Source organism: Rhizobium sp. 05L419, from assembly GCF_056397845.1.
Window position 1 is genome coordinate 1 of the sequence record NZ_JBFTOF010000037.1, and the last position, 40,424, is coordinate 40,424.

Sequence of the window (40,424 nt, forward strand, 5' to 3'; positions counted from 1 at the left end):
AAATGTTTCAGAAATACAACCGTCTCGGTCTCGGCCAAAGCGCCGGCAGCGCACGCTAAATCGTTCATCCAGATCGCCCTTTAAAGAATCAGACGATCTCGACAGATTCAGCTCGCAAGCCAATTGTCACCCGTTAACTCACCCGATTGCCCTGGCCTGTATAGGAAGCCCTGTAGACTGGCGAACCGACAACGAGTACATCCGCCGCTTCAACAACATCGATGATTGCCCGTCCTTCGGCATCAAGCTGGTCAGCTCGCAACGCCTTGAACACAACGGGGGCGGCATCGACCAGTTCTATGGTTCGACCTTCCGCGCCAAGCCGTGATGCGACAGCTGACACAATCGCCTCCACTAGAGAAGCTGTCCGCGATGGTCGTTTCACGTTCCCCGATAAGCCCAGAATAATCATTTCGGCAACACCCTCATTGTCACTATAGTCTATGGACTTTATGTATTAATCCCAATGATGAATTGCTAATGTTGATCTCAGTTTCGAAATTCTGATCCGGGCTGGGGGGGGGGATCGCGTTAGAATATTAATCTGATCAAGATGCCTTGCGGAAGGATTGAGCCGTTCGAAGCAGCGTCGTGACGAGTCGAGGCCGTGCGAGGAATCCATAGACCGATGACGGCATCACCCCGCCGCATTCATTGTGCCGCCTAGTCTCGAAGGATGTCAGGCCGAAGGCCAGATCGTTCATCGAATCCATTTAAATTTGTACGGCGGCAATCAGTTCAACCCGGGAATGGGAAATGCCCGCTTCAGCCCTGTTGTGGATACCAGGAACACAGCCGTGCCAGCGTTATTACGGCGGCACGACATTTGACTGCGCGGCAATGGAAACAATCTTCCACGACCCTTCCTTTGCTGCCGGCCTGGAAACCCACGATAAACGCAAGCTCGCCGGGCAGGCTTATTCGCAGGTCACTTCACGACGTGATCTCTCGTTTGTGAACCTTAGCGCGACAGCATTGCTTGGCATTCAGCGCAATCAACTCATCGATACCGAGAAGGACCAGCATACAGGGACACGAGCATGGGCGGCGGCGATCAACGCTCAGTGCCCTAGCGCCCAGGGCGGAGTTGTCACGTTATCGACCGTTGAGCGGTCTTTGGTCGCAGGCAGTCTGCCTCGCGAGTCCCGCCCCTATGGGTCGAGGCAACCACTCCTGAACCACTATATTACCGGTTTGGTCAAGCTGCGTACAGATGAAATGGGACAGCTTGTCTAGTCGGATCACGGCGGCGCTCAGGCGACCGGTTCGATACGCCGCGGTATCGACGGCGATCCGGTTGTCATAGACTTCGGGAAGCAACGAATTTGTGATGGTGTGGCCGTGCACGACAATATGATCGAAAGCGTCGACGTGATCGAGAAAGCCCGCCCGGATCCACCGTAAGTCGTATTCAGTCTGCGCGGTGAGCGGAACTCCGGGACGGATGCCAGCGTGAACAAAACAGAAGCGACCGATCTCTTTATACGTCAGCGCGTTTTCCAACAGGTCGGTATGATGCGGAAAGGCGTCACGTATGTCTGCGGCAATACCCTTGAAATCAGGCACGGGGCGATCGGAGTAGGCGCTTACGGTTGCCACGCCGCCCCAATCCATCCAGTTGACCGCGTCTTCATGTGAGAGTTCCCCGCGAAGCAAAGCGCGCAGGTAAAAATCGTGGTTGCCTAGGACCAATTGCGAACCAGGATAAAGTTCAAGCGTCGAGGCCACGAGATCAAGCACCCGCGGGCTGCGGGGGCCCCTGTCGATCATATCGCCCAGAAATATCACGATCGGCTTTGATCGGCGTTGCCCTGAGGCGACAGCAATATGACTCAGCAAGACCTCAAGGAGGTCTGCGCGTCCATGGATGTCGGCAATCGCATAAATCTCTAAGGCCACACCCTCAGTCATAATTTCTCTCTCAAGCAGACATTAGGTCCGACGCCACGCTTTGACCCATTCAGCCTCTACGCTACCTTCTGGCAAATCCGCAAGATGTCGTCGAGATCTCACGCAAAAAGCTATGTAGCAGCTTGATCCACCGCGGTAGCGCCCAAGTCGCTTAGAAACCGGAAACGACATCTTCGCTTCAAGAATAGCTCGGCGCACGAACCCAACACCGCGAAGTAGAAGGAGAAAGCAGGAACTTGACCACGACTACCGACCCGAAACCTACCTAATAGGCGGGTCAAATCTCGGTGGAAAACGCCGGGTCAGCACTGGCGGAAATCAACACTGCAATTGCCACGCTGCTTGCGACCAAGCCTCGCTGAAGTCGACAAGCGATCGCGTGCCCGCTCCGGTGCTATGATGCGGTGTTGGAATTCCAACGAAACTCAACGGGCCTCATAGGAAATCCCGTGCGATTGTCTGATCCCAATGGCGGGTCGCAATAGAAATGCCATTCTCCTTCGTCTCTAGAACGCCAGAAATGTAAAAATTGACAGAATCACATTTCATCATCGTTCGCGTAGCAATGTCGATCATCCAGCCCTCGCGTCCCATCGCGTAGGTCTGAGTAAGCACATAGCGGGCCGACAGCGGGTCGTCGTCAAGGATCGTCAACTCGCGCTTCAGGCTGTGGCTGAGCTGGGTGCCAATGTCGTCGAAACGTAGGACGCCCTCTCCGAAGAGGCCGCCGATGCCTTCGGTGACATAGGTGGTTTCGCCAGTCACGTGATCCTGCATCGTCCAGCGTCGAACGCTGCCTGGATCGAGCTGGGTGATCGGGGTCAACGGTCCGTGGGCAGGAGTCTCGAACGTGATGGTTTTTTCCGCTTGGTCGAGAGGCCGGACGGGAAGTTCCAGCGCACTGTCTCCCGCCACAACGGACAGCGTGACGGCCGCCGGCGATGGCCAGACCATCGGCCAGTATCCCGTCGCGATCGACAGGCGGATACGGTGGCCTTTCTTGAAACGATAGCCGCAGTCGTTGAGCTTGATTGCGATCTCGTAGACCTGACCGGGAACAAGCACAGCCGGCACATCGTGGCCATTGCGATGGTTCAGATTGAATACCTGATAGCTGACGCGGGTCACGCGACCATCCGGCAGCACGTCCGAAAGGCGCAAATTGACCTGAGCTACCGGTTGATCGACTGAAAACTTCAGCCGGGCGACGGGTGCGCCGAGAATGTCGATTGCGAGGTCCAGTGGAACTGTGTCGAAGACGAGGGCGCCGCCGTCATCCAGACGCTGGTCAGTCGGATGTTCGCCCGGGCAGCCCGTGGCCATCCACTCGCCGCCCGCCTTGCCGTGGCTCTGCGGGGAGGAGATGGTGAGCGTGGAAGGCGATTTCGCCTGCACGCCGAGCGTATGGTCGGCGCCAAGCGTGAATGAACGGCTTTCGATCGTCTGCGAAGGCCAGCTCTCCTCGCCGACCCAGCGTCCGGCCGTGGTGTCGCGCGAGCCGGTCGGCTCGACCGTATCGTTGATATAGGCACGCAGCATCGGCTCGTTCATGACGCCGCTGTCCTTGCCCTTCAGCCAGTGATCCCACCAGCGTACCGCTTCCTGCAGGAAGCCGATGGCAGGGCCAGGTGCGCCGTCTTGCGGATAAACGTGGCCCCACGGGCCGATGATGCCGCGTCGTGGCACCTGGAGTTTCTCAAGCAGCCGCGGCACGGCGTTTGTATAGCTGTCCGCCCAGGCGCCGACCGCCAGCACGGGGCATTCGATTGCCGACCAGTCCTCGCAGACCGAGCCGTGCTTCCAGTAGTCGTCGTAGCGCTGGTGCTCGAGCCAAAGCGCGGGGAAGAAAGGCAGCTTTTCGAGACGTTCAATCCAGCGCGCGCGCCATTCCTCGCCGACGATCTCGGGGTCGAGCGGACGGCTCTGGTAGGCGAGCATGATGGTGCCCCACCAGAGATTGTCGTTGAGCAGCAGACCGCCCATGTAGTGAATGTCGTCGGTAAAGCGATTGTCCGTCGAGTAGGCGGTGATGATCGCCTTCAAGGCGGGCGGACGGAGAGCCGCGACCTGCAGGCCATTGAACCCGCCCCAGCTCTTGCCCATCATGCCGACGTTGCCATCGCACCATGGCTGTGCGGCGATCCATGCGATCACCTCCAGTGCGTCATCCTGCTCCTGCTTGAGATACTCGTCGGCCATGTGCCCGTCGGATTCGCCCGTGCCCCGCATGTCGACGCGGATTGCGGCATAGCCATTTTGGGCGAAATAGCCGTGCATTGGCTCATCGCGGCCGCGCGTGCCGTCGCGCTTGCGGTATGGGATGTATTCCAGAACGGCGGGCACTGGCGCGCTTTCGATGCCGTCCGGCAGCCAGAGGCGCGCGCCAAGGCGTGCGCCATCGCTCATCGTGATCCAGATGTGTTCTTGAATCGTTACAGTCATCGTTCTTTTCCCGGCTGAATGTGGCAGCGTGGTCAGGCGGCCGTCTGGCCGCGTGACTTCAGTACGTCATCGAGCCAATCGCGCCGCAACTCCGGAACGGAGCTGATCAACTGCTCGGTGTAAGGTGCGTAGGGCGGCTTGAAGATGTCGGAGGTCGTGCCTTCTTCGACGACTTTGCCGTGCTGCATCACCATGGTCCGGTCCGCAAGGCGCTTTACGACACCGAGATCGTGGGTGATGAACAGATAGGAGACCTTGAGTTCGTCCTGCAGCTTGCGCAGCAGCTTCAGGATTTCCTCGGCCACCAGCGGATCGAGCGCCGACGTCACTTCGTCGCAGATGATGAGGTCCGGCTTTGCAGCAAGCGCGCGCGCTATGCAGACGCGCTGCTTCTGGCCGCCCGAAAGCGCGCCCGGCAATCGCTGACCAAAATCGCCCGGCAAGCCGATAAGATCGAGCAGCCGCGCTACCTCGGTCGTGCGCTGCTCTTCGGTCATGCCGAAGTAGAAGGTCATCGGACGCCCGATGATCTCGGCAACGGTTTGCCTCGGATTGAGCGCGACATCCGGCAGCTGGTAGACGAGTTGGATCCGGCGAAGCTCTTCGCGCGAACGGCTGCGATAGCTCGCAGCAAGCCGATGACCGTCGAGACTGATCATTCCCGAAGAGTGAGGTGGGAGCCCGGCTATGACGCGGCCAAGCGTTGATTTTCCGGATCCGGATTCGCCGACCACCGCCAATGTCTCGCCTCGACGGATTTGGCAGGACACGTCAGCCAGCACCTGCTTCTTGCCGTAATAGGCAACGGCGTTCTTCACTTCGAGAAGGACGGAGCCGGCTTCGTGCGCCGACCGGTCTCCAACAATGCTTGCCTTGCGCTCTGCTACCAGCTTGCGGGTATAGTCTTCCTTCGGCGCTTCCAAGACCTCTTCGGCAGTACTCAGCTCGACCTTCTTGCCGTGACGCAGCACCATGATGCGATCGGCGATCTGCGCGACCACGGCCAGATCGTGCGTGATGTAGAGCGCGGCCGTGTTGTATCGCTGGATGAGATCGCGAAGGAGCGCAAGGACCTCAATCTGCGTCGTCACATCGAGTGCTGTCGTCGGCTCGTCCAGCACCAGAATGTCGGGGCGGCAGGACATTGCCATGGCAACCATGGCACGCTGGAGCTGACCACCTGAGACTTGATGCGGATAGCGGTTCGCGAAGGTTTCCGGTTCCGGCAGCTGCAGCGCGGTGAGGAGTTCCAGCATCCAGGCTAGCGCCTGGCCGCGATTCATCAGGCCGTGGTAGAGCGGCCCTTCCATGATCTGCTGGCCGATGCGCTTTGCCGGATTGAAGGAGGCGGCCGCGCTTTGCGCGACATAGGCGATACGAGCGCCGCGCGCGGCTTCCCGCGTTGCACGCGTGCCGTCCATCATCGACACCTCGCCGATGACGATACGCCCGTCTGCGATACGGCAACCACCGCGGCCATAACCCATCGCCGCAAGGCCGATCGTCGACTTGCCGGCGCCCGATTCACCGATCAACCCAAGGACCTCGCCGCAGGCAAGATCGAGGTCGATCCCGTCGACCAGCGTAGCACCGTTCGGCGCCTTGACGACCAGACCGCGAATGGAAAGGATCGTGTCATCGCTCATCTGTCGGCTCCCTGCATAGCGGTGCGGCTGGCCAGAAGCCAATCCACGACGAGGTTGACGCCTACGGTCAGGATCGCGATCGCGCCTGCCGGAAAGAGTGGTGCGTAGAGGCCGTACAAGATGGCCTGCTGGTTGTCCTTCACCATGCCGCCCCAGTCCGCAAATGGCGGCTGGATACCGAGGCCGAGGAACGACAGGCCCGCCACGAAGAGGAAGGTGAAGCAGAAGCGCAGTCCGAACTCGGCAATCAGCGGCGGCAGGGTGTTTGGCAGGATCTCCTTGCGGATGAGCCAGCCCAGCCCTTCGCCGCGCAAGCGGGCGGTTTCGGCATATTCGAGCACGTTGACGCCCTGCGCGACGATACGTGCCAAGCGGAACACGCGCGTGGAATCAAGCAACGCGATGGTGACGATCAATACGGGCAGCGACGAACCGAGCGCCTGCAGGACGACKAGCGCCGAGATCAGCACCGGGATGCACATCACCGTATCGACGATACGCGACACAACCGTATCGATCCAGCCGCCGAAGATTGCCGCAAGAAAGCCGAGCGGCACGCCGATTGCAAAGGAGAGCAGCGAGGCTGATAGCGAAACGCCAATCGACATCTGCGCTCCAAACAGCAGTCGAGACACCATGTCGCGGCCGTTCTGGTCGAGGCCAAACCAGAAATCGGCAGACGGCGGGTCAAACGGCGCGCCAACGATCTGCTCTTGGCCGTAGGGCGCAATCATGGGACCGAAGGCAAAGAAGATCAGGTTCGCGACGACGATCGCAAGGCCGATCCAGGCCGTTGCGGGAATGGACTTGCGGGTATTGCTCATCGGGGATGCCTCAGGCGCGGATTGAGCGCGATGGCAGCGACATCGGCGATGATGTTGAGAACCACATAGGCCGCGCCGAACACCATGGCGGCAGCCTGCACCAGCGGCAGGTCGCGCTTGGAGACAGCGTCGACCATGAAGCGACCCAATCCGTTGTAGTTAAAGACCGCTTCGACCAGCACGACGCCGGTGATGAGGTAGGCGATGTTGAAGGCGACCACGTTGACGATCGGGGCGGCGGCGTTCGGCAACGCGTGGCGCGTGATCACGCGTTTGGTGCGCAGACCCTTGAGATAGGCGGTCTCGATATAGGCCTGATCCATGACCGAGAGAACCGCTGTGCGGGTCATCCGCATCATCTGTGCGACGGTAACGAGCACCAGCGTGCAGGCGGGCAGAGCTGTTGCCTGGATCCACTCGAGGAAGCTCATGCCATCATACGTGTCGGCAAGACTTGGCAGGAGGTTGAAACGGATCGACAGGAACAGGATCAGCAGCAGACCAAGGAAGTATTCCGGCAGCGATACAAAGGCCAATGCCAGGATGTTGACGACGCGATCGAAGAGGCTGCCGCGCTTAACGGCACTGACCAGGCCAAGGATGATCGCGACCGGGACGCTGATCACTGCCGCGAAGGCGGCAAGCGCCATCGTATTATAGAAGCGTGGCCAGAGAAGATCGGCAACCGGCTGCTGATTGGCGAGCGAATTGCCGAGATCGCCGGTCACGAAACCCGTTAGCCAGGTGGCATAGCGTTGCAGGATCGGCTGATCGAGCCCGAGCTGTTCGCGCAGGACCGCAAGCGACTCCGGCGTCGCGTTCTGACCAAGGATCGCGGAGGCGATGTCACCGGGCAGCAACTGGGTACCGGCAAAAATCAATGCCGATACCAGAAGAAGGGTCAGGATCCCGAGGGCGATCCGCCTGAGGATAAGAGCAGCCATCAAGATTCCAGCCAAACCTTTTCTGCAAGACGTGCGCCCATGAAATTGAACATGGGGTGCGTCGTGACGCCCTTCAGTTTTTTCGACGTCGCATCGAGATAGTCGCCGAACATCGGGATCATCGCTCCGCCTTCATTGGAAATCAGCGCCTGCAGTTCGGCGTAGATTTCCTTGCGCTTGGCCTTGTCGAGCAGTGCGCGCGCTTCGAGCAGCTTGGCATCGAAGGCTTGGTTCTTCCAATGCGTATCGTTCTGGGCCGAGGTGGAGGAATATGCGATCGTCAGCATTTGGTCGGCCGTCGGGCGTCCGCCCCAGTAGGACATGCAAAACGGTGCCTTCATCCAGACGTTGTCCCAATAGCCATCAGCCGGTTCGCGCTTGATCGATACGTCGACGCCACTTGCGGCCGCGCTGGTGCGGAAGATCGCTGCCGCGTCGACCGCGCCGGAGAAGGCGGCATCCGAGGCCGAGAGAGAAAGCTTCAAATTATCGAGGCCGGCCTGCTTCAGATAATACTTCGCCTTTTCAGGATCGTACGGACGCTGTGGCAGATCGGCAGCGTAGAAGGGATCCGTGCTCGGGATCGGATGGTCGTTGCCAATGCGGCCATAGCCGCGCAGTGCCGTCTTCAACAGTTGTTCGCGATCGATCGCATGCTTGATGGCGAGGCGGATGTTGTTGTCGGTGAAGGGAGCCTGCGTGCAATCCATCAGGAAGGTGAAGTGCTGGCCACCTGCCGATTGCACGATGTTGAGATTCGGATTGCGCTTCAGGAGATCGACGGTCTTAAAGTCGAGCTGGTTGATGGCGTGAACCTGGCCAGACATCATCGCGTTGGTACGCGCAGAGATGTCGTTGATGACGATGACTTCGACCGCATCGACCCAAGCCGCGTTCGGCTTCCAGTAGCTCTCATTGCGCTTGAAGCGCGCGCGAACACCTGGCTGATAGCTGTCGTAGACAAACGGACCGGTGCCGACGGGCTTGTTGAAATCGGTCCAGCCGTCCGGCACGACCAAGAAGTGATAGTCGGAGAGAATATAAGGCAGGTCGGCATTGCCGCTCGCAAGGACGATTTTCACTTCGCTGTCCGACACCTTGACGACGTCCGCCAACTGGGCGGCAGCCGAACGTGCTGCCGACGTCGTTTCTCCGCGATGCAGGTTGAGGGAGTAGACGATGTCATCTGCAGTCAGCGTCTTGCCATTGTGGAACGTTACGCCTTGGCGAACCTTGAAAGTCCACTCCGTTGCGCCGGGCTTGGTTTCCCAGCTCTCGAAAAGTTCTGGAACGGCGCTGTTGTTGGCGTCGATTTCGACGAGGCCGTTCATGATCATATAGGCCTGGTTGACCGGAACCCAATCCTTGAGAATGCGGGGGTCGAAATTGTCCGTCGTACTGCCCCCGCCGATGCCGAGCTTGAGAACACCGCCCTTTTTCGGCTTGTCTTCGGCAGCGGCAAAAGCCGGCATGCCGAGCAGCCCACCGGCTGTCGCCATGCTGAGCCCTGCAGTCCCCGCCATGAAGCTGCGGCGCGTCAATTCAAAGGTGGTCTTGTTGTCGGACATTTCGTCGTTCCCTTCATTCACGGCATTTCCGCCGTCGAAATTTATGCGATTGGCCTAGCGCACATCATCGGGCATGACCAGACTGGCGAAACGCCTCTCCGGTATGACTTTTAGTCATGGGGGTATGCCATTTGCGAGCATTGGCTTTTCTTTCGGCCGGGATAAAGGAGCACTGGTCGAGCGGTCGAAAGATGATCCTTCCGTTCGTATAAGATCGTTCGTTTTGTGCATCATACCGATCCTGGAGGATCAAATGAGTCTGCCGGATATCGTCGGCCTTATCGGCGCTGTCTTCTATCTTACAGCCTATGCGCTGCTGCAACTTCGCATTCTGTCTGTCGAAGACAGCAGAACAACGCTGCTGAACGTTCTTGGCGGCATCTGCCTTATCTATTCACTATCCTGCAACTTCAACCTTGGATCACTGGTGACGCAAGTCGCCTGGCTGATCTTCACCATCATCGGATATGTGCGCTTCCGCGTCGGACGCGCAGGCCAGTAGGCTCTCTGGCAGCGGATGCTTATGATTCCAAGTCATCGTAGCTGCCGCCATTGCTTGCCACCAGCCACTCTGAGACTTCACGCACGATCTTGCGCTGGTGGCGATCAGCGGGACGCATCAGGTAGAAATAGGCGTCGGAACGCATCAGGTGGCTGTGAACCGGCACAAGCGTTCCGTTTTCAAGCTGCTCGCGGATCAGCCATGTCCAGCCGAGGGTGATGCCGAGGCCCTGTGCGGCTGCCGCCGCACACAGGCCATAGTCACCAAGACGCCACTCCAGTGCATTTGCAGGCGGCTTCAATTGAGCATCCTGCCACCAGTCGGACCAACCCTGCCATTCGCGCATCGAATCCTCGATGGAGATCAGCAGTGGCGCTTCAATATCCATGATGTTGGGCGTACCGACAGCCGATACAGGAACGATTTCTTCTCGCGCGAGCACCGTCAGATTGACGCCGATCGGCCGCTCTTTCCGATAAAAGAGCGCGAGATCAAACTCATCGAGGCGCAAATGAGCGACGTCGTCGGTGACCCGCAATCGTACTTCGATGCCAGGAATGTCGTCCTTCAATTGCGCCAGCCGCCAGAGAAACCATTGGTCCGCAATACCACGCGAACAGGCGATCGTGATCTGGCGCTGCCCGGACCAGGCTCGAAGCCCGTCAGTCACAGAGCTCAGTTCGCCAAGGAGGCGGCTCACATCTGCCGCATAACTTTCGCCGATCGCCGTAAGCTGCACGCCGGATGGCAGGCGGGCAAATAACTTGGAGCCGATAAAAGCCTCGAGCTTGCCGATCTGTCTGCTGACGGCACTCTGCGTCAGGCCCATCTCCTGGCCGGCGCGCGAGAAGCTCCCGAGACGAGCCGCACGATCGAAGACGACAAGTGCGTTCAATGGCGGCATTGAAGTCCGGCCGGCGACAGCCATGGTTGCCCTCTGCTATGATTGGTGGCAGCTAGCATGCAACTGCGGGCAAAGCAATCTGTCGATTGGCACATTCCGGCACCTCGAGAAAATGTGCGAAAATTGGTCTTCAACCGCAGTCCTGGCAACTTAGCCCGCCTTGAGTCACCTGCGCAGTATGAGCGTAGCCACCTGCAAACTTAAAGGATTTCAATTACTTAATTTCGGGTTGACTGGGTGCCGATCGATCAGGCCCTTTGTGTGATTTCCTGCTCTGCGAAGGGCGAGCCTGCCAGTTCGTATTCCTCACATGGCATGATTGCGAGTTGGTGACCTCACTTCCGACAGGTCGTGCTTATCGGCGGTGATAAGATCCACCGAAGTTCGCTTGCGATCTATCCTACCTGAAACCACTCTTCCTGAAGGCGCGCCATGGGCACCACCGTCATGGTTTCTGAAGCCAAAAGGCTCATCTGTCTGAACTGCTCGTCCGGGTCGAAGCCGGCGAAGATGTGATCATCTTGCGTGGCAACGATCCGACGCCAGGCTCTCGAGAGTCCGCAAGGAAACCGACCTGCTCCTGGTCAACGAGGTGCGGGCCGCCCATGGGAGGGCACAACCTTCCTCCGATGAGGAGAACCTCGTCCCGCCAGGAGAGACGAGGGGCGCCGGTAACGTCCTTTGTCATTGATGCCTCGCTGGCTGCGGCTTGGCTGTTGCCCGAGGAATACAGTGATGCGGCAGAGGCCGTCATCGCCTCTACTCGGCCTTCCTCCGTTGAACAGCGATTTCATGCATATCGCGTGGAAGGACTGTAGACGGTTTGCGAATATGGAGCCTATCGCTCTTGTGAACGAGGAATGGAGAGCCGCGCGACGACACCTCCGCCGCTGCTCTGGGCGATGGACGCCTGCCCGCCATGAGCCTCGGCAATTGCTTTCACAACTGACAAACCGAGACCCGAGCCTCCTCTTGCCCTCGTGCGGGCGTCGTCGGCGCGCCAGTCTACGGCGCCCACCCGCAAGCACTGTTTCATTCGCAAATTGCAGGCTCGGTGGCGTGGCTCTGGGCAGTGATGCACTTTCGCGTCTCCACTCAACCCTGAATGTGTCGCTCAGGCGGCTGGCAAATGCGCGCTCTTGACGAGTTCCGCCTTGAGCCGGGCCGTTTCCAAGCCGAGCTCGATGAACTGACGCGCGTGTTTTGCAAGCGCGACGTTGTCATCCCAGAGGTTTCTCCAGATCGCGGTTTTCAACGAAAGGTCCTTGTCGACGATCGTCGTGGAGAAAGATTCGAACGTCACGTAGTCGTTCCATCTGATCGCGACGAGAGCGTCGAAGATTGTCGCGAAATCGATATTGCCTGTCCCGAGATATCCACGATGGCTTTCACCAATGTGAACGTACCCGATCTTGTCTGCGGCATTTCGGATTGCCAAGCCGACGTCAGCCTCCTCAACATTCATGTGGAAGGTGTCGAGGTGAAGGAACACGTTGGACGCACCAGTGTCGGCGATATAGGCCATACCTTGGGCGGCAGTATTTAGCATGTTGCTTTCGAACCGGTTGACGATCTCGAGGTTCAAAGAGACTCCAGCGGCTTTGGCACGCTCGGCAACCTTTGAAAGCGTTCCGACACTCGTGTCCCATGCTCTCCTGGTGAGCGCCTGCTCCTGTTTGCCGTGGGCAGAACTCAGAATTCCAGCGAGCTTCGAGCCTCCAAGGTCTCTGACGAGCGCCACAGCACGGTCAAGGATCGCTTCGCCGTTGACGTTGATGGACTTGTCGTCGCTGGTGATATCGCCTTCGGGGGGCAAACCCATGCTAACGGCGACTTCAAGACCGAGCCCGCTTAGGCGCGAAGAAAGCCAATTGACGTCGACCTGTTGCGGATCCAGATACGAGAATTCCACTAGGTTGAAGCCAAGTTCACGTGAACGGACGAGGGTCCGTTCGAGCTCGTCCTTGGAAGAGCCAGCACTCCAGACAAACGAGTGAACGCCGATTTTAGACATGGCAGCAGATTCCTGATTGGGCATTGAAGAAGTGATCCGCCGAGCACGAGAGCATCGGCGGATCCTCCGGGAGGAGACCTTTAGCGAGCTGCAGTCCAGCCCTTGTAGTCCTTGATGTTGTCAGCGGTGATCAGCTGTGGATCGAGGAGTACGGTGTCCTGAGAGGGCTTCTTTCCATTCAGGACATCGACAGCCATCTTGAGCGAGTCGCCAGCCATCGTGTACGGATCCTGCGATGCGGACGCCTTGATCATCGATTTGCCGCTGGACAGCGACTTCTCGATATCCGGGGCGCCATCCACTGCCGTGAAGAAGAAATCGTTGCGGTTCAGCTGCTTGGCAGCCAGCTCTGCGCCAATAGCGGTCGGATCGTTGATCGCAAACACCGCGTCGATCTTGTCGAAGCGTGTCAGCAGGCCTTGCATAACGGCGAGGCCACCGTCACGGGAACCCTGGGCGTTCTGATCGTCGGACAGAATGTTGATGTCCGGGCTCTTGCTCAGGACGTTTTTGCAACCCTGAACGCGGTCAATGATCGAAGACGACGCAGGTCCGTTGATGATGACAACATCGCCTTTGCCCTTGAGCTGATCAACGATGTACTGGCAGGCTTCTTCCCCAGCCTTGATATTGTTCGTCATGACGGTGACGTCGGCCCCCGGTGCGGAAACGTCGAACGCGGCGACGATGACGCCAGCTGCCTGCGCCTTCTTGACGGCGGGCGCAATCGCCTTTGCGTCGACGGCGTTGAGCATGATGATGTCGACGCCAGCGGCGACAAAGCTGTCCATTTGCGAGACCTGCTTGTTGAGGTCGTAGTCGGCGGAGACCGACGTGACCTGAACGTTCGGATTGATTTCCTTTGCACGGTCCTCGATGCCCTTGATCGTCGCCACAAAGAACGGGTTTCCAAGCAGGCCAACGGAGATGCCGATCTTCTGCAGATCCTTAGCGGCCGCTGGCATAGCAAGGGTTGCCGCCATGGCGGTACCTACGAGAAGTTTCGATACGATGTTCATGCTTTTCCTCCGTTTTAGGACGCTCCCAGCGCCTTGTTTTCCGGCTATACCGGGGTTTCCAAAGCCGCGTTTTAGGTGCGGCTAAGTCCTTTAAGCCGATAGCGGTCTAGACCGACGGCAATGATGATGACGAGACCTTTGATGATGTACTGCCAGATGTCTGAGACACCGACGAGGATGAGGCCGTTGGACAGGACCGCGATGATCAGCGCGCCAATTAGCGTTCCCCAGATCGAGCCCACGCCTCCGACAAAGCTCGTGCCGCCAAGGATGACAGCGGCGATGGCATCGAGTTCGTATGCCTGGCCAAGCTGAAGACCATTTGCCGCGTACAGCCGAGCCGCGGACATAACGCCGCCGACGCCAGAAAGCAGACCGGACATCGAATAGACGAACAGCAGAACCAACGGCACTTTGATCCCGGTGAGGCGAGCGGCCTCTACGTTGCCGCCGACGGCATAGATCCATGTGCCCAGCACCGTTCGCTTGAGGATGAACCAAGAGATGACGATCGTTGCAAGAGCAATAATCGCAAGCCAGGGAATACCAAGGATCGAACCGTTCCCAATGAAGTCGAATGGAAGATCGGCGTTGAAGACCGTGGTGTCGTTGCCGAGGAGACGGGCGATCCCGCGCATCGCCGTGAGCGAGCCGAGGGTCACGATGAACGGCGGCAGCTTGAGAAAGGAAATGATGACGCCATTGACGACGCCGCAGGCAAGGCCGACGCCAATGGCAGCAGGGATACCGAGCATGCCAATATCCGGCCACAGCGAAACAATCACCCCAACCATTGCGGAGGCCGCCAGGATCGAACCGACGGAAAGGTCTATGCCGCCCGTGAGGATGACGAACGTCATGCCTGCGGCGAGCACCGTGTTGATCGAGGCCTGTTGCGTCACGATCGACAGGTTGTTGACGCTGAGAAAACGCCCACTCAGCAGATGGAACCCGATCGCCAGAATGACGAGCACAGGCAACATACCCAAGGCCGTAAGTGTGGAGCGGAATCTCGCCTTGCTGGCATTCGGCTGATCGGTCGATGTCGCGGCCATGATTTGTATCCCGTCTTTCTTGTGTCGTTCGCCGTCAGGCATGCTGTTCGGATGACCCCGTCGATAGTGCCATGATGGCTTCCTGCCCAATCGGACGATCCGGCGATCCTGTTATTTCTCCCGCGATCCTGCCTTCCCGCATCACCAAAACGCGGTCGGCGATGCCGATGATCTCCGGCAGGTCACTGGATATGACGACAATAGCGATACCCGTCTGGGCAAGCGCATCAATGATCCGGTAGATCTCGGACTTTGCCCCGACATCCACACCGCGCGTTGGCTCGTCGAATATGATTGCGCGCGGCTTGGTCTCCAGGAGGCGCGCGATGAGAGCCTTCTGCTGATTGCCGCCCGACAGCGCTCCAACGTTGATCGATGCACTCTGAGTGCGGATCGAAAGCGCCGAAATCGCTTTCGCCGCCCGCGTTTTCGCGGCAGCAAAATTGAGGATACCGCCACCGGCAGCGTCCTTTCCGATAACACCAATGTTGATGTTTTCGCCAATCGTCATATCGAGGAACAATCCAAGGCCTTTGCGGTCTTCCGTCAGGTATGCGATTCCGGCATCGAGAGCGTCACGGGGGCCGGAGAGGGAAAGTTCGCTTCCGTCGAGCAAGACGGAACCCGATGTCTTGCTGTCCGCGCCAAAGACAAGTCGCGCCAACTCCGTGCGGCCGGAGCCGACCAGCCCCGCGATGCCAAGGACTTCCCCGGCATGAGCCTCGAACGAGCAATCATGGACACGTCGCCCGTCGCCGAGGTTGCGGACGCAGAGAACCGTTTTCGTGGCTCCCTCGGAGGAACGATGTTCTTTCTTGTAGAAGGAGGAAAGATCACGGCCGACCATCATGGACACCAGCTTCGCGGCTGACAGTTCGGAACGCTCCAAGGTGCCGACATAGGCGCTGTCCCTGAGCACGCTGACACGATCGGCAAGTTGGTAGATCTCTTCCATGCGGTGGCTGATGTAGATGATCGCAATATCCTGCGCCTTGAGGCCCGCAATCACCTCGAATAGACGATCKGTTTCCCTCGAGGTCAAAGAGGTCGTCGGCTCGTCCATGACGATGATGCGTGCGTTGGTGGTAAGCGCCCGGGCGATCTCGACCATCTGGCGTTCGCCAAGCGATAGCGAGGCCACGAGCTGCGACGGGCCGAATTCTATTCCGAGCCGCTTGAGTATCGGCTCCGCTCGTTCGCGGGTCGTTGCCTTGTCCAGAACGCCGTATCGGGATGGCTCCGCGCCAAGGAACATGTTCTGTGCGACCGTCAGGTTCGGCGCGAGCGATAGCTCTTGGTAGATGACCGAGATGCCGTTCGCCTTTGCTTTTGTCGGGTCGCCAGTAACAATCTGGTGGCCATCGATAAGGATCGATCCGCCCGCGTCGGCGGTATAAGCCCCGGACAGTACCTTCATGAGCGTCGATTTACCGGCGCCGTTTTCGCCCATCAGTGCGTGGACTTCGCCTGGATGGACTGTCAGTGAAACGTTCGACAGGGCTTTGGTGCTTCTGAAAGTCTTGCTGATGTTGCGCATCTCAAGCACGGGCGTTCTCGCGCTGGAAACCATTGCCGCGTTGCTCATGCCAGTAGCTCCTTCCGGCCGTCACCGTCTTCATCATGACGATCGATTTCGACCATGCCACGCCATGCATCCCGGTACGCTTCCAGGCCAAACACACCTAGTGCCGCCGCCCGGACGGTTTCGTCCACAAACGGATTGGAGCCCAGTTGATCAAAGACCAACGCAGCTGCCCCGAATGCGCTTCCCTCGGCGTTGGCACTCGTAAATACGGATTGTCCCGACCGCAGTTGCGCAAGGAGGGCGGCGAAGAGCCCCGTTTTCACGAGGCCTCCGTCTATCACGATCGGATTGGTCGAGCGGATGAGATCGAGCGAAATGTCTGTCATCAAAGCGACGTAGAGGAGCGCCGCTGCAGCGCGCTCCTCGCCTTCAACGGAAGGGCCGACAAATCGCCCTTCACTGCCTTGCATCGGCCCACCGGCGGCGAACGCGGGCAGAGCGAAGACGCCCTTGACGATGACCGATACGATGGCCTGGCGGCTGACTGGCTTCTCCCACCCGCCACTCACGACGTCATATTCGCGGCCACCCATAAAGCGGATCGTGGCCACTGGCTGATGATCGACGGTCACGTTTGCCAGCATATCCCGCTTCTCGTCCAGCGCATCCAAGGGGCATGACGTATTGAAAATGATGACCCAGGTTCCCGTCGACACAAGCGTGAAGTCGGTGAAACCGATCGACCGATAGAAGTAGAGAGCCGAATTACTATCATGCACCCCGTTGTGKACGATGACATCGGCATCGTTGCCGTTGGACAGCGCCACTTTAAATGAACCGAGTTCTTCGCCCGCCCGAACAAGCCGAGGCATCTTCGACCGCCAGGACTGTCCATCAACCAGACTGCTGAAGTCGTTCTCCAATGGAGCCCAAAGGTGAGAATGGCATCCGAGATAGGAAACCTCTGACACCTTCAGGCCGGAAAATTTCCACGACCAGAACTGTGGGTAGGCCAGAATGGCATCAGACTTGGCGACAATGTCGGGGTCACGATTCGCGAGCCAGAGAATATGCCGCCCGTAGTTGAAGCCGAGCGGCAACTGCGGGGAAAACGTTTCTCGAAAATCAGGAACCAGGACATCGATGCGGTCGGCAACGGCACGCGGAGGTTCCTGCTCGTAGTCCAGGATAGGATGAACGAGCTCGTCAGCGCCGACGAGCGCGAACGTACATCCGTGACCCGAGAACACCACCCGCCCAACACCGTGATCCTCGACCGCCTGCGCCAAGGAGAGTTCCATCCATTCAAAAAGCGCTCCGTCATCCAGGACCCGGACATCGGCGGCATCGACCCACTCGGGTTTTGTGCGTCCCTCCCCGATGACGGTTCCGTCGGAAGACATCACGAAAAGCTTCGAATTCGTCTTGCCCAGATCAAAGACGGCGATTGCGGATCGGTCGGTCATTCCTGCCCCCCCGCAACGGCGATCAGAATGGTCACCCCCGCGTCCTCGAGCATCTTTGCGCCCGCGTCGGACAACCCGTCATCGATTACGATCGTCCCGATGCGCGACAGGGGAAGGACGACATTGCGTGGCCGGATCGAGAGCTTGCGACTATCCGCGAGGAGGACGATCTCGTMGGCGCAACTGCTGAGTTCACCGATCGCCTTGGTCAACAGGGGATGGCTTTCGAGAAGGCCGTCGTTGCTGATGCCCTGCGTTCCGACAAAGAAGCGCGAAGCAAAGAAATCCGGAGGACCCGCCGAAGGGTCGTGGACAATACCTGGCTCGCGATAGAGCTCGCCTCCCGCCAGCGTGAGATGGCACGTGCCGTGCTCACCAAGGTATGCGGCGAGCGGCATGGAGTTGGTGTAAAGACGCACATTGCGTCGGGCAAGCTGCATACCAAGCTGATAGCAGGTCGACCCGGCGTGGACGATGATGGAGTCGCCGTCGTGCACCAGAGAAGCGGCCATTTCCGCAATCGCACGCTTGGCTTCGACGGCGATATCGCGATTTTCGTTGTACGGCCTTGCGGACAAACGCGCGGAGGTGGCGGCGTCTGTCGCCGAGATACCGCCATACACCTTTCGGGCTTTGCCCACCTCGTGCAGCTTGTCGATGTCGCGCCGTATCGTCGCTGGAGACACGCCGAGGCGTTCCTGCAGGTCGCGGACAGACGCAAACGGCGTTTCGCGCAGCAGGTCGGTGATCATCCGATGGCGATCAGAGTCGTTCAAACGAGGCCTCCACTGGCGCTTCTCCCTAGCGCAATTGGTGAACTATAGTCACAGGACGTTTTATCTCGCAACATTAAAGATGCGAAATCTTCATCATTGACGATCTTTAATCACATTAATAGGATTGCGCGTGAAGTCGCTCAACAGAAGCTGGGCGGTACTGGAGGAGAATGATATGGCACCGCCGGACCTGCGCAAGACAGAGGCGTTCGAAGACTTTTTGAGGCTTTCGGCCCAGATCGGAAACGATATCCTTAAAACGCAAGGGGCTGGCGGAAACACGTCGATTAAGAGCGACGGCGTGATGTGGGTCAAAGCGTCGGGAACGTGGTTGGCCAACGCGGGCACACAGGACATCATGGTTCCGGTATTCGTCGAGCCGCTTGTCAAAGCGCTGCGGGAGGGCGACGAAAGGGCCGAAAAGTCGACGGATTTTGTCGTCCAGGAGCTCAACACGAGTGGTCTGCGCCCATCGATCGAGGCCAGCTTCCACGCGGCCCTGCAAAGTCCGGTGGTCGCCCACTACCACTGCGTCAATACGATCTCACTGGCTGTTATCGAAAAGCGCGAAGACGTTTTAGCTGATCGGATGGCCGGGGTGCCCGATCTGAAATGGGTTTCGATTCCGTACCGCCGTCCGGGGACGCCACTTGCACGGGAGATCGAAAAAGCGGCCGATGGCAAACCTGACGTTCTAATCCTTCACAACCACGGCATCATCGTGTGCGGTAACACCGTCGAAGAAGTTGCCGAGCGGATCGGTCGGGTAACCGAGGCGCTCTCCGTGACGCCACGCGCGACCGGCGAGCAAGACATCGCAGCGCTATCTGTGGCGTCCTTGGGGTCTGGTTATCACCCCGCCGAGGACCCTGGCAGCCATGCTCCAGCACTTCTGACCGTGAACCAGGATTTCGCGTTGGGCGGCTCCATGTATCCAGATCATGTTATCTTTCTCGGCACGGAGATCGGCACGCTGGAGGACGGGCAGACTGCAGCCGACCTGGAAGCACTCCGCAGAAAAGAGGGACGCGAGGCATCCAAGATGTTGATAGTGCGCGGCAAAGGCGTTCTCCTGCACAACTCCCTGACGGCAGGCGGGGAGGTCATGGCGCGCTGCCTGGCTGAGGTCGTCGGGCGTATTGCTTGCGCAGAGAGAGTTGCCTACCTCACACCGGAGGACGAATATGAACTGACGCATTGGGAGGCCGAGATATATCGCCAGGCCCTCGATCGTAAGACCGCCGGACAGCCGGCGTGATCGCCGCAAGGGAACCCGCAGCAACGTTGGGGATCGATATCGGTACTTCGGGAGCCCGGGCAGCCGCCATTGATCGTTCAGGCAACCCAGTCGGGTTCGCCGCCGCTCCCTTCGTTTCCCTGGACGAACTTCGTCAGCCGATGGCATGGTGGGCGCGCGTGCGCGAAGCTGTTGAGCGCCTCAAAGATCAGGTGGATCTGGCAAGCGTACGAGGGGTTGCGGTCGATGGAACCTCGGGCACAGTTCTCGCCATCGATAGGAACCAGGCACCGACGGGCGGCGTTCTGATGTACAACGACCCCTGCCCCGACGCCGAAATTGTCAAACAGATTTCGAAGCATGCTCCACCGGGCAGCACTGCAGTCGGACCAAATTCCGGCCTTGCCCGGGCGATCTTTCTCGCGAGACAGAATGGCGTCGATGCCGTTCTTCATCAGGCCGACTGGATCTTGATGATGCTCGGATGTCCGGGACGCGTGAGCGATGAGAACAATACCCTCAAATCCGGCTATGATGTACTCGCGCAAGAATGGCCTGACTGGATCGAAGCCGCGGGGATGGATCGTGCCAAGCTTCCAGAGGTCTTCAGTGCGGGAAAGCCGCTCGCCAAAATGGCCGGATATCTTAAGGATACCGGAGTTCACGAATCTTCTTTTTTCCACGCTGGCACGACGGATGGCTGTGCGTCCTTTCTGGCGACCGGAGCATCTGAAATCGGTGACGCGGTGACCGCGCTTGGGTCAACAATTGTGCTGAAGCTGGCTTCCAGCGAACCGATCAGCGCCCCAGAATTCGGCGTGTATTCGCATCGCGTGGGTAAATTCTGGCTGGCTGGAGGAGCGTCCAACAGTGGAGGCAATGTCCTCAAGGCCTTAGTTGGCGATGACAGGCTGGAGGAACTGACGGCAAGGGTGGATCCAGGGCGCCCCCTGGGATTGGATTTTTATCCGCTCTTGAAGCCAGGCGAACGCTTTCCCCTCAGCGATCCGAACTATCAACCGCGCTTTGCCCCCGCGCCCGCGGATGATGGTCAGTTCTTCCAGGCGATCCTCGAGGGAATGACTGAAATCGAGCGGCTAGGCTATCAGCGCCTCCGGGAACTAGGCGGCCCTGCGATCAAAAGTCTTAGAACCGTTGGCGGAGGCGCCCGGAACTCAGCTTGGTCTGCGATGAGGGAGAAGGCAATGGGAATAAAGACGCTGCCAGCAAGGTCGGTGGAGGCAGCCGTAGGAACCGCCTCCCTGGCGCTCGACAACCTGGACAATCAAGATGCATAGACCCCGTCACGCAACCCTCAGTGAACTGATCAACGGATACGACGTCTTCTTCGTAGACCAGTTTGGCGTCCTCAGAGACGACAGCGGTCCCTACGAGGGCGCAATCGAAGCCATTTCACATCTCAAGGCAGCAGGCAAACTCGTTGTCATCCTGTCCAACTCCGGCCGCAGCGGCGACTTTAACGCCGACAGACTCGTCAAGATCGGGTTTGCGCAGAACAGCTTCGATCATTTTGTCACCTCGGGAGACGTTGCCTTCGACATACTGTCACGCCCCGGGGCAGCGCTGCCCGCGAATTCCAAATGTCTCACCGTTTCGAGCGGCGGCGACAGCAATCTTGCCGACAGATTGCGGCTCACGGCCACCGTTTCGGCCCGCGACGCCGACGTCGTCATCATCTCTGGCAGCGAGGCCGAACATGTTCCGATGGACGACTATCGTGAAATGTTACGCCCGGCTGCGGAGCGAGGACTGCCTTGCTACTGCACAAACCCCGACATCCACAAACTTCACAAGGGATCGATAGCGCCCGGCGCTGGGAGCATTGCCAGACTATACGAGGAAATCGGCGGAACCGTCGTCTGGCTAGGCAAGCCCTATCCGGAAATCTACGAACATGCCCGCCGCCTCGTTGGCGATCCCAACCTCCAACGTGTCGTTTGTGTCGGTGACAGCATCGAGCACGACATACTCGGAGCAAAGACGGCTGGACTGGACTCGGTGCTTGTTCGTACGGGAATACTCGCAAAAAACGACCGCGCGGAACTCGATGAACTGATGTCGAAAGCCGGTGCTTTTCCTACCTTTATCATGAGCGCGTTGCGCATCTAGCGCCGTTCGATCCAACCGTCGATCTGCCGTAAACAAGGGGGAGGCATGACCCCACAAAGCTCAACCATCTTCCAAAATCACATTGCCAACCGGGCGCCATCCAGACATGAGACCGCCCATTTTTTGCTTCGGAAGCGTCCGCAGACCACCCTGCTCATCTGTCATTTCGTTGGTATGCCCGTCCTGGCGGCCAGGAGATGAACGAGTTCCATGGGGAAGGGAAACATAATCGTTGAGTTCCCTTCTGTGGCAATGACGTTCAGCCGGTTTCTGCATCAAATGCCACTCCCAAGGAGAACTTCGGCCGATGAGGGCTTTCCGCCGTCTTGTTTGCCTCCTGCCCGCTGATCGACAGGATGGCATCGCCATCATGGCCGCAATCTGTCTGCCAATCATCATCGGCTTTGCGGCTTTGTCCCGTCGAATATGGATACGGATGGTAGCGTCGCCTTAACATTTGCGGCGATATTTACCGGCATGAGTCCGAAACCGTCGACCGATGTTACGACAGCCCGCTACAAGCGTCATCGTTTTCCCGCTGAGATCATAACGCATGCGGTGTGGCTCTACTTCCGCTTTCCGTTGAGCCTGCGCCATGTAGAAGATCTGCTGGCTGTTCGTGGCATTGAAGTCTCGTTCCAGACTGTTGCGGGATGAGCCGCCAAGTTCGGCCGAGAATATGCCCGTTCCATCCGGCGGCGTAACAGGGGAAGTTTTGCCGACAATTCGCATCACGTCGAGATGGTTGTTGCGATCAAGGGCAGGAAATACTGGCTATGGCGCGCCGTTGATGCCGATGGGTACGTTCTCGATGCTCTGATCCAGAGCCGCCGAAACAAGAAGGCGGCCTTGAAGCTGATGCGAAAGCTCCTGAGGGGGCAATGCATGACACCGCGTGTCATGGTCACCGATAAGCTCAGATCCTGCGATGCAGCCAAACGGGAAATCATGCTCGGCGTCGAAGACAATCAGGCCTTAGCTCCCCTCGACTACCTCGCTCGGCACGCTGCACGAGGCACGAGCTTTTTCAGGATACGGTACCGGCCAGTCTCCTGGAGGTGCCGCACCATGTCCTCTTCGTTCAATGCCGCCGGAGAATGGCGTTTCATCGCCGGCGAACCAGTCACTTTCACAGGCGCTGCGTTCGGCGAAACAAACAGATCGAACTGCTGCGTCATTCATTATCTCGGGTTCAATTTCAGCTTCGCAGGCCCAGTGCCCGCAACCATGCATCCACCTGTCCGAAAGCATCAAGTTGCCACTGGTCAGGGGAGCGGTCGCCGAGGATCTCGGTCTCAGCCACAAATTTTCGGACACTTGTCGGGCCATAGCCCTCAGGTAGGTCAAACTTTTCTGAAATGCACTGGTAGCCTTGAACACCGCTCTTCTCTTCGAGCAAGGGCTTGCAGGCTTCGGCCAGTGCTTCTATCCCGTCGGGATAATTTCGAATGCAGTAATAGACATCATACGCGTCTTTTTGCTTATGCCTTCCGTTGAGGGCATAGCCCTTCATTGCCAACAAAGCTGGGATGGAACACACCGCGACCTCAACGCGGTTGGTGCCGCCCTCTGGCATATCGCCCGAGATAGCAACCAACTGATAGAAACGGAGGGCAAGATCCGCTCCGTCAGCCCGTTGCACGGCAAAATCGCTCAAGATGGGAGGACTGTTTTTTACGATCTCAGCATGTCGGGGCATGAGGAAATCAACGATTATATCAATGGGCGCGCCACCATCGCTCGCCGGCACCTCACGGACAAGTTGGAATCTCCGGAGTTCCTTTCCCTGCTTGTAGCCGTGCCCCATCAACGCCTCGACGAGCGTCACATACTCGCCATCACCCAACGCTTCCGCGTCAAGCCCGAGGTCTACATCAAGCGTGCCGACATGACGCATGTCCTCATTGTCGAGCAGCAACCAGGGGACCGCGCCACCGATTACGGCGAACCTTCCCTTGAAACCGCCGAGAATCTGGCCGATCTCGAGGAGAACGCCCTTTACGGCCTTCGTCGTGCGGTCTTCATAATCAGCCGCAGACTGGGGATCGGGCACGACTACGTTTGCCATGATAGCTTTGCCTTTCGCAGGTGATCAGCCGCTTCCGCTCCTCTCTCCCCTGCTATCGCAAGATCGAGATAGGTCTGAACGTGACTCGTGCAGACTATGCTTGGCGCCGGAGCGATTGTGTCCAGAAGCGGCCCTTCTTCTCGCAGCACTGTAATGACGACGTTTGCGCCCGCCGTAGCGGGCGACAGTTTCAATGAATCGTGCAGGCGTTTAGCCCCAGCATCGTCCGCGTAGAAATACTGAGTGGAAACCCGTCCATACGGCGCGAGCCACTGCGCTGCAGAAAAGGAAGCGAAGACTGAGCGTGGCGCACTAGCCCCGGCGCTCAGAACTTCACGGGCAGCCGACTCCAGCAAAGATCCGTGCAGGGTTGTATAAAAGGTAAGTCGCTCTCCCTTCGGCGCCTCGTACACCTCACGCCAAGCGTCGAGCAAATCGTCAGGCCGTGCAAGTCGTAGACCATCGGCAGTGACTTCGGCCCACTCGCGATCAACGAGCTCCGTTCGAACGTTGCTGACATGGCCAAGGCTCACAGCAGATGCTTCGGCGAGATCCACGACCTTCCATGCCCGCCCAGGATCGCGAAGCAGGATGCGAAGTACTTGCGCTGACTTGGGCTTGAAGACCGATTTAAAGCTGCGCTGGAAGGCTGGTGGTTTGTCCGCAACTTGTCGCTCGATGTATATGCCATCGAGCACTATGCGAGCATTTCCCATTAGGTCGAGGTAACCCACCTCGTATTCTCGGCAGAGAGCCTGAGCCTCAAGCGACAAAAATGGAGCAATGAATATTGGGGTGGCACGAGGGGTAAAGTTGTCAGCCGCCCTTTGAAGCTGAAGCAGAGCAGCTCTAACATGCCGAGGCTGTCCAATGGACTTTACTTCACACACTAACAGGTGCTGCCGGCCGTTGTGGGTAAAACGGGCAGTTATATCGACCCCGACGTCCGGACCATGCGCGAGTTCGACGGCGCGAACCTGAAGAGCAGGCACGTTGTTGAGCAGCTCCTTGACTGCAAAGACAGCTTGCTCTTCCAGAGATTTCATTGACAGTTGCGTTTTCAACATTTGCTGAAAATGACATAAGTAGTGAAATCAATCAAGAGCATTTCACCCAAATCAACGCTTTCAACAATCGCTGAAACATAGAATGACGGCGAAATTACACGTCTGAATACTGAGCTGACTGAAACGACGTAAGTTCTTCATCAAAAATCCAGGAACGTCGTTCGGCCGACATCCAAGATCATCGACACGACCGTCTGATCCAGAGCACTGCGTAGCACTGACCGAAAGTCTGCAATCGATTTAACAATTTTCTCCGGTCGCGCCAAACTCCGCCAGTACGTCATCTCACCGTCTGGCACTTCCCAACAATGACATTTACCTTTGCCCCGCAGACCAAGTGCTGTCACCCGTCATTACGGCAAGTCACGCGACAATGTGAAGATCGACCATACCAACCGCGAGGCATGTAAGGCGTGCCATCTGCGCGAACGCTACACCAAATGCTTCCGTCGCGTATCGCGCCTTGAGAACGAAGCGGTGCTCGACCGCATGGCGGCGCGTCTTGCCGCCCGGCCCGACATTCTGGACCGGCGGCGCGAGAGCGTCGAGCATCCGTTCGGCACGATCAAGCAATGGATGTACCAGGGCGCGTTCCTGATACGACGGCTGGAAAACGTCCGCGCGGACGTTCAGCCTGACGGCGCTCGCCTACAACATCAAAAGAGCCATCACCCTCGTCGGTGTGCCGGGCCTCATCGCCGCTGTTCGAGCATGACAGTGCGCTTTACACACTTTCTGAATCAAAGAAGGGGGCCTAAGCGCTCAATAATGCCTTCTCGGGTTCTTTGGACATGGAATCAAGAAAATCTCGATACCGTGAGTTCCGACACTGAGAGTTTTCAGACGGTCTGCCCGAGTTTCGAATCGGGCACCTGACTTCTGCGGCGTCGCAGCACGGGAATTTAGCAACGGATCGCCTTTGCCTCCACCGAAAACAAAGTTGCTCATCACCAGCGTCGCCACTCATCGTCGCTCGGCGGGACTAATCTCCAGGCACTATTTGGACCGGCTGATCTCGGTAAGCGATTTGCGGCGCGCGATGAACTCGCGGAGAAGGGGAAGGAAGAAGGCCTTGCTAAACCGACCTATGGGTGGTTCGGGCTCAAGGTAGAAGGAGCGGCTGACGATATCGCTGTTGAATTCATCAAGGATGATCCAGAGCCGTAGATATGCATCGAGGCCAGCCCGCCGCTTCTCGATGGTGGGTATTTCCGCGGCGAAACGAGCCTTCTCCGGCTGCTTCGTGGTGATTGGGAAAAACAGAACCAGATCACCGTCAGCTCGTGAAAGCCTCACACCAACGGCAACCGGTTCCGGCCCTCAGTTTCACCCTTGCCCGCCTCCCTTGCCCAGAGATAGGGATAGCGGATGACCGTCGCGGTCTGGATGTCGTCATAGTCGCTCACCGGGTGGCCTCGTCGGTCTCCGCATAGGCGTCGACCGCGGCCTCGAATTCGTCGATCGGTTCGCGCGACATCGTTTCAAGCCTGCCGACTGTCCGAGCATCGGAATGCCGCATCAGCCGTTCGTAGTCATCGATATTGAGAAGCACGAGGCGTGGCTTGTTGCGTTGCGTGATTGTGACCGGATGGCGCAACGCCTCGGCGATGATATCGCCGGATTTTCGGGAAAGATCGCTTGTCGAATAGGAACCACCGGTACGGGGCATGATGATCTCCATGGATGGGTCTGTGCTTACGCGATTATAGCGTTTGCACAGACACAAATACAGCATTTACATCATTGTTGTAAACACTGCCTATTCCACACTTTAGCCCGGCCCGTCGGCGGGACCAGGTGGACGGGGTCATTGAGCGCAGCATGAAAACCGCGCGACCAGCAATAGATCGGCGGTCGCGGAGTGGACCTGATCATGGAAACGACAGGTGGCGAAACCGTCAACCCTGCTCTGGACGCGCCTCACCGGATCAATGCCTTAGCTTGGTCCAACCCAATTGCTCGGTCAAATTGAGTCTCGAATGAGGCCCATCGTGAGCGTGATATCCTGATGGTCGAGAACCTGCGCGATCTGAATCTTCTGCCAAACGACGGCTTCCAGTTTTTCGCCATTCCCATCAATGCCGTCGGAGCTACCGCCATGACCGTTCGCGCCTTTGCCGAGGTATAGCAATGCCACCGACAGGATGCGGGTAGGGTTAGCGACGTCGGCAGCGGCGGCAATCTTGTTGGTTATTGACCCGGCCCGCCCATCGACGCTCAAAGTGCGACAGCAGCCGAGAACCTTGCACATGGCCACGCACGAGATGAAGTTTGCGCGATTTGTCTGTAGCTGCGTCGTCACCATGCATCTGCACGAGATCGGGGCCGCCGGAAGAGGTCTTCACCAATCTCCAGACAGCGGCTTCGTGTCGAAAACCCGCTGGTCCAGCAGCTTGGAGCGCTTCACAGAACACCATTCCCGCCTAAGCAGCTCTGCGCGCAGCAGGCGGATGGCCCCTTCCCGCAGCCTGGAATCGGCCCGCAGCTCGGTCGAGATCCTGCACCTCATTGCTGAGCTCCCGACACGCGGCATTTGTCTCTTCGACCATCGCCGCATTTTGCTGAGTCATCTGGTCCATCCGGTGGAGAGCGGCATTGATATCGGACAATGCAGCCGATTGTTCATCCGAAGCTGTGACGATGACGCCGATCAGGCCGGTAACCTGCTGCACGTGCACCTCAATGCCCGTTAACGCTTCACCGGTCTGGTTGACGAGTTCTACGCCACCGGCGACTTCACGTCCCGATGTTTCGATCAGCGTCTTGATTTCTTTCGCCGCCTTCGCGGAGCGGCCGGCCAACTCGCGGACCTCCTGCGCAACGACGGCAAAACCCTTGCCCGCCTCGCCAGCGCGAGCGGCCTCGACACCGGCGTTCAACGCCAGAAGATTGGTCTGGAAGGCGATCTCGTCGATGACATTGATGATCTGGCGAATCTCCGTCGATGAGCCCGCAATGCGCTCCATGGCGGCGACGGCGCCGCGCACGACAATCGCCGTTTTTTCCGCGCTGTCTTTGGCGGCGGTCATCACCAGGTTGGCTTCCCGCGCGCGCTCGGAGGAATTGCGCACCGTCACCGTGATCTCGTCGAAAGCCGAGGCGGTTTGCTCCAACGAAGCGGCCTGCTGCTCGGTCCGCTTTGCTAGGTCGTCCGTCGCACCGGCGATTTCCGAGGAACTCGTGCGCAGCCGGGCAGTCGCATGCAAGACGCTGGAAATCGTTTCGGCGAGCCGCTCGACGCTGGTGTTGAATTCTGCCCTCAGCTCTTCATACTCCGACGAAAATGCCTGCTCGATGCGAATCGTGAGATCACCCACCGAAAGCCGTTCCAGCCCGTGGGTAAGCTCTTCGATTACCTTCAGCCGGCTCCCCTCCTCGACCGCTTTCTGTTGCCCACGCAACGCCTCCTGCTCGTCTTGGTAGCGCCGCTCGTCGTCCGCTCGTTCGCGCGCGGTGCGGCGCTCGATCGCCGACTGGCGGAAGATCGCAACGGACGTGGCGACGGCACCGATCTCGTCGGCGCGTTCGACGTAAGGCACCTCGCGGCTGTAATCACCGGCGGCCAGCATCTGCATATAGCCGGACATCGCGGCCAGGGGTTTCACCGCGCGATGGCGGAAAAACCATAGGCCGGCGAGCAGCATCAGGACAGAAAGTGCCGAACTGATGGTGGCGGCCATCGAGAGCCAACTTGTCTCCGCAGCAGCGCCAGCTTCTTCCTGCTTGAGAAAAGCGTCGGCCATAACGACGAGCTCGTTGACCGCACTCTCGTGGTTGTGGAAGGTCGCCTTCAACTCCGGCATCGCATTGGCAGCCAGGGTCGGATCACCGGCTTTGAACGGGGCCAGGAACTTGGTTTCCATCTCCTGCCAGTAAACATCGGCTCTCGCCAGGACGTCGTTCTCCAGCTTTGACATCAACGGCTGCGGAGCGCTCGATGCTTTCCAGTACGCGCGCCGATCGTCATAGGCCCTTTTCAGGGCGGCGATCTTGGTGAGGTTGACTTCGGCCAGTTCGGGGCTCGATACCGCCTCCATCGCCAGCATATAGGATTCGACCGTGTACAATGGCGGCGGGAGAATATCTGCGACCAGATCCTTACCGTAGACCACTTGCGTGTAGATCGGTCCATTCACCCGCAGTTTGTTGAAGGCGTATGTTTTTATTCCGATCGAAATCATCAAGCCTGCAGTGACGATCGCGCCGAAAATCACCAAGCCTCGTGCAATAGACAGTTTCATGCAATATCTCCATAAAAACCACTTTCCATGCCGCTTCGAAGAGCCATGGAATCCTCGATTTGCGGACAGATTGCGGCTCAACGACACGGCAGGAGAAAATTCCGGATTGCGCCGGCAGGGAACGCTTGGCGTCATGCCACCAGTTTCCACTTAAGTGGACGATACAGGCGACGTTCTCGTATAACGGCAAATTATATGATTATTGTTACCTTACGATTAAGTACCGGCTCAACACGTCCGCCTTCTCCTACATAGGCGCACGAGCAAATATTCATATTCCGCAAGGATATCCCTTCCACGCAACTTACGTAGCGGGACGTTTGAGTTCGCACAGCAGCAGGCCATGGGGTTTGCCGAACTCGAGGGCTTTTTCACTGGCGCTACCAAGCCGTGACGGGTCCATTTATGCGAGTGATTCTTGCGACAGCTGCCCTGATGATTGCGACCGATTGAAAACCGCTATTGCAGAAAAGACGCCGGCGAACTGCAACGTCGCTCCGATCGCCTCGGCGACGCTCGGCGATCGCCCCTCGAGCATAAAGCCGTAGACCAGGCCGATTAGAGCGCAACGCCTAGGCTGATTGGCTCGACCCAGCGGTTTCGGCGAAGTCTGCGGCTTCCTTCATGCCGGCATCGGTCGCAATCACACAGGGGCAACTCGCGCTGCGAAAGGTTCGCTTGGTGGTAGGAAGGTGGCCCTCGTCGCCATGGATGGAGGTCCAGGACCCGATTTCATGTACGCTGCGGACGCCGCCAACGGTTGTCCCGAGGTCCGGGGTGAACCGGCTAGGGCTGACCAAGGTAATAGACGTCGACACCGACACGTTCGAACGGCACTGTAGCGTTAACCGGGCGGCGATCAAAATGGGGGTCCTGATTTGGAAGGCCAGATTCTCGATTACGTCCACGACCATCTCAATCCGTGTGGAGGCCCCCGCCGATCYCATCCTTGCGCGACTGCCCATCGATTGAAGCGGCGAGCTGACCATTCGCCAGGCTGCGCATGACGTGCACGATATTCCGGATCGACTGCTTCAAGGTGAGAATATGTGCAAAGGCGGCACAGATCGCGATCAGAATCCCTGCGCCCAGCCATTTCGTCTTATACCCCCAATTTTTCGACGAGAGTGCGCGAAGACTGCAATGAAGGGACGCTTACCGCCAGAGCGACTTCATCGTAGACTGCCCGGATATCCGGCGGCAGTGAACTCGATCATGGAGAGGTGGTCGCGATGGCGTGTAAGCCCAGCAAAACCGGCGCTGACGCCGCACGAAAAACGCCTGCGCAACACGGACCGCAAGCTGCGGGAGGCTCTGGAGCGCCTGGTGAAGGGACTGCCCACCCAGACCTGCAAAAGCGATCCTACCGTCTGACCGTTGCAACGCTCGCACGTGAGGCGCGTGTCAGCCGCAACGCGATCTACACCAACTATCGCTCGATGATCGATGAGTTGCGTCGCGCCAGCGATCGCAAAATCGTCCCCGAAAAGCTGGCGGCCTGGGAGGACAAACTCGCCCAGCAGCGCGCTCTGATCCAGGTCTTGCAGATCGAGGAGCGGCTGAAGCGCATCCTCGAAGCCGAAACTGAAGTTGAGCGGCAGAAGCGTCATAATGCTCGCCTGATCACTGAGCGCGATCGCGCCATGAAGCCGGTGGCCCTCCCGCGCGGGCCAAAATCCTGACGTCGTCTACGATTGGCGATTGGTGTCGCTGCGCTCGTCGAAGGACAATTTTCGCCCCATCCATTGCCTGCGACACTCGTGCGCGGCATGATCTGCGGCATGCTTGACCCCTTCGATCCAGTTAGCTTCATTGTGCGCGCCGAGGTTCATATCCTCGGCATCGAGCCCAAGATCAGCCGCACTCTCGAACTGCCAATCACTCTCAACCTCGCCCAACTCCACGAGGTGCTGCAGGCCGCCTTTGGCTGGACCGACAGTCATTTGCATCAGTTCAATATTGGCGGTCTTATCTATGGTGCCCCGGAGTTCGATGAGGACGGTCTGTCCGACAGCCGGACCTTCGAGGCGACCGAGGTCAGGATGATCGACCTTTACTTTCCCTACGATCCCGAGGAAAACCCTCTCACGATTCTCTACGAATACGACTTTGGCGATAATTGGCGTCATCTGCTGCGCTTGGAGCGCGTCGCGCGCGAGGAGAGCGCCAAATATCCTCGCTGTATCGCCGCCGCACGCTCAGGACCTCCCGAAGACGCTGGTGGGCCTTCAGGCTATGCCAACTTCCTTGAGGCCTGGCTCGACCCAGACCATGAAGAACACAAAGACATGCATCGATGGGTTGGCCGCAAGTTCCACCCGTAGTCCTGTAATCTCGACGACATCAACAAGGCTATCGCCAAAGCAATACGCGCATCAAAGGGCGGCTATCGCTTCCGTCGAGAAAGCCATCGTGATTGACGCCGACCGGCTACACCTAAAATGCGCAAAGCTCGTAGCTGATCCGGTTCACGCGTTCATCGCCGTCGATGACCTGCGCCATCGCGCCGGAATGACATCATCGGTCGGAACATCCTGCGATGGCAAGAACCTGCATCCATCGTCCATCTTGCTGTGGATCCAGTCCCGGCCACGGCGATACACGCGCGCGCCATAGCTCAGGCTCCCGCCGAGACGGGATTGACCCGCATGCGATGCGCGATGCTGCGGCCGAATTCTACCTCCGACTGTGGTATCAGTATTGTCGCGCCATTGGCTCAGCAATTGGTGTGCCATTGTGCGCTCGCCGCTGCGTTAGTCAGATAAAGAAGATTGCTATTGGATATGATACTCTTCCGTCTTGGCGGGATAGGAGAAAGCGAACAGCCGATACGTCGTTCCCTGTCGGCCGTTCTAGAGACGCTCCGACATTCCGGAGCGATGCGTATCTAGTCGATATCTCCGGCCAGAGGCCGCAATATCTTGACCAAATCTGCGTTCTCAACGGTCGCGAAAAAAGCTGCATCGGCCGTCTCCACCGCCGTGATTGCTCTCTTCGCAACGTCGATGCCAATAGAGGTCGCCCTGATCACTTTCGCACGGGAGTCGCTGGGATCGAGTTGTCTTGTGATCAACCCCTTCGACTCCAGCCGTGCAAGGACGTCGGACGTCATCTTGATATCTGTACCAGCCTGACCGGCAAGCTGAGCCTGATTGGGCGGCTTGCCGGTGCGTCCAAGCCACATCGCTGAGGCCAGGAGGACGAACTGAACATGGGTTAGATCCAGCGGTGCGAGCACCGCCGTCATCACGCGCTGCCACCGCATGGTGGTCCGCCAGAGAAGCAATCCAGGACTCTCTGAGGCCTCCTTGTAGCGCGTTCCCAGCTTTGGCTCGTCACTCATGGTTTTCAAACGCCTTTGCGCACTCGAATAGCCGCGCCATGGACACATCAAAATCTCCACTGATTTGAGGACCGAGTTCAGGCCCTACGTCTGCGGCTGATGGCCCCGAAATCTCGAGCCGATGCGTCACTTGCGTTCCTTCCTCGACTGGCTTCAACGTATGGCGGAATAGCAACTTAAGATCACCGAATGACGTTTCATCGGCGTAAGTCACGTTATCGACCAGATCGACAATCCGCGATTCGAATGTTTCTTGTCCCGCAGGTGTCACTGAAAGACGTGTACCTTCAGCGAACGGCCCGTGAAGAACAAAGGTGTCTGACCCCTCATACGAGAGCCGACCTTCATGCAGTGCTTTGAGTGCTTCCCAAATCGATCTCGCGGAGAGAGGAGAGATCGCAGTAAATTCGTTGGTCCACATGACGTGCTTTGCTCCAGTTGGTATTAAAAATAGTCTGCGCACTCATTATCCGTGCACAGACTATGTGTCAAGCGGTTCTTGCGGCTGATATCTGCGACATGATTCGTCAGGTGATCTCAGTTCGGTCAGTGTCTGAGGAACATCATGACTTTTGAGGCTAAAGCGCCGAAGCAAATGCGTTTCCGCCGCTCCCATGCCAGGCCGAGAAACACTCCCAACCCCGAAACGGATGCAATGTCGTATCAGACGGAAACGTTAAGCAACCATGCGTCATGTTGCTTGAGGAAGACCTTGAGCCGATCGCCATAGTCGTCGGTGACGGCCTCGCGCACGCTCTGGCGTACAGCCAGTGCATTTCGCCATGTCGTGACGCGGGGCAGCGCGTCAAAGATGCCGACAGGTGCGATCAGGTCGAAAACGTCGAAGTAGCGGAAGATCGGTGCGAAAACCGCATCGACGAGGCTAAACACCTCGCCGGCGAAGAATGGTCCGTCGCCCAGTTCAGCCTCGATGCGGCCGAACTTTTGTATGAGCGCCTTACGCTTGGCCTCATAGGCTTCGGCATCCTTGGCTGTCTCGAATCCCCATAGGTCCGAAAGGATCGAGGAACCGAACTCGATCCACCCACGATGCCGCGCCCGCGTCAGCGGATCGGAGGGATGGAGGGGAGCGCCTGCCTGCGTTTCTTCGAGGTATTCGCAGATGACGGCGCTCTCGAACAGCGCAGCTTCCTTGCCACCATCCTGCCGCACGATCAGCAGGGGCACCTTGCCGAGCGGAGAAATGGCGAGGAACCAGTCAGGTTTTGCGGCCAGATCGACATAGCGGCGCTCGAAGGGCACGCCCTTTTCGACCAAGGCGATAGCGGCCCGCTGGACGTAGGGGCAAAGGTGGTGGCTGATGAGGGCCAGCTTTGCGTCGGACATGACGAAATCTCCTTGGGGCAGATTCAGCGAAGAGCGGGAGAGGGACGGAGCGCATAGCGCCCGTCGCCAAGCAGGAATTGCGCGATGGACAAGACGAGGAGGTAGAGTGGATATTCCCAACCCCCGTTCGGCGCGTTGAGCACCCATCCGTTGCCGGCATGCGCCCAGATAATCGCGCCGAGGAGCGCCGGGATCAGCGCCACAGCCGCCCAACGGGCATAGATGCCGAGAACCAGCATCGCTCCACCCACGGCTTCGGCGACAAAGGTGACGTAGGCCAGCCATCCGGGCAGGCCGATAGACTCGAAATAGCCCGCCGTGCCAGCAGGGCCGAAGCTGAGCATTTTGAGCACGATGCTGTGGGCGAGATACATCACGCCAAGGCTGACGCGCAGCAGCGTCACCCCGTAGTCCGTCAGTCGCTCCTGGGTCATGGGAAAGGTCTCCGCTCGATATAAATGCAGATGCATCTATATGAGGCCTTGTCTTGCCGGTCAATATAGATGTAATTGCATTCATGTCCGACTGTTCAGATAGCAGAACCTCACAGCCCTCGCCATCTGTCACCAGCGCATGGGTGCGCCTCATGCGTGCTCAGCAGCTCGTGCTTGCCGCAATCGACGGGGATTTAAAGGCAGCCGGGTTACCGCCGCTCGGCTGGTATGACGTGTTGCTAGAGCTGTCGCGGGCCGAGAACGGGCGCCTGCGGCCCTATGAGATCGAGGAACGCACGTTGCTTGCGCAACACAACCTGTCTCGTCTTCTCGACCGGATGGAGACGGCCGGTCTCATTCAGCGCGAGGTGTTCGCCGAGGACGGCCGGGGCCGGTGGGTTCTTATCACCGAGGGCGGCCGGGCAATGCAGGCGCGCATGTGGAGCGTCTATGCTCCAGCAATCCAACGTCATCTAGGCGACAAGCTGGACAATGCCCAAGCCGATCAATTGGCCGGATTATTGGCCGTGCTGTCGCGCAACTCCTAAAGAGCGTCCAAAAACTCTCTAGATGGCTGATTGCATCTTCCTTGTGGCCGCCCGATAAATCCAAAAATTCCTAATTTCGACGCCGAGAAAGGCGCAACGAGGCTGCTTTTTGGAGCTTGGGGCCATTTTGGGTTCCACAGATGCAGGTAGCTGCCCTTCATGCTCGAATATGTGAATACCCGCATGCTCCAAACCCTGCTGGGCAAGCCTGCGACCGCGTTTAAGAGGGGGGACGCAGCGAGGTGTATTCTGTCGTGCCTGCAGCAGCGAAGATGATCGCGCCCATGAAGCGGTACCAGACGATCGTCTGGATGATAGCATTGAGAATGAGACCCATTTCTTGCCTCTCACTTCGAAGCTGTTGATTCTTCCGCGCGGCGTGCGTCGCCAGGGGAATTCATCCTTCACCGCCGGCGCCGACCCCGCTTCCAGCGGCTCATGGCGTCTTCCATGGCGCCGCGCATCACCCGATAGAATTCCGCCATCTCCTCGAGGCGTGCGTCTACTTCCTCGGGCGGGACGATTCCAACCCCCGGCGTTCAGTTGCTCGGCCAAAGCGTCGAGCGGCTAGTGTCGGCGGTATTGCCGAGCCTAGCGTGACGACGTCAAGAGCGCGCTTCCTTGTGCGTTAGGAGGCAGCGCAACAGCTCGCGGTTCCCCCGTGCTCGGTCTCTTGAAAAGGAGGGCACGGCACATCGCCGTAGGAACAGAACACGCAGCAGTCCCCGGCTTCTGGCCTAAGCATTGTGCCGCAGTTCGTGCATTCATAGAAGAACTGGCATGCATCGGTGGGCATTGTTTCCATTGCCTGCTTTCCGCAATTGGGACAGGTGAGCGTTGATTGGAGCTGTATCAGCATTCTCGTGTTCGCCTTAAGGACGCGTTCGGTAGATCCTGAAGCGAACTTAAATCTTACTCATTTGTGCCGCCAGACCTTCACGGCGGAAATCAGCAGGATCACGGGAGAGTTGGTAACAGGAACCCATTCGGCACAATGCCGAGAAAGTATCCGCCGAGAAAGGCCCTCGCAGATCGACCCAATTGCCATGGAACAGCACTCTAGGTCTCGATGAAGACCTCATGTCACGCGAAGCGAAGAATTGACCCCCTTGCCGAATTGAAGAGCTGACCCCATTGATTTGTGGTTTCGTTGGTCTCGACCRCCACTCCGGCCTTCTGCAGAAGGCCGGAGTGGCGCTTTTCGCGAAGCCGGTAGCTGTCCCCTCGGATGGTCATCACCGTCGAATGGTGAAGTAATCTATCCAATATCGCCGTGGCCACGACCGAATCCCCAAAGACACTTCCCCATTCGCCAACCGAGCGATTTGAGGTGATCAGGATCGAGCCCCGCTCATAGCGACGGGATACAAGCTGGAAGAACAAATGGGCGGCATTGGCCTCGAAAGGCAGGTAACCCAACTCGTCGGCCGTGACGTAACAAGAAAGATTGAATCTGCTGTCGCGCCTGCTTCAGCGCGTAGTTGGCAACCTCGCGAGCTCGCACCAGATCGCGCATGGCCTCATGACCTTTGTCCGGAACCCAGACTGAGGTCAGCTCGCCCGCCCTGTGTAGACGTGCCAGACTTACGGCATCCCGGCGGTTTGTCTTCACCCGGTCGCCCGCACGCTTGGGCACCAGAGATGGTGCGACCACAACGCATTCATGCCCCAGTTCGATAATCTGACAGTAAAGACCGTAGCCGGTCGGGCCGGCCTCGTAGCAGAAGTGAAGCTTATATGGGGGGGTGCAAGGTAAAATTGCCGCTATGGCGACATTTTAAGTTCCGTTTGTCGTTTTGCAGATCCGGGTATGAGCTCATTTGCATGACGCGGTTCGCGAACGAACCCGATCCAACTTATATACGGTTAGCGGCCAGGGCAGCTAGACCAACATCCCGCTTGCGGCGGATTTGAGCTCAAGGGGACAATACCATTCTTGGACGGCGGCTTTTTGAGCCATGCTTCACTGCGGTTTGTCTGCCTCGGATCTACCGGGACTCGTTTGTCCCAGGAGATTACTTAAGCTGGTGTAAAGTGGGTTCAGGCTGTCGTCAGGACAGCCCCTTCGATCACGACGCCAGCGGCGATGTATTTCCACAGCGCAACAAGCAACTTGCGGGCGAGCGCGACGATCGTCGACTTCTTCTGTCGTCCTCCATTTTGCGTCACTCGCTCCTTGAACCAAAGGCTGAGCGCTGAGTCGGGCTGGTGGTGTAGCCAGAGCCAGGCGACCTGGACAAGAGTTGTCCGCAGCTTGGGATTGCCAGCCTTGGATACGCCTTGGTCGCGATCGATCTGGCCGCTTTGCCAAGGCGTTGGCGCAAGGCCTGCATAGGCAGCAACCTGCCTTCGATTGTCAAAGTGACGACACAGCCCTTCAGACCAAAGAACGGCGGCGAACTCTGAGCCGATACCCTTGAGATTGAGCAGAAGTGCCGGTGCTGGCGACGATGACGACGCGGCGGCTAGCATCAGGTCGCGCATGCGCTCGACCTCCTTGATCTGCTCCAACAGTAGCTCGATGCGATCGAGCTCGCGACTGATTTGCGCTTTCAGCGCTGGCGGCAGCGGCCGTCCATCTCCGGTCCCAAGCGCGTCCAAACACTTGCGCCGATCGCGCCGCAACGGTTCGTAGCCAGACACACCCTGACCGAATAAAAGGCCCTTCACCCGGTTGACGTGGCGGACGCGCTCGTTGGTCAGCGCCTTACGTTCACGCACAAGCCGGCGGCGGTCTTCCTCTTCCGGCGTTGGAATCCGCAGCATCGCGCAAACCCGAGGCTCACCTCGCTTATAAGCCAGCAGCGCTCGGACCAGCGCTTCGCCGTCGATCTTGTCGGTCTTCGCCCGGCGGCGGCGGCGGGATGTCGCAATCGAGGCGGGGTCGACGACATAACTTTCGATCCCTTCGCGCTCGAGAATCCTGTGGATCCAAAAGCCGTCGAGACCAGCCTCCTGGATCGACACGATCCGAAAACTGCGGCCGGTCCGAGCCTTCGCCTTGCGTTGCAACTCAGCAAGATGAGCCAGCAATGCCGGAACATCGCTACTTGCCACCATATACTTTGACATCTTCTCACCCGCCCCTGGCGAAAGGGACGTGACAAGCCACTTCGATCGCGAGAGTTCCAATGACACAAAGATTGCGACAAGATCGACGTGGATAGCGGCTGGAGCTTCGTTACGGTTGGCTGCAACTGGCATTGCGGACCTCCTCAGAGTTGGTTGGCGACTCCACTCTGCCCGAGCTTCGGTCGCTATTCACCTCCATAGGATCTTGGCTCCGCGCTTGGAAAGCTTGTCGACCAGTCGTTATCAAGTCTCTGACGTCCTGGTCCTGCCCGGGATACTGGTGAACGTCGCTGAGACCGGATCACTGGCCGGAAAGCTGTCCTCAAGCGCCTCCTCCAACTCGGCCCCCAATTCATCTCGATCCTGGCTTTCCCGAGCACTCGGAACAGGTTCAAGCCCCTTGCTCCCTTCGTCAAAGTATCCGTTTCTCAACGCGTCATAGCGGTTGATGCTGCCGTCAGTCGACTGCCGTTCAAGCATCGCTGACAACACCGAAGCCATCTCGCCGCGATCCTCCTGGTCCGTCGTCATCTGTTGGTACAGGCCCGCCGGTCCGGCAAATCTTTGTCGAATCCCTGCCCGTCAATAAATTCCACGGTGTTGGGCCGGCGACCGCCGAGCGCCTGTACAAATACGGGATCGAAACCGGGATCGATCTGAAATCGAAAACTCTTGCCTTCCTGCAGGAGCATTTTGGCAAATGTGGCCCCTATTTTTATGGCATCGCCCGCGGCGTCGACGAGCGACAGGTGAGGCCCGACCGGATTCGAAAGTCCGTGGGCGGAGGATACCTTCATCGACGATATCGACGATCTCGATCTGGCGACAGCTGAGCTGAAACCGCTTGCGGAGAAGGTGTGGCGCTACTGCGAAACGAATGACATCAGCGGCAAAACGGTGACCGTCAAAAACAAATACTCGGACTTCACCCAGGCGACGCGCAGCCGGACCGGGGTATCTCCAGTTGCGAACATAGCCGAAGTCCTCGAGGCGGCGTCCGGGCTTCTTGCAACCATCCATCCATTCAAGCGACCCGTCCGGCTGCTCGGCGTCACGCTTTCGTCACTGACGATGGAATGCCGGCGCTGCGGAAATCCAGTCCCAGCTCGATCTCGGTATCTGACGCAGATGCCCAGAAACGAAAAAGCCTGCCGCGGGAGGAGGTGCGGCAGGCTTTTCGAAAAGAACCGAACAGCGACTGGGAGGAGGAGTGCCGCTGTTCCTACAGACGTCCCTGGGAGGAGGAGTGGGCCGTCTGAAACTCGAAGCTCTGCGGGAGGAGGTGCATCGCTTCGATGAGCCTAGTTATACACCGACCATGGTCGATTCCTATGCTCTATGCTGCACTGCAGCTATGCAAGAAATACAAGCCGGAAAGGCTTGCGACGGAACGACGGCCAAAATGGATCCCAGGCACAGGAAACCGACGCAAAAACGCCCGCGTCATCAGCGGGCGTCGAGCAGTCTTTGAGACGATACGTCCGTGCGGTTAGCGCGCGACCGATGCACGCGCGACGCTACGGATGTCGGCTCGGTCGATCCCGAGGTCCTGCAATTCACGGCTGGACATACGGCCAAGTTCGTTAACGGTCTGACGGAACTTGCGCCAATTGTTGAAAGAGCGTGCTACGTTCATGATAATCCCCTTTCCTGAGGGCTTCTGACGTCAGCAACCTTGCTTGGCTCCGGCGTCGTTTCAATGATTGGAATATAGACATTTCAATCGGTTTAAAACAGCGACAATCCCTCACCACACCTATGCGCTGAGCGCATAGGGTTTTCCGTTTTCGCGGGAAATGCTTGTTTCTTAAGCCTGACGCGACAAGAGCTTCGGAGGCGCGTCTCAGAGGAGAAACTCAATGCTGTAAGCTGCTCGCGACGACAGGTGTGCGCCGAATTCCTTAGGTTGCTCCGAACAATAACTGAATCGTCATTTGTCGAGGGTGCGTCTGATTGACTCATGGGCGGGGGATTCCCGTCCGGATCAGATAGACGTATGTCGATGGCATGATCGACGAGGATGGCATCAGATACCGTTGGGCGACAGTGGGGCGCAAGCTTGATGAACGCGGGCGTCGGATGTTCGCGGCGGCCGAGGCGAGCACGGCGGGATGGGGCGGGCTTGCGGCGGTCTCGCGGATCACCGGGTTGGCGCGGTCGACGATCAATCGCGGACAGGACGATCTGGATGCCATACCTTTGGAGCAGGGGCAGGTTCGGCGTGCTGGCGGCGGGCGCAAAGCGGTGAGCGCGCTTGATCCTGATCTTGTTCCGCAGTTGAAGCGACTGGTGGAGCCGGCCACGCTTGGCGATCCCGAGCGGCCCTTGCTCTGGGTGTCGA

At 58.4% G+C, this 40,424-nt stretch carries 34 protein-coding genes and 11 pseudogenes; 13 read left to right on the forward strand and 32 right to left on the reverse strand.

All coding sequences use genetic code 11. The features are described 5' to 3' along the window. Positions 1 to 154: 154 nt before the first annotated feature. A pseudogene (locus AC1DMK_RS28425) lies at positions 155 to 412 on the reverse strand (NADPH-dependent FMN reductase); the annotation flags it as partial. A gap of 428 nt (positions 413 to 840) precedes the next feature. On the opposite strand from AC1DMK_RS28425, the pseudogene AC1DMK_RS28430 reads away from it, so the two are divergent. Beyond that, a pseudogene (locus AC1DMK_RS28430) lies at positions 841 to 1,044 on the forward strand (RES family NAD+ phosphorylase); the annotation flags it as partial. Positions 1,045 to 1,095: 51 nt separating this feature from the next. On the opposite strand, the gene AC1DMK_RS28435 reads toward AC1DMK_RS28430, so the two are convergent. From AC1DMK_RS28435 to AC1DMK_RS28460, 6 genes are all read right to left on the reverse strand, one after another. Further along, a complete protein-coding gene (locus tag AC1DMK_RS28435) occupies positions 1,096 to 1,911 on the reverse strand; it encodes a metallophosphoesterase (protein ID WP_477863678.1) in 816 nt (271 codons plus the stop codon). A gap of 435 nt (positions 1,912 to 2,346) precedes the next feature. Then, on the reverse strand, positions 2,347 to 4,353 hold the full coding sequence (locus AC1DMK_RS28440) for a CocE/NonD family hydrolase (RefSeq protein ID WP_477863679.1): 2,007 nt from the start codon (positions 4,351 to 4,353) through the stop codon (positions 2,347 to 2,349). 32 nt (positions 4,354 to 4,385) lie between these two features. Further along, positions 4,386 to 5,999, reverse strand: coding sequence for an ABC transporter ATP-binding protein (locus AC1DMK_RS28445; RefSeq protein WP_477863680.1), 1,614 nt, complete (start codon positions 5,997 to 5,999; stop codon positions 4,386 to 4,388). Continuing rightward, positions 5,996 to 6,823 (reverse strand): ABC transporter permease, encoded by an 828-nt coding sequence (locus tag AC1DMK_RS28450; protein WP_477863681.1) that lies wholly within the window; start codon positions 6,821 to 6,823, stop codon positions 5,996 to 5,998. The genes AC1DMK_RS28445 and AC1DMK_RS28450 overlap by 4 nt, the downstream gene beginning before the upstream one ends. Continuing rightward, positions 6,820 to 7,767: an ABC transporter permease gene (locus AC1DMK_RS28455; RefSeq protein WP_477863682.1), complete on the reverse strand. Its 948-nt coding sequence runs from the start codon at positions 7,765 to 7,767 to the stop codon at positions 6,820 to 6,822. Before AC1DMK_RS28455 ends, AC1DMK_RS28450 begins: the two co-directional genes overlap by 4 nt. Next, positions 7,767 to 9,335, reverse strand: a complete 1,569-nt coding sequence (locus tag AC1DMK_RS28460; protein ID WP_477863683.1) for an ABC transporter substrate-binding protein — start codon at positions 9,333 to 9,335, stop codon at positions 7,767 to 7,769. The genes AC1DMK_RS28455 and AC1DMK_RS28460 overlap by 1 nt, the downstream gene beginning before the upstream one ends. A 253-nt stretch (positions 9,336 to 9,588) precedes the next feature. Here AC1DMK_RS28460 and AC1DMK_RS28465 point away from each other — a divergent pair, with 253 nt between their 5' ends. Beyond that, on the forward strand, positions 9,589 to 9,837 hold the full coding sequence (locus AC1DMK_RS28465; protein WP_477863684.1) for a CBU_0592 family membrane protein: 249 nt from the start codon (positions 9,589 to 9,591) through the stop codon (positions 9,835 to 9,837). A 19-nt stretch (positions 9,838 to 9,856) separates the two neighbouring features. On the opposite strand, the gene AC1DMK_RS28470 is transcribed toward AC1DMK_RS28465, so the two are convergent. The 8 genes from AC1DMK_RS28470 to AC1DMK_RS28505 all read right to left on the reverse strand — a co-directional run bounded on the left by AC1DMK_RS28470 (position 9,857) and on the right by AC1DMK_RS28505 (position 18,596). Continuing rightward, a complete protein-coding gene (locus AC1DMK_RS28470) occupies positions 9,857 to 10,765 on the reverse strand; it encodes a LysR family transcriptional regulator (protein ID WP_477863685.1) in 909 nt (302 codons plus the stop codon). 814 nt (positions 10,766 to 11,579) lie between these two features. Then, positions 11,580 to 11,777, reverse strand: a complete 198-nt coding sequence (locus AC1DMK_RS28475) for an ATP-binding protein (protein WP_477863686.1) — start codon at positions 11,775 to 11,777, stop codon at positions 11,580 to 11,582. 78 nt (positions 11,778 to 11,855) lie between these two features. Further along, positions 11,856 to 12,755 (reverse strand): sugar phosphate isomerase/epimerase family protein, encoded by a 900-nt coding sequence (locus AC1DMK_RS28480; RefSeq protein ID WP_477863687.1) that lies wholly within the window; start codon positions 12,753 to 12,755, stop codon positions 11,856 to 11,858. A gap of 80 nt (positions 12,756 to 12,835) precedes the next feature. Continuing rightward, a complete protein-coding gene (locus tag AC1DMK_RS28485; RefSeq protein ID WP_477863688.1) occupies positions 12,836 to 13,774 on the reverse strand; it encodes an ABC transporter substrate-binding protein in 939 nt (312 codons plus the stop codon). A gap of 71 nt (positions 13,775 to 13,845) precedes the next feature. Then, positions 13,846 to 14,829, reverse strand: coding sequence for an ABC transporter permease subunit (locus AC1DMK_RS28490; protein ID WP_037066835.1), 984 nt, complete (start codon positions 14,827 to 14,829; stop codon positions 13,846 to 13,848). A gap of 34 nt (positions 14,830 to 14,863) precedes the next feature. Then, positions 14,864 to 16,414 carry a sugar ABC transporter ATP-binding protein gene (locus AC1DMK_RS28495; RefSeq protein WP_477863689.1) on the reverse strand — a complete coding sequence of 517 codons (1,551 nt, stop codon included), beginning with the start codon at positions 16,412 to 16,414 and terminating at the stop codon, positions 14,864 to 14,866. After that, on the reverse strand, positions 16,411 to 17,820 hold the full coding sequence (locus tag AC1DMK_RS28500; RefSeq protein ID WP_477863690.1) for an FGGY-family carbohydrate kinase: 1,410 nt from the start codon (positions 17,818 to 17,820) through the stop codon (positions 16,411 to 16,413). The genes AC1DMK_RS28495 and AC1DMK_RS28500 overlap by 4 nt, the downstream gene beginning before the upstream one ends. Beyond that, positions 17,817 to 18,596 carry a DeoR/GlpR family DNA-binding transcription regulator gene (locus AC1DMK_RS28505; RefSeq protein WP_477863691.1) on the reverse strand — a complete coding sequence of 260 codons (780 nt, stop codon included), beginning with the start codon at positions 18,594 to 18,596 and terminating at the stop codon, positions 17,817 to 17,819. Before AC1DMK_RS28505 ends, AC1DMK_RS28500 begins: the two co-directional genes overlap by 4 nt. Before the next feature lie 175 nt (positions 18,597 to 18,771). Between AC1DMK_RS28505 and AC1DMK_RS28510 the strand changes: the two genes are divergently transcribed. From AC1DMK_RS28510 to AC1DMK_RS28520, 3 genes are read left to right on the forward strand one after another with little or no spacing between them, the layout of a single operon-like run. After that, entirely contained in the window at positions 18,772 to 19,854 is a 1,083-nt protein-coding gene (locus tag AC1DMK_RS28510; protein WP_477863692.1) for a class II aldolase/adducin family protein, read from the forward strand. A 26-nt stretch (positions 19,855 to 19,880) separates the two neighbouring features. Next, a complete protein-coding gene (locus AC1DMK_RS28515; RefSeq protein ID WP_477863693.1) occupies positions 19,881 to 21,131 on the forward strand; it encodes an FGGY-family carbohydrate kinase in 1,251 nt (416 codons plus the stop codon). Then, positions 21,124 to 21,963, forward strand: coding sequence for a TIGR01459 family HAD-type hydrolase (locus AC1DMK_RS28520; protein WP_477863694.1), 840 nt, complete (start codon positions 21,124 to 21,126; stop codon positions 21,961 to 21,963). Before AC1DMK_RS28515 ends, AC1DMK_RS28520 begins: the two co-directional genes overlap by 8 nt. 60 nt (positions 21,964 to 22,023) lie before the next feature. Here AC1DMK_RS28520 and AC1DMK_RS28525 read toward each other — a convergent pair whose 3' ends face one another. Then, on the reverse strand, positions 22,024 to 22,239 hold the full coding sequence (locus AC1DMK_RS28525; protein ID WP_196246810.1) for a hypothetical protein: 216 nt from the start codon (positions 22,237 to 22,239) through the stop codon (positions 22,024 to 22,026). 201 nt (positions 22,240 to 22,440) lie between these two features. On the opposite strand from AC1DMK_RS28525, the pseudogene AC1DMK_RS28530 reads away from it, so the two are divergent. Further along, positions 22,441 to 22,926: pseudogene (locus AC1DMK_RS28530) on the forward strand (IS6 family transposase); the annotation flags it as partial. A gap of 235 nt (positions 22,927 to 23,161) precedes the next feature. On the opposite strand, the gene AC1DMK_RS28535 reads toward AC1DMK_RS28530, so the two are convergent. Then, the gene (locus AC1DMK_RS28535) at positions 23,162 to 24,031 is read right to left on the reverse strand and encodes a nucleotidyl transferase AbiEii/AbiGii toxin family protein (protein ID WP_477863695.1); all 870 of its coding nucleotides are present in this window, start codon (positions 24,029 to 24,031) and stop codon (positions 23,162 to 23,164) included. Beyond that, the gene (locus AC1DMK_RS28540; RefSeq protein WP_477863696.1) at positions 24,019 to 25,077 is read right to left on the reverse strand and encodes a type IV toxin-antitoxin system AbiEi family antitoxin; all 1,059 of its coding nucleotides are present in this window, start codon (positions 25,075 to 25,077) and stop codon (positions 24,019 to 24,021) included. Before AC1DMK_RS28540 ends, AC1DMK_RS28535 begins: the two co-directional genes overlap by 13 nt. Before the next feature lie 396 nt (positions 25,078 to 25,473). On the opposite strand from AC1DMK_RS28540, the gene AC1DMK_RS28545 reads away from it, so the two are divergent. Further along, complete coding sequence (locus AC1DMK_RS28545; protein WP_477863697.1) at positions 25,474 to 25,974, forward strand: hypothetical protein; 501 nt, start codon at positions 25,474 to 25,476, stop codon at positions 25,972 to 25,974. 120 nt (positions 25,975 to 26,094) lie between these two features. Here AC1DMK_RS28545 and AC1DMK_RS28550 read toward each other — a convergent pair. From AC1DMK_RS28550 to AC1DMK_RS28565, 4 genes and pseudogenes are all read right to left on the reverse strand, one after another. Then, positions 26,095 to 26,504 (reverse strand): annotated as a pseudogene (locus tag AC1DMK_RS28550) (hypothetical protein). After that, positions 26,501 to 26,767 (reverse strand): type II toxin-antitoxin system prevent-host-death family antitoxin, encoded by a 267-nt coding sequence (locus tag AC1DMK_RS28555; protein WP_477863698.1) that lies wholly within the window; start codon positions 26,765 to 26,767, stop codon positions 26,501 to 26,503. Before AC1DMK_RS28555 ends, AC1DMK_RS28550 begins: the two are co-directional and overlap by 4 nt. 294 nt (positions 26,768 to 27,061) lie before the next feature. Further along, positions 27,062 to 27,403, reverse strand: coding sequence for a hypothetical protein (locus AC1DMK_RS28560; protein ID WP_477863699.1), 342 nt, complete (start codon positions 27,401 to 27,403; stop codon positions 27,062 to 27,064). A gap of 118 nt (positions 27,404 to 27,521) precedes the next feature. After that, a complete protein-coding gene (locus AC1DMK_RS28565) occupies positions 27,522 to 29,339 on the reverse strand; it encodes a methyl-accepting chemotaxis protein (RefSeq protein WP_477863700.1) in 1,818 nt (605 codons plus the stop codon). Between the two features lie 614 nt (positions 29,340 to 29,953). On the opposite strand from AC1DMK_RS28565, the pseudogene AC1DMK_RS28570 reads away from it, so the two are divergent. From AC1DMK_RS28570 to AC1DMK_RS28580, 3 genes and pseudogenes are all read left to right on the forward strand, one after another. Then, positions 29,954 to 30,173: pseudogene (locus AC1DMK_RS28570) on the forward strand (CapA family protein); the annotation flags it as partial. 389 nt (positions 30,174 to 30,562) lie between these two features. After that, positions 30,563 to 31,021, forward strand: a complete 459-nt coding sequence (locus AC1DMK_RS28575) for a hypothetical protein (protein WP_477863701.1) — start codon at positions 30,563 to 30,565, stop codon at positions 31,019 to 31,021. 87 nt (positions 31,022 to 31,108) lie between these two features. Continuing rightward, a pseudogene (locus AC1DMK_RS28580) lies at positions 31,109 to 31,759 on the forward strand (plasmid pRiA4b ORF-3 family protein). Positions 31,760 to 32,226: 467 nt separating this feature from the next. Here AC1DMK_RS28580 and AC1DMK_RS28585 read toward each other — a convergent pair. The 4 genes from AC1DMK_RS28585 to AC1DMK_RS28600 all read right to left on the reverse strand — a co-directional run bounded on the left by AC1DMK_RS28585 (position 32,227) and on the right by AC1DMK_RS28600 (position 34,463). Continuing rightward, positions 32,227 to 32,682: a MarR family winged helix-turn-helix transcriptional regulator gene (locus AC1DMK_RS28585; RefSeq protein ID WP_477863702.1), complete on the reverse strand. Its 456-nt coding sequence runs from the start codon at positions 32,680 to 32,682 to the stop codon at positions 32,227 to 32,229. Further along, positions 32,675 to 33,103, reverse strand: coding sequence for an SRPBCC family protein (locus AC1DMK_RS28590; protein ID WP_477863703.1), 429 nt, complete (start codon positions 33,101 to 33,103; stop codon positions 32,675 to 32,677). Before AC1DMK_RS28590 ends, AC1DMK_RS28585 begins: the two co-directional genes overlap by 8 nt. Positions 33,104 to 33,345: 242 nt before the next feature. Continuing rightward, positions 33,346 to 34,029 (reverse strand): glutathione S-transferase family protein, encoded by a 684-nt coding sequence (locus AC1DMK_RS28595; RefSeq protein ID WP_477863704.1) that lies wholly within the window; start codon positions 34,027 to 34,029, stop codon positions 33,346 to 33,348. Positions 34,030 to 34,052: 23 nt separating this feature from the next. After that, a complete protein-coding gene (locus tag AC1DMK_RS28600) occupies positions 34,053 to 34,463 on the reverse strand; it encodes a DoxX family protein (protein ID WP_477863705.1) in 411 nt (136 codons plus the stop codon). 83 nt (positions 34,464 to 34,546) lie between these two features. On the opposite strand from AC1DMK_RS28600, the gene AC1DMK_RS28605 reads away from it, so the two are divergent. After that, positions 34,547 to 35,011, forward strand: coding sequence for a MarR family winged helix-turn-helix transcriptional regulator (locus AC1DMK_RS28605; protein ID WP_477863707.1), 465 nt, complete (start codon positions 34,547 to 34,549; stop codon positions 35,009 to 35,011). A gap of 628 nt (positions 35,012 to 35,639) precedes the next feature. On the opposite strand, the gene AC1DMK_RS28610 is transcribed toward AC1DMK_RS28605, so the two are convergent. The 5 genes and pseudogenes from AC1DMK_RS28610 to AC1DMK_RS28630 form a co-directional block, all read right to left on the reverse strand. Further along, entirely contained in the window at positions 35,640 to 35,864 is a 225-nt protein-coding gene (locus AC1DMK_RS28610; RefSeq protein WP_477863708.1) for a GDCCVxC domain-containing (seleno)protein, read from the reverse strand. A 230-nt stretch (positions 35,865 to 36,094) separates the two neighbouring features. After that, positions 36,095 to 36,436: pseudogene (locus AC1DMK_RS28615) on the reverse strand (ATP-binding protein); the annotation flags it as partial. After that, a pseudogene (locus AC1DMK_RS28620) lies at positions 36,435 to 36,746 on the reverse strand (IS110 family transposase); the annotation flags it as partial. The pseudogenes AC1DMK_RS28620 and AC1DMK_RS28615, both read right to left, overlap by 2 nt. A 305-nt stretch (positions 36,747 to 37,051) precedes the next feature. Next, positions 37,052 to 38,215 carry an IS110 family RNA-guided transposase gene (locus tag AC1DMK_RS28625; protein WP_477863706.1) on the reverse strand — a complete coding sequence of 388 codons (1,164 nt, stop codon included), beginning with the start codon at positions 38,213 to 38,215 and terminating at the stop codon, positions 37,052 to 37,054. Between the two features lie 111 nt (positions 38,216 to 38,326). Then, positions 38,327 to 38,545, reverse strand: a pseudogene (locus AC1DMK_RS28630) (hypothetical protein); the annotation flags it as partial. Between the two features lie 101 nt (positions 38,546 to 38,646). On the opposite strand from AC1DMK_RS28630, the pseudogene AC1DMK_RS28635 reads away from it, so the two are divergent. Continuing rightward, a pseudogene (locus tag AC1DMK_RS28635) lies at positions 38,647 to 39,206 on the forward strand (DinB/UmuC family translesion DNA polymerase); the annotation flags it as partial. 366 nt (positions 39,207 to 39,572) lie between these two features. On the opposite strand, the gene AC1DMK_RS28640 reads toward AC1DMK_RS28635, so the two are convergent. Beyond that, positions 39,573 to 39,719: a DUF1127 domain-containing protein gene (locus AC1DMK_RS28640; RefSeq protein ID WP_007690640.1), complete on the reverse strand. Its 147-nt coding sequence runs from the start codon at positions 39,717 to 39,719 to the stop codon at positions 39,573 to 39,575. A 371-nt stretch (positions 39,720 to 40,090) separates the two neighbouring features. Between AC1DMK_RS28640 and AC1DMK_RS28645 the strand changes: the two are divergent. Next, positions 40,091 to 40,424, forward strand: a pseudogene (locus tag AC1DMK_RS28645) (ISAzo13 family transposase); the annotation flags it as partial.

Coding starts and splice junctions, on each gene's coding strand:
- AC1DMK_RS28435 (WP_477863678.1), bottom strand. CDS start 1,911: ATGACTGAGGGTGTGGCCTTAGAGATTTATGCGATTGCCGACATCCAT.
- AC1DMK_RS28440 (WP_477863679.1), bottom strand. CDS start 4,353: ATGACTGTAACGATTCAAGAACACATCTGGATCACGATGAGCGATGGC.
- AC1DMK_RS28445 (WP_477863680.1), bottom strand. CDS start 5,999: ATGAGCGATGACACGATCCTTTCCATTCGCGGTCTGGTCGTCAAGGCG.
- AC1DMK_RS28455 (WP_477863682.1), bottom strand. CDS start 7,767: ATGGCTGCTCTTATCCTCAGGCGGATCGCCCTCGGGATCCTGACCCTT.
- AC1DMK_RS28460 (WP_477863683.1), bottom strand. CDS start 9,335: ATGTCCGACAACAAGACCACCTTTGAATTGACGCGCCGCAGCTTCATG.
- AC1DMK_RS28465 (WP_477863684.1), top strand. CDS start 9,589: ATGAGTCTGCCGGATATCGTCGGCCTTATCGGCGCTGTCTTCTATCTT.
- AC1DMK_RS28470 (WP_477863685.1), bottom strand. CDS start 10,765: ATGGCTGTCGCCGGCCGGACTTCAATGCCGCCATTGAACGCACTTGTC.
- AC1DMK_RS28475 (WP_477863686.1), bottom strand. CDS start 11,777: ATGAAACAGTGCTTGCGGGTGGGCGCCGTAGACTGGCGCGCCGACGAC.
- AC1DMK_RS28480 (WP_477863687.1), bottom strand. CDS start 12,755: ATGTCTAAAATCGGCGTTCACTCGTTTGTCTGGAGTGCTGGCTCTTCC.
- AC1DMK_RS28485 (WP_477863688.1), bottom strand. CDS start 13,774: ATGAACATCGTATCGAAACTTCTCGTAGGTACCGCCATGGCGGCAACC.
- AC1DMK_RS28490 (WP_037066835.1), bottom strand. CDS start 14,829: ATGGCCGCGACATCGACCGATCAGCCGAATGCCAGCAAGGCGAGATTC.
- AC1DMK_RS28510 (WP_477863692.1), top strand. CDS start 18,772: ATGGCACCGCCGGACCTGCGCAAGACAGAGGCGTTCGAAGACTTTTTG.
- AC1DMK_RS28520 (WP_477863694.1), top strand. CDS start 21,124: ATGCATAGACCCCGTCACGCAACCCTCAGTGAACTGATCAACGGATAC.
- AC1DMK_RS28525 (WP_196246810.1), bottom strand. CDS start 22,239: ATGCAGAAACCGGCTGAACGTCATTGCCACAGAAGGGAACTCAACGAT.
- AC1DMK_RS28535 (WP_477863695.1), bottom strand. CDS start 24,031: ATGGCAAACGTAGTCGTGCCCGATCCCCAGTCTGCGGCTGATTATGAA.
- AC1DMK_RS28540 (WP_477863696.1), bottom strand. CDS start 25,077: ATGAAATCTCTGGAAGAGCAAGCTGTCTTTGCAGTCAAGGAGCTGCTC.
- AC1DMK_RS28555 (WP_477863698.1), bottom strand. CDS start 26,767: ATGCCCCGTACCGGTGGTTCCTATTCGACAAGCGATCTTTCCCGAAAA.
- AC1DMK_RS28560 (WP_477863699.1), bottom strand. CDS start 27,403: ATGGTGACGACGCAGCTACAGACAAATCGCGCAAACTTCATCTCGTGC.
- AC1DMK_RS28565 (WP_477863700.1), bottom strand. CDS start 29,339: ATGAAACTGTCTATTGCACGAGGCTTGGTGATTTTCGGCGCGATCGTC.
- AC1DMK_RS28585 (WP_477863702.1), bottom strand. CDS start 32,682: ATGAGTGACGAGCCAAAGCTGGGAACGCGCTACAAGGAGGCCTCAGAG.
- AC1DMK_RS28590 (WP_477863703.1), bottom strand. CDS start 33,103: ATGTGGACCAACGAATTTACTGCGATCTCTCCTCTCTCCGCGAGATCG.
- AC1DMK_RS28595 (WP_477863704.1), bottom strand. CDS start 34,029: ATGTCCGACGCAAAGCTGGCCCTCATCAGCCACCACCTTTGCCCCTAC.
- AC1DMK_RS28600 (WP_477863705.1), bottom strand. CDS start 34,463: ATGACCCAGGAGCGACTGACGGACTACGGGGTGACGCTGCTGCGCGTC.
- AC1DMK_RS28605 (WP_477863707.1), top strand. CDS start 34,547: ATGTCCGACTGTTCAGATAGCAGAACCTCACAGCCCTCGCCATCTGTC.
- AC1DMK_RS28625 (WP_477863706.1), bottom strand. CDS start 38,215: ATGCCAGTTGCAGCCAACCGTAACGAAGCTCCAGCCGCTATCCACGTC.
- AC1DMK_RS28640 (WP_007690640.1), bottom strand. CDS start 39,719: ATGAACGTAGCACGCTCTTTCAACAATTGGCGCAAGTTCCGTCAGACC.